The following is a 51,497-nucleotide window of genomic DNA, read 5'->3' on the forward strand; positions in this document are numbered from 1 at the left end:
GATTACAGCGACAACGATATCTACAACCTGTTTGGTCGCGCCAGCTGGGGCGTTTACACGTTCCTCGGCCTGGACAACTTCGCCAAGGGCAACTGGGCGAATTACCAGTACAACAAGGAGCGTACTCCGGGTTCGATCGCGGCCAGCTACAAGAACAGCAACCTCGGTCTGTTCGTGCAGGACACCTGGTACGTCAACAACAACCTGACCCTGACCCTGGGTCTGCGTGGTGATCGCCCGGAAGTCAGCCCGTCGCCGCAGTACAACGCACCGGCGGAGGCCTACTTTGGCTATAACAACAGCAAGGTGTTCGGTAGCGGCTTCCTGATCCAGCCGCGCGCTGGCTTCAACTACACCTTCGATTCGGATCGTCCGACCCAGCTGCGTGGTGGTGTTGGCCTGTTCCAGGGTGATGCGCCGCAGGTGTGGATCAGCAACAGCTTCTCCAACACCGGCTACAACTACGATTCGTACAACATCAACAACAATAACCTTACTACGCCGCCGTTCAACTTCAGCCCGGATGGCAGCAATCAGCCGATCCCGGGTGCGACTCCTGCGGCCCAGGGCGTGAGCTTCGTCGGCAAGGACTTCAAGTTGCCGTCGCTGTACAAGGCCAATCTGGCGTTCGACCACGAACTGCCGTGGTACGGCATCGTGGCTTCGGCCGAGGTGCTGGTCACCAAGACCAAGGATGGCCTGTACTACAAGTCCTTGAACATCGGCAAGGTGGTGGATGGCGAACTGGTGCCGTCCTTCATCGGTCCGGATGGCCGCGACATGTACTGGAACCCGGCCAAGAGCGTCAACGGCTCCTGGACCACGGACGACAACCGCGCTGGTCGTAATAAGGCGTACAACGACGTCTTCCTGATCGACAACACCGATAAGGGCCGCACCAGCCAGTTCACCGTCTCGCTGAGCAAGCCGTTCACCGAAGACAGCGATTGGTCCTGGAGCCTGGGTTACACCTACACCGACGCCACCGAAGTTGGTTCGCTGACCAGCTCCACCGCCAGCTCGGGTTGGGGCAATCAGTATTCCTTCAACGTCAACTCGAACACCGAGACCACCTCGCGTTACGAGATCAAGGACCGTGTCTCCGGTTCGCTGGACTGGAAGCACAAGTTCTTCGGTGACTACCAGACCCGCGTTGGTCTGGTGTATGAAGGTCGCAGTGGTCGTCCGTATAGCTACATCTTCAATGGCGATGCCAATGGTGATGGCCGTACCTCCAACGACCTGTTCTATGTGCCGAAGGGTCCGGGCGACGTGCTGTTCGGCGCCTTCGACACCAAGACCGGCGTGTTCAAGGCCGATCCGAAGCTGGAGCAGCAGTTCTTCGCCTGGTTGGCAGAGAACCCGCAGCTGGCCAAGTACGCTGGCGGCTACGCGCCGGCCAACGGTTTCCGTACCGGCTGGATCAATACCTTCGACATCCGCGTGTCGCAGGAACTGCCGGGCTTCATGAAGGGCCACAAGTCGGAAATCTGGCTTGACGTGCAGAACGTTGGCAACATGCTGAACAAGAAGTGGGGTCAGATCTACGACTACGGCTTCTATGCAAATGCCCGCGGTGCCAACCTGGCTGGCATGGTCGACGGCAAGTACGTGTACGACAAGCTGTACAACGACAAGCCGACTGCCGCCAACGCGGACGCCGATGGTTTCAACCAGGGTGTCTCGCAGTGGTCGCTGCAGCTGGGCTTCCGCTACCAGTTCTGATCGCCTGATTGATCGGATGTAAACCGAAAACGGCCGGGGCAACCCGGCCGTTTTCTTTTTAATGGGGGGAGCGCTAAAGTCGATCGCCAATGAGGAAGGAGCAGTTGTGGAAAAGACCAAAAGTGAGGGGCTAGCGAGGGCGCTGCCGGTGCAGGACGCACGTATTTATCCGCGTGGTGGGCTGGATGTGTTGTCGCGGGCAGAAGTGGCGCGGTTGCGCGACGCTTCCGGTGGCGGCATGCACGAGTTGCTGCGTCGCTGTGCGCTGGCGGTGCTGACCAGTGGCAGCGCTTCGGATGACCCGCGCGCTGCGCGCGATCTGTACCCTGATTTCGATGTTCAGGTGACCCAGCAGGACCGCGGCGTTCGCATCGACCTGAGCAATGCGCCTGCGGTGGCCTTTGTCGATGGTGAAATCATCCGCGGTATCGCCGAGCTGCTGTTCTCGGTGGTGCGCGACCTGGCCTATATGGCCATCGAGCTGGGGCCGGAATACGCCTCGGACCTGGAATCCTCGGACGGCATCACCAACGCGGTATTCGGCGTGCTGCGCAATGCGCGCATTCTGGCGCCCAGCGACCCGAATCTGGTGGTGTGCTGGGGCGGTCACTCGATCTCGCGTGACGAATACCTGTACACCAAGCAGGTCGGCTATGAGCTGGGCCTGCGCGGCCTGGATATCTGCACCGGCTGCGGCCCGGGTGCGATGAAGGGGCCGATGAAGGGCGCTACCATTGCCCATGCCAAGCAGCGCAAGACCAATACCCGTTACATCGGGATCACCGAGCCGGGCATCATCGCCGCCGAGTCGCCGAACCCGATCGTCAACCATCTGGTGATTATGCCGGACATCGAGAAGCGCCTGGAGGCGTTTGTCCGTCTCGGCCACGGCATCATCGTGTTCCCGGGCGGCGTCGGCACCGCCGAAGAGATCCTGTACCTGCTCGGTATCCTGCTGAGCGAGGAGAACAAGGACCTGCCGTTCCCGCTGATCCTCAGTGGCCCGGCTATTGCCGCGCCATACTTCCAGCAGATCGACCGCTTCATCCGCCTGACCCTGGGTGACAAGGCCGCCGAGCGCTACGAAATCATCGTCGGTGACCCGGTTGGCGTTGCCCGCAGGATGTCGCAGGGCATCAAGCGCGTGCGTGAGTTCCGTCTGGCGCAGCGCGATTCGTTCTTCTACAACTGGCAGGTGGAGATCCCGCTGGCCTACCAACAGCCGTTCGTGCCGACGCATGAGGCCATGGCCGGCCTGGACCTGCACAAGGGTCGTCCGGCGCCGGATCTGGCGGCCGACCTGCGTCGCGCGTTCTCCGGCATCGTCGCCGGCAACGTCAAGGAAGAGAGCATGGCCCGGATCGAGGAATTCGGTCCGTTCAAGATCCATGGCGATAGCGAAATGATGCAGGCGTTGGACGAATTGCTGCGGGCCTTCGTCGAGCAGCGCCGGATGAAGATTTCCGGTGAATACCGGCCTTGTTATCAGGTGGTTGCCTGATCAGTGGGATCAGGCGGGTAGGGTAATGGTGGTGATGTGGCGGCCGTCCTTGATTCGTGTCGTCACGTCACCTCGCCCGCCAGTAAGTGCGCGGATCCGGGCCTTGGAGGATTCCAGCCCAACTTTGTGACCAGTGTGCAGGTTGGGTGCGTGGGTAGGAGGGAGGTCGTTTTCTATCAGGATTTCCAGCCTGTCTGACAATCGCAGCAAACGAACAAGTATCTGCCCACCGTTGGGCGCAGGTTCGACGCCGTGGCGGATGGCGTTCTCGATCAGGGGCTGGATGGAAAGGGTTGGGACCTGCAGCGACGGGATTGGGGAAGGGATATCCCATTGAATCCGCATGCGCTCACCAAATCGCAGGCCTTCGATTTCGGCATAGCGGCGGGACAGCGCGAGTTCCTCGCTCAGGGGTATTTCGCGGGGGCCTGCAAGTGCAGCCCGGAATAGATCTGCGAGATCCAGCAGCAGTCGCTCCGCGTCCTGGGGGCGTAGATGCACCAAGGCTGCGCCGGTATTGAGGGTGTTGAACAGGAAGTGAGGGCGGATCCTCGCTTGCAACGCTTCCAGTTCTGCCTGCTTCGCCCTCACCGCCAACTGCCTGAGTCGCCAGTGGCTTTGGAAGGCAATCAATGCCAATAGGCCGACCAGCAGGGCCAGCGTGCTGATTTTCGCTGCAAACAGCAGCCAGCCCTCAGGCGGGGAAAGCCAGGTGTTGTGGAGTACCGCCCAGGCTAGAGCGGTTACCAGCCACGTGCTGCAGAGTAGGGCGATCAGTGCGACACCTGCGATCTGCGCTGGACTGGCGCGGCGCAGCCTGCGACGTGCCAGATAGAGCAGCGCAAGTGATGCAAGTGCCACCCATTGGATGGTGAAAGAGGCCAGCCCGAAGTAGGTGAGCAGGTCCACGCGCGCGCTTTGGGACAGCGTCAATAGTGCAGCCAGAGCTTCGCCGGTAAGCATGATGCGGATGATGGTCTGGGCCTGCGAGAGCGGGTCCAGTGGGTTGAGCTCTGCCTGCTGCGGTGAGGACATGTGGTCGATGGTCCTGGGGGGGGGGGGGGGCCTTAATTGCGCGGGATCGGGCCGTTCATCCCGCAACTGCTGGAGTGCCCCTGCGGTGCCAAATAGAGTAAGGCGTCCAAATGGGGAAAGGTATGCCCAGTAATCTTCCAGTCGTTCGTCGCGCAGGCTTGCGTCGACGCGACAAGGGATTCAGCCTGGTGGAACTGGTGGTGACGGTGGCCATCGCTGCGATCCTTGCCGCAATCGCAATCCCGTCGTTCCGGTCGATGATCAATTCCAGCCGTTTGAGCAGCCACGCCAACGAGTTGGTTGCGTCGCTGCAGTTGGCGCGTAGCGAGGCAATCAAGCGCAATGCCCGCGTGTCGGTTTGTGGCAGTGCCAATGGAGCGACCTGTGGCGGAGGCTGGGCAAAGAACTGGCTGACGGTCCTGGAGTCGGATGGCTCCGTGCTGCGGGCCAATGCTGTGAAGGAGCCGGTCGAGTTGAGCTCCGGTGTCGCCCGGATCACTTTCCGGGCCGATGGTCTGTCCAGCACTGCGGTCAACAGCAGTATTACCGTATGCCTCCCGACGACATCCCCGGCAGACAATCAACGCGTCATCACCCTTGCCTCGGCTGCGCGTATCAGCAGTAGTCGGGTCGATGGTGCTGGTGCATGTCCTTGATGCGGGGTGCATAGATGAAAAGTGAATTGGTTCGTTGCCGGAAGGCGCCCTCGCGAGGTTGCCAGAAGGGTGTCAGCCTGATTGAGGTAATGGTCTCGGTGCTGGTGCTGGGCATTGCTTTGCTGGGCATTGCCGCGATGCAGGCTACGGCGTTGAGAAATGGTCAAAGCTCATTGGAGCGCAGCCAGATTGTCGCCTACACCTATTCGGCTATTGACGCCATGCGCTCCAATCGCCAGGAAGCATTGGCAGGCGCCTACAACACCGATGGCATGGAATGCAGTGTGCCGGGCGGCGGCAGCCTGGCACAGGACGACGTGAGTCGATGGCTGACGTCGTTGAAGAATGGCATCACCAAAGATCCGGATGACGACAGCGTGTGTGGACAGATAGCCTGCGCAGCCGGGCTATGCACGGTAACTGTGCAATGGGATGACACCCGCGGAAAACAAAGTGATGCCGCTGCGGACAATGCCGACAATGTCGAAGGCGGTGTGCAGCGCCAGGTGCAAACGGTGGTGCGACTATGATTGGTGTACGTGCAACGACCTTGGGTTCGCGGGCCCGTATGGCCGGTATGACCCTGATCGAGCTGATGATCTCGCTGATTATCGGGTTGGTGGTGCTTGGCGCTGTGGCGATGATTTTCGTATCCAGCCAGCAGGCCTACCGGACCACGGATGGCCTGGGCAAGGTGCAGGAGAACATGCAGTTCGGCTTCGAGATGATGGCGCGCGATATCCGCGAGGCGGGCGGCAATCCTTGCGATATCGGACTGCCGGTGGCCAATGTGGCAGACCTAGGTGGGGCAAGTTGGTGGAGCACCTGGTCGCAGCCGGTACGTGGATATGACAATGGCGCACTGAGTGGCTCGGCTGCAGGCACTGATGCCCTGCAGTTGTTGCTGGTGGGGCAGGCGATTGCCAACGTCAGTGCGCATGCCGGCACGGTGCTTACTGTCGACAATGGCAGCAAATTCGCCACGAATGACGTGCTGATGGTGTGTGATACCAGACAGTTGGCGGTGTTCCGCGCAGGTGCGGTCAGTGCCACCAGCGTCAGTCACTCCAATAGCGGCAATTGCAGCAACAGTCTCAATGTCCTGCCGGCGCCCTGCAATGCGTCGGCGCCGGCGTACCTGTATCCGCGCAACTCGGTGGTCAGCAAGCTCAATGGTGTGCGCTGGTTTGTTGCCGACAATGGTCGTGGTGGGCGCTCCCTGTTCCGCGTGCTCAATGGCGCGGCGCGCGAGGAAATGGTCGAGGGCGTGAATGACATGCAGCTGTCCTATCTGCAGGACCCGGCCACCACCAAATATGCGGCTGCCGGTGCGGTCGCTGGCTGGCAGGACGTGTCAGCCATCCGCATCACATTTACGGTCAACAGCGACAGTGCGGTCGGTAGCGGCAACGTGCCCTTGAGTCGTGATCTGGAATATGTGGTGACCTTGAGGAGTCGCGCGCAATGAAAAACATCCATTTCAAGCCTGCGCAGGCGCTCTCGCAGCGAGGTGCCAGCCTGTTGGTTGTGCTGATCATCCTGGTGGTGATCACCTTGATCGGTCTGGCCAGCATCCGCGGCACGCTGCTGCGTGAACGGATGAGCGGCAACATGTATGACCGCAGCCTGGCGTTCCAGTCGGCTGAATCTGCATTGCGGGAGGCCGAGGTGGCAGTGCGTGCCGCCGTGGTATCAGGTAACTCAATAGGAGTGGACTGCAGTCTGGCTATTACGGCCTGCCCGATTCCGCCGGCGAGCACCTATACCGGCGGTGGCGCCGGTTGGGTCAATGGCACGGCCACGCAGACACTGGCTGCCGGTAGGCCTCAGTACTACGTCCAGTACCTGGGGCAGCGCGAAAGTACCGACGAGCTGCAGCAGAACCAGAGCGCCAATGCCAATCAGTACGGTGGTGGTGGCGGTATCACGTTGGAATCGTTCTACCGCATCATCGCCCGCAGCCACGATCCCGCAGCGGTGACTGACCGCGCTGTGGTGGTGCTGCAATCCAATATCACGGTCAAGTAAGTACCGTCGCCTTGGGGCTCCGAAAGATCATGAACAAAAATAACCTTCAAACCAGTGGTAGGTCGGCGCCGATAAGTCGGCGTCTCGGTGCTTTTTCGATTGGCCTGTTTGCCGCCATCTGCTCGATGCAGGTGCCCGCCGTCGAGATCGCGCAGTCGCCCATGTATGTCGGCAGTGATGTGCCGGGCAATCTGGTGCTGGTTCCGTCGGTGGAATATCCGACCATTCATAGCCAGGCCAATATCGGTGATTATTCCGATGCCCGGCGCTACTCAGGCTATTTCGACCCAACCAAGTGCTATCTGTATAGCTATAGTGACAATGAGCCTGACCGGTATTTCTACCCTATAGGGCTGGCGACGGACTTCAAATGTACTGCTGCCAAGCAGTGGAGCGGAAATTTCATGAACTGGGCAGCTACCCAGACGATTGATCCGTTCCGCTCGGGTTTGACCGGTGGCTACCGGGTCAAGGATACGGCGACCGAGACATGGCTGGAGAAAGCGCGGCACGCACCGGGTTATGGCGGCTATGCCAATCGTCGTCTTCCGGCGTCAGGTAATAATGCCACTCTGGTTGCCAGTGCCACGGGATCTACCTGGTCGAATTTCACCCTCAAAATCGAGGGGCTGGGTAACCAGATGCAGTTCACTTCCACTGGTACTTCCGATTTTGGAGATTCCAAGAAGGTGCTGTCCTACGACCCCTCGAAGCATACCTTGACGACTGGGAGCAAGGGCGACGAAGGCAAGGTGTATCAAGTCAGTGTGCGGGTCAAGGTCTGCGATACCTCTGTCAAGCCGCTGGAAAGCAATTGCGTGAAATATTCGGGGTCTTACAAGCCCGAGGGGTTGATTCAGGAGTATTCAAAGCGCATCCGCTATAGCATCTTTGGTTTCCTCAACCAGTCTGGCAATGGCCGGAACGGTGGCGTGATGCGTGCGCGACAGAAGTTTGTCGGCCCGAACAGCTATTATCCCGAGAATGGTATTGCAACGAATGTCAATGCCGAATGGGACGCAGCAACAGGCGTGCAGGTTCGCAATCCTGATAGCAGGGACGCGACGGCTACGGGTTACGGTGTGGCAGACAGTGGTGTAATCAACTACCTGAACAAATTCGGGCAGATGACGTCAGCCAGCCCAAAAAGCAATGACCCGGTTAGCGAGCTGTACTACGCTGCGCTGCGCTATTTTCGAAATCAGGGGAATATTGCTGAATACAGTAATATCAGTACCAACAGCACTGCTACCAGCTACAGTTACGCGGATGGTTTTCCTGTAATCACCGATTGGGATGATCCAATTCGCTATTCATGCCAGGTGAACGCCGCCCTGGGTATTGGTGACGTGAATACCCATGAAGACAGGGATATCCCGAATGCGCCAGACAAGGACTATGATCTTGCGGTGAAATACACGCAGAAGATCTTTGATCTGGAGGGGATAGCCAAGAAGGCCAATGCGGGCTCTTTCAGTGGGCGTGGAAATTCGGCGTTCATTGCGGGCTTGGCGTATTACGCCAACACCAACGACATCCGCGCGGATAAAGCTGGCGCTTTGAACACCATTGGTACGCAGAGCCTGTCTACCTATTGGGTAGATGTTCGTGAAAACCAGGTTCTGGAGCCCAAGGAAAACAATCAGTATTGGTTGGCGGCCAAGTACGGCGGTTTTGATGTGCCGCTTGGTTTTGACCCGCTGACGACTACCGCGTTGCAGGAGTCCTGGTGGCATAAAAATCTGGATTACCTGACCAGCGGTACGGGCGGTGGTGTCACCAGCACCAAAAACAACTATCCGCGCCCGGACAATTTCTATGTCGCCAGCGAAGCCGACAAGATGGTCGCCAGTCTGCGGCAGGCGTTCGAAGCCATCGCCAAGAAGGCGGAGGGTTCTGCCAGCTCATTTGCTGCGAACACCACCAAGCTCGAGGCCGGTGCCCGTACTTTTCAGGCGCAGTTCGTCACGGGCCAGAAGCGCGAATGGGCAGGTCGTCTCTATGCCTATGATGTCGATACGGATACCCGTGCCCTGACCCAGGCCTGGTCGGCGGCCGATCAGTTCCCGGTCTGGGGGCCGACCAATGCCACCACCAATGCCCGAAAGATTTTCTACAATAGTGGCGGCACGCTGACTGCGTTCCAGGGCGCGGTTGGTGGTCTTTCCGCGGCGGTGGTCAATTACCTGCGCGGTGATCGTTCTGGTGAGCAAAGCAATGGCGGTACGTACCGTAATCGGGTGAGTCTGCTGGGCGACATCGTCAACTCGCAACCAGTATATGTGGGTAAGCCCAATAGCCGTCTGTACATCAACAGTGCGTTCGCAGGTGCCAGTACTTACGCCGCGTTTGCATCCGCGCAGGCTACCCGCACCCCGGTCGTATATGTGGGGGCCAATGACGGCATGTTGCACGGGTTCAACGCCGATACCGGCAGGGAGTTGTTTGCCTTCGTGCCTACCGAGGCGATGGCTCAGCTGTCTGGTACCCAGAAGTTCACCGATCCGAACTACGAACATACCTATACCGTTGACGGTGCAATGACCGCGGCAGACTGGTACGACGGTTCGCGCTGGCGTACTGCTGTGGTCGGTACCATGGGGCGTGGCGGCAAGACCATCTTCGCCTTGGACGTCACCAATCCGGCCTCCCCCACATTGATGTGGGAGATCAGCAATGCAGCGCTAGGTAACAACCTCGGCCAGCCCATTGTCTCCCAGGTTGCCAGTGGCGACTGGCGCGTTGTGTTGGGCAATGGCCCCAACAGCGCGGACGGTATTGCCAAGCTGGTTACGATCAACCTTACCAATGGCAATGTCTCGACCATATCCACCGCGGTTGGCGGCGACAACGGATTGTCTGGCATAAATGCCTGGTCCGCCGCCGGCAATGGTCTGGTGGATACGGTGTATGCGGGCGACCTCAAGGGCAATGTATGGCGCTTCAAGCTTGCTGCCGGAACCGCCAGCCTGTTGTTTGCTGCTGGGGCAAGCAAGCCGATCACCGCTGCACCGTTGGTAGCAGTGAATCCCAAGACCCTGCAGACCTGGGTTTTCTTGGGAACTGGTCGTTACCTGAATTCGGCTGACCGTGCCAACAAGGATGTGCAGACGTGGTATGGCCTGATCGACAAGGGCTCGACTATTTCGGGCACCACCGGCATGAAGCAGGTGGGCGTCATCGCCGAGGGTAAGTCGGACGATGGCTATGATCTGCGTGCGCTGGAGCGCGTGTCGGCACCGGGCGCGGACGGTTGGTATATGAACCTTCTGCCGTCCACGGGTGTCGCTGCTGGTGAGCGCATGGTTGTTCCGAACTTCTTCCAGGGTCTGACCCTGGTGGGCACGACACGTATTCCTGATTCGGATGATGTTTGCAGCCCGACCGGCAAGGGTTACACGATGGCGATCGATCCATTTACCGGTGGCCGGCTTTCCGGTGGCTTCTTCGATGTGAATGGCGATGGCGTGGTCGACGGCAAAGATTCATTGGATGGCGTGCCAGTATCGGGTATCGGCTACGGAAGCAGCCCCAACAACCCTATCTTCATCGGCGACACCATGTATACGAGCTTGGACGACGGTTCTTACAAGAAGATCAAGACCAATAACAATAATGGCAACATCAAGCGCGTTTCGTGGCGCGAGTTGGTCGGGGAGTAACGGGGATGAACAGCATGGTTCGTGTGCAGTGTAGGCATGGTGCAACCTCTCGTGAGGCGGGCTTCACCCTGGTGGAGTTGATGATTGTTGTTGCGATCATTGCGATCCTTTCAGCCATCGTCTATCCCAATTATCGGGAATATGTGGTCAAGGCGCGGCGTACTGCGGTTGCAGGTTGCCTGCAGCAGCATGCGCAAACCATGGAAAGGTTCCACACCACCAACCTGACTTATGTGGGGGCGCCTGCACCGGTTTGTGAGGCCGATTTGAACAGTTTCTACGTTGTTGGCTTCCAGGGTGGGGATCCAACCGCACGTGCCTACATTCTGCAGGCGGTACCAACATCCAGTCAGAAGGATCCGAAGTGCGGGACGCTGAGCCTCAATGCGCAAGGTGTACGTACCAAGAGTGGTACGGCAGCGCTTGCCCAGTGTTGGTAACGTCACAGTCATGAGGAAAAGCCCGCCAGCAATGGCGGGTTTTTTTTGGGGGTTGACTGGTGTTGGGGCCTTGGCGAGGTGCTGTTGTACACAGAAAACACAAAGCCCACCTTTCGGTGGGCTTTGTGTTTTTTTATCTGGCGCCCGAAGTTGGACTCGAACCAACGACCCCCTGATTAACAGTCAAGTGCTCTAACCGGCTGAGCTATTCGGGCGGGGAGGCGAATTCTACTCAGCGAAACGGCGGAGTGCAAGACCTGTGTTTCATCGTGGGCAGTTTCGCGTGCCGTCGGCTCGCGTGTTGCGCACGCGGCCGCTGTTGTTGATGATCACGCTGGCATGCAGGGTGCCCTGGTGGTCGCACAGGACGATGGTCTGATTTGAGCCCGCGCTGCGTCCATCGGCGAGGTAGCGCAGGTGGGGGCGTCCAGATGAGCCGAGTACCCTTAGGTGCTCCTGTCTGGTGTCCATGGTGACGCGGATGATGTCGATTTGGGTGTCGGGCATTCCATCGCCGTCCGGGTCCAGAAAAATCAGCCAGGACGTCCCCCAGTCACTGTCTTGGGAGCAATGGCGGCCATTGGTCGTTGGGCAGATCTGCGTGGTCTGGCGGCGCCACAGGGCGGTCGCGCGCGCCAGATGCAGGTGGGCCACCAGCGAGTTCTGGACGTTGATTGCACGCTGTCTGCGTAGCGAGAGCTGCAGTTCCGGCAGGGCAATGGCGGCAAGTATCGCCACTGCCGCAACCCAGGCGATGAGTTCGATCAGTGTGAAGCCGCGTCTGGGCCCGCGCTGGCAAGGGGAGGAGGGCTGGACTGGCATTGGATTCTAGGCGGCGCGGAAGTACAGCGTTGCCGAAGATGGCTGTTGTTGCGCTAGCCGGGATCTGCGTCTGAACCTGGGTTTAGCGCCTGCCGCGGCGTGGGCGTCCGGCTCGCTATACTGAAATGTCCCTAAAGCAGCGTTGACCTCATGTCCGACAGCTTTCAGCTCGTATCGCCGTATTCGCCTTCCGGTGACCAGCCGGCTGCCATCGAAAAGCTGGTGGCCAACTTCGAGGCGGGCATCGCCAAGCAGACGCTGCTGGGTGTGACTGGCTCGGGCAAGACCTACACCATTGCCAATGTGGTGCAGCAGGTGCAGCGCCCGACGCTGGTGATGGCGCCGAACAAGACCCTGGCGGCACAGTTGTACGGTGAGTTCAAGGCGTTCTTCCCGAACAATGCGGTGGAGTACTTCGTCAGTTACTACGATTACTACCAGCCCGAGGCCTATGTGCCGTCGTCGGATACCTTCATCGAGAAGGACAGTTCGATCAACGAGCACATCGAGCAGATGCGCCTGGCGGCGACCAAGACCTTGCTGTCGCGGCCGGATGCGATCGTGGTGGCGACGGTGTCGGCCATCTATGGCCTGGGCGCGCCGGAGGACTATCTGTCGCTGCGCCTGATCCTGTCCAAGGGTGAGCGCATCGATCAGCGTGACCTGATCAAGCATCTCACCCAGTTGCAGTACACCCGCAACGAGTACGAATTGCAGCGCGGCACCTTCCGCGTGCGCGGCGAGGTGATCGATGTGTTTCCGGCTGAGTTGGATAGCGAGGCGCTGCGCATCGAGTTGTTCGATGGTGACATCGAGCAGCTGAGCATGTTCGATCCGCTTACCGGCGAGAGCCTGCGCAAGATGCAGCGCTACACCATCTATCCAAAGACCCATTACGCCACCACGCGCGAGCGCGTGCTGGCGGCGGTGGAGACCATCAAGGCCGAGCTGAAGGAGCGATTGGAGCAGTTGTACGCGCAGAACAAACTGGTCGAAGCGCAGCGCCTGGCGCAGCGTACCCAGTACGATCTGGAAATGATGGCTGAGGTTGGCTATTGCAACGGCATCGAGAACTACTCGCGGCACCTCACCGGCAAGGCAGCTGGCGATCCGCCGCCGACCCTGTTCGACTACCTGCCGCCGGATGCGTTGCTGGTCATCGACGAGTCGCACGTGACCATTCCGCAGATTGGCGCCATGTACAAGGGCGACCGTTCGCGCAAGGAGACCCTGGTCGAATTCGGTTTCCGCCTGCCTTCGGCGCTGGACAACCGTCCGCTGCGCTTCGAGGAGTGGGAGGCGCGTTCGCCGCGTGCCATCTATGTGTCGGCGACGCCGGGTCCGTACGAGCTTCGCGAGTCGGGCGATGACATCACCGAGCTGGTGGTGCGCCCGACCGGTCTGATCGATCCGCAGGTGGAGATCCGCCCGGTTGGCACCCAGGTCGATGATCTGATGTCGCAGGCGACTGAGCGCATCAAGATGGGTGACCGCGTGCTGGTCACAACCCTGACCAAGCGCATGGCCGAGAACCTCACCGAGTACTTGAGCGAGCACGGCATCCGCGTGCGCTACCTGCACTCGGACGTGGATACGGTCGAACGCGTGGAAATCATCCGTGATCTACGCCTGGGCAAGTTCGATGTGCTGGTTGGCATCAACCTGCTGCGCGAAGGCTTGGACATGCCCGAGGTGTCGCTGGTCGCTATCCTCGATGCCGACAAGGAAGGCTTCCTGCGCTCAACCGGCTCGCTGATCCAGACCATCGGTCGTGCGGCGCGCAATGTGCGCGGCAAGGCCATCCTGTATGCCGACAAGATGACCCGTTCGATGCAGGCGGCGATCGACGAGACCGACCGTCGTCGGCAGAAGCAGGTGGAATACAACGAAGCGCATGGCATCGTGCCGCAGTCGGTGGTGCGGCCTATTGTCGATATCCTTGAGGGCGCGCATGAGGAAAGCTCGCCGAAGTCCGGTGCGAAGGGCAAGGGGCGTCGCGTCGCTGAGCCGGAGGCGGATTACCTGCCACTGGAGCCGGCCAAGCTGGCTGCACGCCTCAAGGAACTGGAGCAGACGATGTACCAGCACGCCCGCGATCTGGAGTTCGAGGATGCTGCGCGCATACGCGACCAGATCCATCGCCTGAAGGAAGCCAATCTGGGCTGAAGCGGCCCGGTGTGAAATATTTCGAGAAAACGGTTGTTCTTCGTGAAGAGCAGGGTTAAGATACGCGCCCTCGCAGCGAAGAAATTGTTGCTGAGACGGGCGGTTAGCTCAGCGGTAGAGCACTACCTTGACATGGTAGGGGTCACAGGTTCGAACCCTGTACCGCCCACCACTTCCTCGGGAAGTGGCCACGAAAGCCCGGCGCCGGCCGGGTTTTTTGTTTCCAGGTGATGTTATGCGTTGCGGTATGGCTGATTCGGCCCTTGTGACGTAGAAAGGCTTCAAACGGGCGGTTAGCTCAGCGGTAGAGCACTACCTTGACATGGTAGGGGTCACAGGTTCGAACCCTGTACCGCCCACCACTTGAAACCAGGCGGCAGCGACGGTTTCGGTGGATTCACGTGACGGACGAATCAGGCCTTCTGGCCTCGCACTTGCGCTCCGTCTGCCCCGGCAACCCGGGTCTCTCCTGTTTGTTCAGCGGAATCTTCTGCGGCCATTTTGCGTGCGCGGTTTGCAGTGCGCTATTTCGCGTCGGGCCGTTCCGTCTGTGGGCTTGCCGCTCCGTCTGTCGCGACAGCGCCTTCATCCGCTGCGCGGGAGTATTGGCTTGCCTGGCGCTGTGAGGTCCTCCGATGTTAGAGGTGGCTGGATGCTGCGTGCGCTGCTATCCGTTGGCCTGGTTCCATGGGCTGGTCGGTTGCCCTGTTGAATATTCGTTGAGGTGGTGTGATGTCCAGCCGTAGGCAGTTTCTTGCCCAGCTTTCTGTTGGTGTTGGTGTGGCGGCATCCGTGAAGGTCGGGTTGTCCGCGCCGCTGGTGGCGATGGCCGAGCCACAATGGCGCGTGCCTGCTGAGGAGGCGCCGCAGGAGCGTGTATTTCTCGCCTACGCCGCATCCAAGGCGGTCTGGCGCGACTGGGCCGGCGCGGTGAACAGGACGGTTGCGCTGCTCGCCAGGACGATTTCCCGCTATCAGTCGGTCACCGTTCTGTGCCGCCAGGCGCAGGAGGCTGAGGCCAGGCGCGCCTGCGGCACAGTCAATATCCACTACATGCCCATGCCGCTCGATGACATCTGGGTACGCGACTACGGTGGCTGCTTCGTGCTCGGGCGCGAGGCGCAGCTTGGATTGGTTGATTTCAACTTCAATGGCTGGGGGCGCAAGCAGGCCTTCGCGGGCGATACCGCCGTGGCGAAAACCTTGAGCACGGATCTGCACGCACGCTATATACGCAGTCGCCTCACCGGCGAAGGCGGTGGCATCGAAGTGGACGGTGATGGCACGGCGATCATCACCGAGAGTTGCTGGGTCAACGACAACCGCAACCCGGGCATGAGCAGGGCGCAGATCGAGGCAGAATTGAAGTCGTTGCTCGGCCTGCGCAAGATCATCTGGTTGCCGGGGATCAAGGGGCAGGACATCACCGATGCCCATGTTGATTTCTATGCGCGCTTCGCTGCGCCGGGTGTGGTCATCGCCAATCTCGACAACGACCCCGAGTCCTATGATTTCGCGGTTACCCGCCGTCATCTGGAAATTCTCAATGCGGCTACCGATGCGTCCGGGCGGCGGCTGCAGGTGCATACGCTGTCACCGCCGCAGGAGCCCCGCGACAACATGTATACGCGCGAAGCCGACTATGCGGCTGGTTACATCAATTTCCTGCCGATCAACGGTGCGGTCATCGCTCCCGAGTTCGGTGATGCCGAGGCGGATGCGCGCTGCAGGGATCTGCTGAAGTCGCTCTATCCGGGGCGTGAGATCGTCCAGCTCAATATCGACCCGATCGCGGCCGGTGGCGGTGGCATTCACTGTGTGAGCAAGAATCTTCCGGTTTTTGGTGGGGCACGGCGCCAGTTGGACGTGGCGGGGCCTTGATGATCCGCGGATGTCCGGTCGCTTCGGTGGGGCTGGATGGCTGGACCGTTGGTTGCTGATGATGGCTGTCGAGGCCTTCCCTTAGTTGCCGGTTTCGCCGGTTTCGCCGGTTTTGCCGGGGCTTCGGGGCGATGCGAGGTTGCTTGGTTGGCGTGGCTGGGGCGCCTCGATTCTGCTGAAGCCCGGCCGCGGAGGCCGGGGCTCAGGCTTCTGGCGCTGAGGGCAGGGTGCGGCGCGGACAGTCCCAGAGCAGGTTTGCCCTGATTGGTTTAATATCTCCCTAACAACCCCTTCGGCAATCGAGGTGGCCCGCGCAAAGCGCCGGCCGAGCGTGTGACATGAGCACTACCATCGCCCACTGCTGATCTCCGCCACCGCCCTGTTGCAGGCGCCGTCGTGGCGCTTTTTTATTGCCCGAAACTCCATGAAACTCCCTTGAGACAGCGCCTGTCAGCGCTGTTTCCAGCCCGCCCGGCGGGTCGTGACCTTTGGTGAACCCCATGATCAACATCACTCTCCCAGACGGCAGCGTCCGTCAGTTCGAAAACCCGGTCAGCGTCATGGACGTTGCCCAGTCCATTGGTGCAGGTCTGGCCAAGGCCACCATTGCCGGCGCCGTGGATGGCGTGCAGGTCGATGCCAGCGACGTGATCGATCACGATGCTTCGCTGCGCATCATCACCGCCAAGGACGAGGAGGGTGTGGAGATCATCCGCCACTCCTGCGCCCACCTGGTTGGCCACGCGGTGAAGCAGCTGTACCCGGAAGCCAAGATGGTGATCGGCCCGGTCATTGCTGAAGGCTTCTACTACGACATCTACAACGAGCGCCCGTTCACGCCGGAAGACATGGCGGCGATCGAGAAGCGCATGGGCGAGCTGATTGCCCAGGATTACGACGTGATCAAGAAGGTCACGCCGCGCGCGGAAGTGATCGACATCTTCAAGGCGCGTGGCGAGGACTACAAGCTGCGCCTGATCGAAGACATGTCCGACGACGTCACCGCGATGGGCATGTACTACCACCAGGAATACGTGGACATGTGCCGCGGCCCGCACGTGCCGAACACGCGCTTCCTGAAGTCCTTCAAGCTGATGCGCATCTCCGGCGCGTACTGGCGCGGCGATGCCAAGAACGAGCAGTTGCAGCGTATCTATGGCACCGCCTGGGCCGACAAGAAGCAGCTCGAGGCCTATATCAAGCGCATCGAAGAAGCTGAAATGCGCGACCACCGCCGCATCGGCAAGCAGCAGGACCTGTTCCACCTGCAGGAAGAGGCGCCGGGCCTGGTGTTCTGGCACCCGAAGGGCTGGTCGATCTGGCAGGTCGTCGAGCAGTACATGCGCAATGTCTATCGCCAGAGTGGTTACGGCGAAGTGCGTTGCCCGCAGATCCTCGACGTGAGCTTGTGGAAGAAGTCCGGCCACTGGGACAACTACCAGGACAACATGTTCTTCACCGAGTCGGAGAAGCGCACCTATGCGCTGAAGCCGATGAACTGCCCGGGCCACGTGCAGCTGTTCAACCAGGGTCTGCATAGCTACCGCGACCTGCCGATCCGTTACGGCGAGTTCGGTGCCTGCCATCGCAACGAGCCGTCCGGCGCGCTGCACGGCATTCTGCGCGTGCGTGGTTTCACCCAGGACGATGGCCACATCTTCTGCACCGAGAGCCAGGTCGAAGCAGAAGTGACGGCCTTCCACCAGCAGGCGCTGGCGGTGTACAAGGCGTTCGGTTTCGAGGAAATCCAGATCAAGATCGCGCTGCGTCCGGAGTCGCGTCTGGGTGACGACGAGACCTGGGACAAGGCCGAGGGTGCGCTGCGCACCGCGCTGTCCAGCTGCGGTGTCGAATGGCAGGAGCTGCCGGGCGAGGGTGCGTTCTACGGCCCGAAGATCGAGTACCACCTGAAGGATGCCATCGGCCGTACCTGGCAGTTGGGCACCATGCAGGTCGATTTCATGATGCCGGGCCGTCTTGGTGCCGAATACGTGGACGAGAGCAGCCAGAAACGCCATCCGGTGATGCTGCACCGGGCCATTGTTGGCTCGATGGAGCGTTTCCTGGGCATTCTGATCGAGCAGCACGCCGGTTCATTCCCGACCTGGCTGGCGCCGGTGCAGGTGATGGTGGCCAATATCACCGACGCCCAGGCCGATTACGTCGAGGAAGTTCGCAAAAGCCTTGCAAATCAAGGCTTCCGGGTTGACGCCGATTTGCGCAACGAGAAGATCGGCTATAAGATTCGCGAGCATACGCTGCAGCGCGTACCGTACCTGCTGGTCATTGGTGACCGCGAGAAGGAAAACGGGGCCGTGGCGGTACGCACGCGGTCCGGTGAAGACCTTGGTTCGATGTCGGTTCAGGCCTTCGTCGAACGGCTGCAGGCAGAATTGAAGCATTGAAGTAAGTAGGGCCCCGGCCCCGGCGGACACTCCGCAGGGCCGGTACTAATCCACTTGGAGATTGCAATATCAGTATCCCTGACAACAAACAGAACCGCCGTAATCAGGAAATCCGGGTGCCGCGCGTACGCGTGATCGGCAGTGACGGTGAAATGATTGGCGTGTTGTCGCGCGACGAAGCGCTGTCCATGGCCGAAGACGAAGGCCTGGACCTGGTTGAAATCCAGCCGCAGGCCGATCCGCCGGTCTGCAAGATCATGGATTTCGGCAAGTTCAAGTTCGAAGCGCAGAAGAAGGCCAACGAGGCCAAGAAGAAGACCAAGCAGGTCGAGATCAAGGAAGTGAAGTTCCGTCCGGTCACGGACGAGGGCGACTACCAGATCAAGCTGCGCAAGATGCGCGGTTTCCTCGAAGAGGGCGACAAGATCAAGGTCAACATCCGCTTCCGTGGCCGCGAAATGAGCCATCAGGAACTGGGTCGCGAAATGGCCAACCGGATCGAGGCTGATCTGGGTGAGGACATCGTGATCGAGTCCCGTCCGCGCCTGGAAGGCCGGCAGATGGTCATGATGATCGCGCCGAAGAAGAAGTAAGCCGTCGGCCCTTGGGCCTGCTGCTTTGCTGAACAGGGAGGGGCTTCGGCTACCTCCCTGTTTGTATGCCTGTTCAGCAATTTTGAGTGCCAACCCGCTTGCAGTTTGCAAGTGGCTGGTGCGCAAGGCATAATGGGCGGCCCGGTTCGCCGGGTTTGTTGTTTGCTTCACCCAGGACCTGCCTGCCTCCAGTGGGAGCGTGGGCTTTAAACAGACAAGGGCAGGGACGGAAAGTGTGGGTAAAACCACCGCCCAGTCAGTGAAAAGAGACCATCAAGGACATAGCAATGCCCAAGATCAAGACCAACCGGGCGGCGGCCAAGCGTTTCCGCAAGACCGCCTCCGGCAAGTACAAGTGCGGTCACGCCAACCGTAGCCACATCCTCACGAAGAAAGCGACCAAGCGGAAGCGTAACCTGCGTCAGACGAATCACGTCCGCGCAGAAGACGCAGGCCGTCTGGACCGTATGCTTCCCTACCTCTGAGGACTGAACCATGGCACGAGTAAAGCGTGGTGTGCAGGCGCGCCGCCGCCACAAGAAAGTATTGGATCTCGCCAAGGGCTATTACAACGCCCGTCGCAAGGTCTTCCGCGTTGCCAAGCAGGCAGTCATCAAGGCACAGCAGTACGCCTACATTGGCCGTAAGCAGAAGAAGCGCAATTTCCGTTCGCTGTGGATCACCCGCATCAATGCGGCTGCCCGCATCAACGGCCTGAGCTACAGCCGTTTCATGAACGGCCTGCTGAAGGCCGGTATCACCTTGGATCGTAAGGTTCTGGCTGATATCGCCGTGCACGACGCAGCCGGTTTTGCCGCTCTGGCAGAAAAGGCCAAGGGCGCACTGGCGGCATAAGTTCTTCCTGCAGCAGTTGTAGCGTTCACGCGCAGCGGCTGTGGTGAGACAATGCATGGGGAAGGGCGCAAGTCCTTCCCCATTCTTTTTTGTGCTGGTTGCCGCTGCCGATGGTTGCGCGGCGGTCATCCACTGGTGGCGACGGGGGTCGGCCCGGCGCGTACCGCGTAGGCAAGCCGGCCAGAGGTTTCGTCGATCCCATGAGTGACATCCAATCCTTGACCGCGCAGGCGCTGGCCGATGTGGCCGCGGCGCAGAGCCCGGAAACGCTGGAAAACCTGCGTGTTTCGCTGTTGGGCAAGAGCGGCAGCATCACTGCCCAGCTCAAGCAGCTTGGCGCATTGCCGGCCGACGAGCGCAAGGCAGCGGGCGAGGCGATCAATATCGCGCGCGATGCAGTGTCCTCCGCGTTGGGTGAGCGCAAGACGCTGCTGGAAAACGCCGCGCTGGACGCACGCTTGGCTTCTGAAAGCATCGATGTCACCTTGCCGGGCCGCCATGGCGAGCGCGGCGGCCTGCATCCGGTAACGCGCACCCTGGAGCGCATCACCGAAATCTTCGCCCGCCTCGGTTACGAACTGTCCGAAGGCCCGGAAATCGAAGACGACTGGCACAACTTCGAGGCACTGAACTTCCCGCCGCACCACCCGGCGCGCGCCATGCACGACACCTTCTACTTCGGCGACGGCCGCCTGCTGCGCACGCATACCTCGGGTGTGCAGGTGCGCTACATGGGCGACCACAAGCCGCCGCTGCGCATGATCGCGGCCGGCAAGGTGTACCGCAGCGACAGCGACCAGACCCATTCGCCGATGTTCCATCAGGTCGAAGGTCTGCTGGTGGACGAGCACTCCAACTTCGCCGACCTCAAGGGCACCTTGTCCGAGTTCGTGCGAGCGTTCTTCGAGCGCGATTTCGAGATGCGTTTCCGCCCGAGCTACTTCCCGTTCGTGGAGCCGGGTGCGGAAGTGGATATCGCCTGGCAGCAGCCCGATGGCAGCACCCGCTGGCTGGAAGTGCTGGGCTGCGGCATGGTCCACCCGAACGTGTTGAAGTCGGTAGGCATCGATCCGGAGCGCTACACCGGCTTCGCCTTCGGCCTGGGCGTGGAGCGTTTCGCGATGCTGCGTTACGGCGTCAACGATCTGCGCGCCTTCTTCGAGAACGACGTCCGTTTCCTCAAGCAGTTCGCCTGAAACGAACTGTGTAGTGCCGAGCCATGCTCGGCAGTTTTTAAACGTTGACCAACCCCAGGCGCAAAGCGCCGGGTATCAACAAAAAAACCGCAACGGGAGGCGCGCCTCCCATCAAGGTAAATACATGAAATTCTCTGAAAGCTGGCTGCGCAGCCACGTACCGACCACCGCATCGCGCGACGAACTCAGCGCCGTGCTGACTGCCATCGGTCTGGAAGTCGAAGAAGTCACCGCGCTGGGCGCAGGCTTGGACAACGTGGTGGTAGCGCGCATTGTCGAAGCCACCCGTCATCCGGAAGCTGACCGTCTGCAGATCTGCAAGGTCGATGCAGGCCAGGCCGAACTGCTGCAGATCGTCTGCGGCGCGCCGAATGCGCGTCCGGGTCTGGTCGCGCCGCTGGCAATGGTTGGCGCGCAGATCGGCGAGCTGAAGATCAAGCCGGCCAAGCTGCGTGGCGTGGAATCCAACGGCATGCTGTGCTCGGCCAAGGAGCTGGGCCTGGACAACGACGCTTCCGGCCTGCTGGAACTGCCGGACGACGCACCGGTTGGCACCGCGCTGGTCGAGTATCTCGGCCTGCCGGACGCCAGCATCGAGATCAAGCTGACCCCGAATCGCGCTGACTGCTTCAGCGTGCGCGGCATAGCCTTCGATGTGGCTGCGGCTACCCGTAGCGAAGTGAAGCCGTTCGCCGCCGATGCCGTACCGGCACAGGGTGCACGTGAACTGAGTATCCAGCTCGACGCCGGTGCTGAAGCGCCGCGTTACCTGGGGCGCGTGATCGAAGGCGTCAATGCCGCCGCGACCACGCCGCTGTGGATGGCCGAGCGCCTGCGTCGTAGTGGCGTGCGTCCGGTGTCGCTGCTGGTCGATATCACCCAGTACGTGATGCTGGAACTCGGTCAGCCGATGCATGCCTACGACCTCGATACGCTGAAGGGGCCGATTGCCGTGCGCCGCTCGCGTGCCGGTGAAAGCCTCAAGCTGCTCGATGGCCGCGACGCGGCGCTGGATGACAGCTTCCTGGTGGTCACCGATGCCGACCGTCCGGTCGGCCTGGCTGGCCTGATGGGTGGCTTCGATACCCGCGTCACCGATGCGACCAGCAAGGTGTTTCTGGAAGCGGCGCACTTCGCCCCGGCGGCGATCATGGGCCGTGGCCGCAAGCTCGGCCTGCACACCGATGCCGGTCATCGCTTCGAGCGTGGTGTCGATCCGCAGCTGCCGCGTACCGCCATCGAATACGCCACCAAGCTGGTGCTCGACCTAGCTGGCGGTACGCCGGCTCCGGTCACCGAAGCCGTGCGCGAAGCTGATCTGCCGGTCGCCGCCAGGATACTGCTGCGTCGCGCCCGCATCGTGCGCGTGCTCGGCATCCAGATTGAAGACGCTGAAGTCGAGCGCATCCTGCGCGCGCTTGGCATGCAGGTCGAGGCTGTTGCCGATGGTTGGAACGTTACCGGCCCAAGCCGTCGTTTCGATATCGCCATCGAAGAAGACCTGATCGAAGAACTGGCCCGTATCCACGGCTACGAATCCATCCCGACCACCTTGCCGGGCGGCGCTGCACGCATCGCCATGCCGAGCGAAACCCGTCTGGATGACCTCAGCGTGCGTCGCCAGCTGGTGGCCCGCGAAATGCTGGAGACCATCAACTTCGCCTTCGTCGATGCCGAGCTGCTGAAGCAGTGGCAGCAGCACGAAGGCCTGGTTGCGCTGGCCAACCCGCTGTCGGCCGAGCTGGCGGTGATGCGTCCGTTGCTGTTGCCGGGTCTGGTGGCAACGCTGGGTCGCAACGTAGCCCGCCAGGCCGGCCGCGTGCGCCTGTTCGAAATCGGCCGCGTGTTCACCGCGCAGGCCGGCGAGGGCAAGCCTGCGCCGAAGGAAACCGTTCGCATTGCAGCTGCCGTGTGCGGCGATGCTGCCACCCTGCAGTGGGGCGAGAAGGCGCGCAAGGTCGATTTCCACGACCTCAAGGGTGATCTGGAATCGCTGGCTGCCGCTTCCGGCGCAGTCCTGGAGTTCCGTGCCTCGCAGCGCCCGTATGCACACCCGGCCCGCTCGGCGGACATCTGGCGTGATGGCGAGTGCATCGGCTGGATCGGCCAGCTGCACCCGCGCCTGACCAAGGCCATGGACGTGGATGCCGATGTCTACGCTTTCGAGCTGGACCTGGCGCCGCTGGCTGCGCGTTCGCTGCCGCGTTCGAGCGAGTTGTCGCGCTTCCCGGCGGTCCGCCGGGATCTGGCCGTGGTCGTAGCTGAATCGGTCAGCTGGACTGAGCTGTCGTCAACCATCCGGGCTGCCGCCGGCGAACTGCTGCGTGAAGTCGCGCTGTTCGACCGTTATGTCGGTCAGGGCGTCGAGCCGGGTTTCAAGAGTTTGGCTATGGGCTTGATTTTGCAGGACAAGTCGCGCACATTGACGGACCGTGACGTGGAAGCCGTAGTCACCGACGTGGTGACGGCGATTGATCATGGGCACGGCGCAAAGATCCGTGGCTGAGGCGGGATACAGGGAGCAGGCATGGCATTGACCAAGGCGGAGATGGCGGATCGGTTGTTCGACGAAGTTGGTCTGAACAAGCGTGAGGCCAAGGAGTTTGTCGACGCGTTCTTCGATGTGTTGCGCGATGCATTGGAACAGGGACGTCAAGTGAAGCTGTCGGGCTTCGGCAATTTCGATCTGCGGCGCAAGAACCAGCGCCCGGGTCGCAACCCAAAGACCGGCGAGGAAATTCCGATTTCCGCCCGTACGGTAGTCACCTTCCGTCCGGGCCAGAAGCTCAAGGAGCGGGTGGAGGCATATGCTGGATCCGGGCAGTAACCGCGAACTTCCGCCGATTCCGGCCAAGCGTTACTTCACCATTGGTGAAGTGAGCGAGCTATGCGACGTCAAGCCGCACGTGCTGCGCTACTGGGAAACCGAGTTTCCCAGCCTTGAGCCAGGCAAGCGCCGTGGCAACCGCCGCTACTATCAGCGCCACGACGTGCTGATGGTCCGGCAGATCCGCGGCCTGCTGTACGAACAGGGTTACACCATCGGTGGCGCCCGTCTGCGACTGGAAGGCGAGGGCGCCCGCGAAGAATCGGCACTGAGCAACCAGATCATCAAGCAGGTGCGCATGGAGCTGGAAGAAGTACTGCAACTGCTCCGCCGCTGAACTTTTTTGTGTGAAAACCGGTATAATCACCGGCTCGCCGCAAGGCGAAAGCAGTAACGATCGGGGCGTAGCGCAGCCTGGTAGCGCATCTGCCTGGGGGGCAGAGGGTCGTCGGTTCAAATCCGGCCGTCCCGACCAATTACTGATTTAAGAACAAGGGCTTACGGCATTCGTCGTGAGCCCTTTTTCGTTGTGGTCACTAAGTGTCCACTAATCGTCCACTATCGCGGCAACGAAATGCCGGTGCTGACGGCCTGCCATGGCGCTTCATGACCGCCCAGATAGTGTTCGGTCATCGCCACATTGCTGTGGCCCATCAGCGCCTGAATCTGCTCGTTCGTCCAGCCGGCTTCCTTCAGCAGGGCGCCGCCCAAGCTGCGGATTTCGTGGAACGTGGGCGGGTTGTCCATGTCGACGCCCGCTGCATCGCGTGCCGTGGCGAAGGCGCGCGACAGTTGCTCCGGCAGCACCTGGGTGTGATGGTCTCGGTCCTTGGCTCGCATGTTGCTGGGCCGCGCCTTCTCGGGCAGCCGGTGGATCAGGTAGGGCGACACCACGGCATCGCGACAGCGGACCAGCAGGTCGCCCAGCGGGCCGGTCGCAGCGATCTGCAGGCGGACGTTCGTGGAACCCTCGGTTTTCGATGGCACCACCCAAAGCGCGCCATCGCGTAGGTCGGCGAATCTGGCTGAAACCACGTCCTCGCGGCGCAACAGGGTCAGCAGTGACAGGTCCATAGCGTTGCGCACCCACTGTGGTGCGGCATCCCAGATTGCGCGGTAGACCTCGATGGACAGGCGCTCGCGCTTGCGGCTGTGGGAAAACTTGCGGGTGGCCAGAGCTGGGTTGGTGTCTATCCAGCCTTCCTCCACCGCACAGGCCAGAATCCAGCCGAGCACCAGCCGGAACTGCTGGCGTGCGCGCTCCGACTCGGTCACTTCCCGAATGAAGGTGGCGCAGGCCTTTACGGTCACGTCGGCAACCGGCGTTGAGCCCAGGCCAGCCTGGATTCGACGGATAACGCTTTCGTAAACCTCGGCGGTTTTGGGTGCCCACTTCCTGCCAGGAATGTCATCGGTCCGGAACACCTTGATGGCGTCGGCCACGGTCTCGCCCGGCGTCAGTACGGCAGCCACCAAATCGTTCCCCGGCATTAGCAGTGCATTGAGCTTCTTGGCCGCGGCGAAGGCCTTGGCCTTGTCCTTGCCCATGGAGTGCTCTTTCCGGGTTATCGGATGACGGTATTTGAACCCGTCACGGTGAGCGTAGAGGTTGGCCGGCCAGTCGCGGCGGCTTGGTTTGCGTGCACGTCCCATCATGGCAAGTTACGCCGCTGCCAAGACGCTGGCGACCAGATCGTCGCCGCCAGCCAGCCAGGCATGCTCATCGACGTACCACTGGCCGACGACCTTGGTTGCAGGGATCTTCCCGTTGCGGCACCACCGGCCGAGCAACTGGGCATCTGGCCGACTGTCCTCGTCGAAGTACTTTTCTGCCCACTTGTGGGCCAGCATCAACTTCATGCCGTCTCTCCCTCCAGCGCCGCGCGGGCGCTTTTGATTCGGTCTTCGTTGGCCAGCTCCACAGCGCGGAGCCGGATGATCTCGTTTGCGGCCGCGGCAAGCTGCTCGCGCAGGAAGTCCTTGGGCGGCTGCTTCATGCGCTTGGCCGGCTTGGGGAATAGCTGCGGGGCGGTCATCGGCGCTTCCTCGCGAACGGCGCCATGATCTTGGTGGCCTCGTCCAGATCGCCGCGGGCCAGGGCGATCACAGCCAGGCCGCGCGCCTCCCACATGCGGCGGGTCTTCGGCCGGGCCTTGTCGAGGTTCACGCCGGTCTTGCGCGCGAGGTCGTGGCCGACAGCGATGTGGTCGATTGCTTCCGTGGTGCTCATACGGCATACCTCGGCTGCGGCCGCACAGGCCCGAACCACAGGGAAGCCGGCTTGGCTGCTCGGGCAGCGACTGACGTGTTTTGGCGGGCCTTTCCGGCAGCCAGTGCCACTTCGACTGGGTGGCGCTTCAGTCTGCGATGCAATCCAGCCGGGCTGATCTGGAGCTCGCGCGCCCACTGTGAAAGGGTTTGCGTTCTTCCCTGGAACGTCAGGTGGACATTGTCACGCCTGTTGCTTGACTGCTGCTCAATCGTGGCCCAACGGCAATTGGATGGCTCGTAGTCGCCGTTGTTGTTAATCCGATCAATCGACAGGCCTGCTGACGGTCGTGGCCCCATATCAGCCAGGAAGTTCTCGAACGATGACCAGCGCTCGCAGACACGAATGCCGCGCCCGCCGTATCGATCCCATCCCCTCGCGGAAGGATCATTGCATCTGGCGAGCATTCCGACCCATGCCTGGTACTCGGCCGAATGGCTGCGCCCATGGATTGTGTGCGTGTCGTCCCACAAGCATCCACAGGACTGGGTATGTCCGGTTCGAGCATGAGACGCGAGAGTGGTAGTTTCTCCACCGCACACGCACGCGAAAAGCCATAGCGCGCCACCAGACTTGTAGGTGCCGACCCTGCGCACAGCGGTAAGTCGTCCGAAAATTTGACCAGTGATGTCGGATCGCTTCATCAAAGCCTCCAGGATGGATTGGGGCGCACAAACCCGAACCAGAGGTTTGTGAGGTTGTTCCAGTTAATCTCGTCGGGGTCGCGCGAGATCGGTGGCAGCGGAGCACGAAGCCTGCGCATGTCGTTGGTGCACGGCACGCACACGCCGGACCGGCCTTGCTTCCCCGCGCGGTTGAACTGCTGCAGCGGCAGGGAGCGGACGCATTTGGTGCAGGTCTTACGCATCCGACACCCCCTGCGGTCGGGCGGCGATGCAGTCGGCCCAAGCCCCGTGCCTGTCGAACGAATCGTCGATGCGTTCATTGCGAGGGTATGCCGCAGATAGCATTTCTTCCGTAGCGATCTCCGGCACCAGCACGAACCCTTCCAGCGCGGCGCGCAGGGCGGCGGTGATGGCCCACAGTTCGACTCTGTAGGTTTCCAGGTCAATTCCATTCCTGACGTTCAAGGCTTCGGTTGGGTGTCCGTGTTCGTCAAGTGCGAGTGCAAGCAACTCCCTGGCGCGCTGCTGGTCATCCATGGCGCACCTCCTTGCAACCGCAAGCGATCACATCGCAGCTCCAGCTACCAGTGAAGCGCGGCTCCAGCGTCAGGCCTTCAGCGATCCAGCGGCCCATGATCTGCCCGGCGTCCTTTCGGTCGCTGCGTTCCAGATCGATGGCGCCAACGATCTCGCCGCACTGGCAGCGCGCCACGTAGCCGGTTGGCTTCTTGCGCTCAGCCATTGGACACCTCCGCGCCGTGGCTGGTGGGCTGCTCGTCGTCGTCGGCCTCTTCCTGCCAGTTGTCAGGCTCCGACCATCCGCACATGTCGCAGTGATCGCTTCCGAGCGAGCCAAGGTATACGCCGCACTCGGGCCGACCGCAGTAGAGGCGGCTCACGCCCCCACCTCGGCGCTGGTGGTCTGCAATAGCGCTGCGGCTTCTTGGGGTTCGATCCATACCGGCTCACCCTCGGACTTCTTTGACAGCTTTGTCAGTTCGCGTGTCAGCCCTTTGAACTGCGCGATGCTGCCGCCCTTGGGGCTGGCGTCGATCAGGTCCGCTAGACTTTCAGCAGCAATGCGATATTTGCTACCCGGACCCCAGGTCATGCCGAGCTGCATCAGGGGGCGCAACTGTTCAAGGTCGATCCCCGGCGCTGCGGGGGCGAGGTATAGGGGCACGGTGAAGAACTGGCGCTGTGCATCGAGCCGCCCAGCGCGCATTGCGACCACGCCGTCAGCGCCGCCGTTATCCAGCTCCCACTTATTCACGTAGAGCGCCGGCGCTGCGGGGGTGCTGGCTACCTTCCGCAGTTCCATCGACTCGATGGCAGTCTCCAGCGATTGCATTTTCATCACGTCTAGATCGTAGTCTTGCGACAGTTCCAGCAAGCGACGTAGGTCAGCGATGCAGTTATCCAGCGCACGCAAGCCATGTGCGTCTAGATCACCCGGCGCTGCGGCGACGGGGGCGGCGTAGAGCGGGATGGCAATAGAGCCTGACGGTCCCCACTGCTGAATCCCTTCGATTGCCAGCGACTCCGAAGTGTAAAAATCGTCACCAACTTGCCACGCCACCGCCTCCTGCGCTGCGGCGGGCTGTGCAGTCTCGAATGCCTTCACCGCATCCGCGTACCCAGCCTGATAGCCGTCGCGATGCCCGCTTGCCGCTGCGGTGGTCATGTCTGCTGCGGTGTAGTTGCTCATGCTGCTTCCTCCAATGCGGCCAGGTCGATTTCGTCCACGCGGTCGCGCAGCTGGCGCTTTGACAGGAGAAGCGCGTGGGCGATGTACCTGGGATCGGTTTCCACAACGGTCCTGTGCTCAACGAAGTGCAGACGGCCAGTGTGATCGCGCCTGAAAATGCGGTAGATGACTTCCAAGCCATTCGCGTCCATAAACCGGCCCCAGCTCTGGCCCTCGTTGCGCTTCGGTGCGCGGCGGGTGAATCGGTTGCGGCTCATCAGCGGTTACCCCAGCGAATGAAAGGGATGTCGTCGTCTGCGAAGTCATCCATCGGCGTGCTGCGTTGTAGATCGCCCAGGCGCTGGTCGCGTACTTCCTCGTAGTTCTGCTGCCTTGGGCGACGCTGCTCCTGACCACCGCGCCGACCACCGTGGCCACCGCCTCGCTGGCTATCCGGCTTCCAGTCGTCCACCTGCGCATAGAACTTGCCGCCCTGTGAAATCTTCACGTCGGCGTTGATCCACTCGCCGTTCTGCTGCTGCAGCCACGCGATCAGCTCCTCGCGCTTGATCGACAGCTTGCAGACCAGGTATTCCGGCGCACCGTCGCGCGGTGCTTTGACGATCAGGCCGTCGATGAACTTCTTCTCGCTCATGCGGCCTCCGGTAGCGGCTTCTTCAGCCGCTCCTGGAACTCATTGACCAACTCGGCAAAGTCGAGCAGATCCCGCGCCATGGATTCGATGTACGCCTCGTCTCGCTTGACCACGCGTAGGAACAGGTGCTTCTCAATGCCTGCCAAGGCGGGGCTGTACATGACGAAGTGCCAATCACTGCGGCCGGTGATCCACATGCCGCCTTGCACCTGATCCATGAAGTCGGACAGGTCGTCCGCGAACCACAGCTTGCGGATGCCCTTGGCGGAGACGAGGCACTTAATCTCAAGGCCGGTGGTGTCGCCAATGAAGCCGTCTGCCGAAGCGCCGAAGACACTATCGTCCGTGGTCACAAAGCCGACCTGCTCAACCACGCAGCCCGTCTCAATTTCGTGGGCCGCCCGTGCTTGCGGTTCCAACTCATGGCCGCGATCCATCTGCCACGTCGTAAAGCCCTCGTCCATCAGCTGGCCGCTGATGCGCTCGAACGCCAGGCGGAAGGCGTAATCCTTCGCGGCTTCCGTGAAGTCGCCTTTGTTCGGCCCGGACTTCAGGCGCTCGCGCGCGACCTTGAACATGCTGGCGGTGATGACGCCACAACGGCTCTGCAGCCATTCGGGACTGCCTTGGGGGTGGTTGTAGGTGATCACAGCGGCACCTCTTCGGCTGCGACGGAGATATCAGCGACATCCTCGGCGCCGGCGTTCAGCGCGATGGCCTTCAGAGACTCATGGCCGCTGGTTCCGATCATGGCGCGCTGCTCCTTGGACAGCCGACCCCACGCGCCCTGGTACTCGTCCAGACCAGCCTCGGCAAATGCCTGCAGGCTGGCGTACAGCTTGCGGCGCTCCTCGGTGTCTTCCGGCTCAGATGGCAGCTGACGGGTCGCAGCAGCCGGCTTGCGCTCAGCCCGGACGACCTCACCCTCGATGATCCGCTCTGCCTCGTCCTGCTCGTAGATACCGACAAAGCCAAATGCGAGTCGCGCGCACTGGATCATGGCCTTGTGCCGCAGCATGCGGCGCGGGTGGGACTGCCATGGGCCCACATTCGGGCGGCGGCACTCAGCCATGTACTCGGTCACGCGCACCGGACGGCTGCGGTCCTTGCGATAGATCGAGCAGGTACAGCTGTCGTCATCCTGCTCGAAGTCCATGCCGTCGAACTGCTGATGCGAGTTGATGATTCGCGACCAGCCGTCGACGCCAACCACCGGCACGATGCCATTGTTCTTGTCCGGGAAGGCGTAGATTTCCTTGGTCCACGGGTTCAGACCGTACTGGTTGGCTACCACCAGCAGCGCGGTCATTTGGGCATCGGACACCTGGCCCTTGAACGCCGTGGCCTTCAGTACCGTCACCAGCTCCTGTGCGTCGGTAGCGGCCATGTTCAGCGACGAGGCGAGGTTCTTGGTTTGCGAGAGAACGAGACTGCTCATGGTGTGCCTCAGTAGCGGATGGCGACGGCCGGGACTTTGCCCTGCACGATGGCGGTGATGGCGGTAGCAGCAGCTTCATCGGAGAGGCCTGCAGCGACGAGGGCCGCAACAGCAGTGCGGTTGATGGTCCGGCGGTGCTCCACATCAGCGGCGCGGGCTTCGTCAGCCTTGCGCTGCGCATCGGCAGCAGCCTGGCGCTCGCGCTCGATGCGGTCGGCTTCTTCCTGGGCGCGACGTTCTGCTGCTGCAACGGCTTCGGCCTTCTCGCGTTCTGCGCGCTCAGCCGCGTCCTTCGCACGCTGATCGGCCTCGGCAGCCTCACGGGTTGCGCGCTCCTTCGCTTCGCGGGCCTCGCGTTCGGCGCGCTCAACAGCCTCGGCCGCTTCGCGCTTTGCCTTCTCTGCGGCTTCGGCCTGCAGGCGAGTTTCGCGCTCGACGCGCTCACGCTCGGCCTGTTCTGCGGCGACACGCTGGCGCTCAGCTTCTTCTGCGGCGCGCACAGCTTCCTCGCGGGCGCGGATCTCTTCTTCCTTGCGGGCGATCTCGGCGAGGCGCGCAGCTTCGGCTTCGGCCTTGGCGCGCTCTTCGGCGTCCTTGCGTTCCTGTTCCTTGCGCTCCTGCTCAGCCTCCCAATCGGTCAGCGGCTTGCGAACCTCGTCGCGCAGGGCGTCCAAAGTGTCGCGGGCCTTCTTGCGGGCCGCGTCGATGTCTCCGGTCTGTTTCTTCAGGTCAGCCACCAGCGCCTTGCCGGCGTCATCGATGGCGGTCTTCGAGCGCGCGACCTTGTACGCAACGGACGCGATTTCCTTGCGGCTGGCGACGGTGCTGAGATCGGGAACCAGCGTCACGGCCTCGGCGCGGATGCGCGCCAGAAGGTCGTCCAGCTTGCCGCCGGTGAAGACCTCGACGGCGTTGACGGATTCCAGGGGAATAAGGGATTCGGACATGGCAGTTCCTTCGCGGGTGGACAGCGGCGTTATGGGAATAGGTGCCCGTCTTTCCGGGCTGTCAGCGGCGCGTGGAGGGGAGGCCAGTTGCCGCGGTATCGCCCGAGGGGATGGGCGGGCGGATTCTGGGATCAGGCCGCGTCGGCCAGGTCCTTCTGCTGGGCCGCAGCCTTCGGCGGCGTCAGGGTCAGCAGGACGTCTTCGCGGATCAGTGCTTCGGAGAGCTCGGCCAGTTCGTCGGGCGTGACGTTGGCGGAGGCGGTGAACGACAGGCCGACGCTGCCGCCTTCCTTGGGCTCGATCACGAACTTCTTGAGCTTCACGTCGACCAGGACAATCGGCTCAACGCCTTCCAGCAGGCCATCGATCTGCAGCTCGTAGCCGAGGAATTCGTGGGCCAGCTTCAGCGGCTCCAGGCTCGGGAACTTTACCGCAGACAGCGGCGTGTCGCCGATGGGCAGATCCTGCTGCTCGCCCTTGCCGGGCTTGCGGAACAGGGCTTCCTTCAGGCCTTTCTCGATGCTGTCCAGCAGCACGTTGCCGGCGCTGGTGGTGAACTTGACGTCGGCTGCCAGCTCGCGTTCTTCGCCATGGCGCTGGTTGACGTTGGCGATGGCCGAGTCGTGCTTTTCCAGTTGGAACATGGTGATGCCTCGGTAAGGCCGGCCGGGCCGGCGGGGAATTACTCTTGGGCTGCAGCAGCTTCTGTTTCAGCAAGACGACGCATGTCTTCCAGCGCCTCGCTGTTTCCGCAGTAGAAGTCCGGGATGCGCTCCAGCTTCGGATCGCTGGCCATGTAGATCAGGGCTGCGGCAGCGGAGGTGCCGAATGCGTATTCCAGGGCGCGTCCGCCAGCGCCAGCCAGATGCGTGACCCAGCCGGCGCGGCAATGCGTGGTGTCGCAGCTGTGCCAGCTACCCATATCGAGCGCCATCGGCTCGGACACGGCTGCGTAGACGGCCTGGTGAATGTTCGGGATGACAACGGGGCATGCAGTGCCGTCGGCATCGCTCAGGACGGCATCGCTCAGGACGGCACCGCTCAGGACGGCATCGCTCAGGACGGCACCGCGCAGGACGGCACCGCGCAGGTCGGCATCGCTCAGGACGGCACCGCGCAGGTCGGCATCGCTCAGGACGGCACCGCGCAGGTCGGCATCGCTCAGGACGGCACCGCGCAGGACGGCATCGCTCAGGACGGCACCGCTCAGGACGGCATCGCGCAGGACGGCATCGCTCAGGACGGCATCGCTCAGGACGGCACCGCTCAGGACGGCACCGCTCAGGACGGCACCGCCGGCTACCGCTGACTTCACGGCAAACCCAAGCTGCAGGCCATAAGACTTGCCAGCGACTTCGGCCGACAGTTCGCAGCTGTACTGGACGTTGCCCGTCCAGCGATTCTTGATTTCGAACTTCATGGTTCTTCCTTGTTGGCGGGTACTGCAGGGAATCAGCGGATGTCGCGCTTGCTCTGCGGCGGGAAGCCACCGCGCGGGCGGATGAAGGAGGTCTGGTGCGGACGAATACGGCGCCACTGCTTGAAGGCGTGCTTGACCACCAGCACCAGGAACACCAGCACCACCACAGCGATGGGCAGCAGCAGCGAGTCGGCGCGAACGCTCCAAGCCTTGCGGAGCATGTCGGCGAAGAAGAACAGCGCCGTCGTGTAGACGAACAGGCGGATCATTCGTCACCGTCCTGCGCGCAGATGCCGTGCTCAGCTTCGAGACGGGCTTCGCAGTCGGGGCAGGGATAGCCACCCTCATCGGGCTGGTAGAAGCTCGGGCCGCCGATCCAGCCAGAGCCGCCGCAGCAATCACATGCCAGCGGGTCAGGCGTCTTGATGGGAGGGAACACGACAGCTGCTATCTCGCTGGCAGAGGGGATGCGTGGAATCACGACAGGCCCTCCGCGATCACCAGAAGACGCAGCGGAACGAACAGCACTGCAGCTGCAGCGACGATCAGCCAGCCCATGTAGAGCAGGGCGTCGTACTGACGCGACTTGGCGAAGCAGTGCAGCCAGGCATTGAAGCGGCGCATGCTCATGCAGCACCTCGCACGCGGGAGAGGGCGGCGCGCGCAGCGATGAGTCGCTTGCGATCTTCCATGCGCTCAGCCCTATCCAGCGGGGAGCCTGCGCGGCAATAGGCCTGTTCAAGACCTTCCAGCGCATTAATAAGCTCGGCGACGCCTGCGCGTGACACAAAGCAGGTTGCGCATGGCGTGATGAAAACGCGGCGGTCCTTGCGCTCGTATGGGTTGTCATGGTCGAGCGCGCCTTGCGACGCGCGGCTCTCGGTGAGGTAGGCGTTCGATGGGAGCGCTTCGCCGCAGCACGGACACAGCGCCGTAATCGAAACCTTGATCTCGTAGCCGCTCATGCCGCACCCCCTGTTGCCTTTTCTATTGCGGCGATCTGATCGCCCCACTCGGATACGAAGTCTCGGCAGTCGCTGCTCTCCAGCCATTGGCGCTGGACCTGTTCGTGGTCGCCGCTGGGGCTGTTGGATTCCAGCCAGCCCTCGAAGACTCGCTGTTCTGCGTCTTTGACCTTGGCGCTCAGCGCCTCCAGCAGCTCCGGCGCGGCGGCGATCAGGCGGGCGTTAGCTGCAGTCTGGCCAGTGGCACTGAAGTAGCCCGTAGTTGAAGCGACCGGATACTGCGAGCCTTTCGGGTAGATCAGGCCCTGCATGCCGAACTCGTTCCTGAGCTCCCACGGCCCCGACGTGTGCTTGTTGGCGGTCATGCTTGTGCCCCCGTCTTGCTGCGGACGAGCTCGCGCTCATCGAAGGTCAGAAGGTGTGGTGCGGCAGCCGCCAAACGCCTTGCCTGCTCCGCTTGATCCGGGTGGTAGCTATTCCGTGCAAGCTCGGTCAGGTCTCCGCCGTAGGCCGAAACGGCAGCCTCGATGACGCTGGTGACGGATCGGAACTGCTGACGCGCAACTAGATCCAGTGCCCAGCGCAGCTCCGGGGTGATGCGCACCGACAGGACGCTGCCTTTGGCGCTCATGCGGCCACCGCCTGCAGACCTTCCGGGTCGTGGTCGTCGTGCTCAGGGAAGCGCTTGTAGCCCTCTTCCGTCGCGTCAGATTCGGCATCGCGCTTGATGCGTGCTTGGGCCACCGACGTGATCTCACGGAACAGGGACAGGCCCGCTTCGGCCATGCCGCAATCGGTCTGTGCGAGGTCGAACGCAGCGCGGAAGCGGGCCATCGACTTCAGCAGGGCTTCGCCGTCGTCCTCGTAGCCGATGAACTCACTGATGGCGTCGGCCACCTGATCCTCATCGGCCAGGCGCTGCTCGGTCAGTTCTGCGGTGCGCTCGGCGACGAACTCAGCCCGGGCTCGCTCACGGGCGCTGATCCGGTCGTCGGTGGTCTTCCAGTGATCGTAGGCCGTAGCCATGTCTCTTGCCCCGTATGGCCCGGGTGGGCCGACGGGATTTAAGGTAGCAATGCTATTCGTCATTCGCAATAGCAATGCTACTTTTCTGGGCAAAAAAATACTGAACGGATTCTGGTGCGTTCAGGTTTTAGTGGGTCGGGCTGAAAGCCCCATGACCCTGAGGCGTTGCGATTAAGTGAAGTGGAGAACCAGTGCGATGGTGGTAACGCCGACCCACGCAGCATGGACGATGCCGGGAATGCGAATCGACTGGACGGTCCAGTGCGGCGCAGGGACCGTGCTTACGAATTTCCAAAAATCGTCTTGGGTGTCGTCCGCATAGAAGCGGCGCTCATCGGCACCGGATGACAGAAGGACCGCCTGACCGGACGAATAGACATACGCACACCAGTACTTAAAGCGGCGCCCCGGGAAGTGCAGAACGACGGCGTCCTCAGCTCTCCCCACCGGCTGAATCTCGTAGCCAGCGGCCATCAGCGCCGTTAGGCGTTCAATCGCATAGTTTGCGTGTTCCATCACCCTTCCTAGCTGTACCTGGATCGCAGCAATCCCGCATCCTCGAAGCTCACGCCATCGCGCATGCACTCTTGAGCTCGCTCAAGATCCTTATGGAGCTGGACAAGCGAGTCGTCATCCAATTGCTCGATACCAGCTAGCCCAAAGGCTGCCTGATCGATGATGTGCTGCATCGAGCTTCCCCACCGCCTCCGAAGGTGCCGGATCATCTTTCGGTGGGATTCGCGCTCTATCTCGCACATGCCCTGGCTGAGCGGAGTAGGCAGAACGACCGTCAATCGCGGTTTAGCCCTTGGCTTTAGACCGCCCTCGATGACCGACACCAGCCTTTTCATCAGTTCCTTGTCCACCATTTCCAACTCCCTCCCTGCGTTTGCGCAATAGGTCGGCAACTCGTGCGCCGAAATCGATCACATCAGCCGTGGTGGGGGTTGTGGGCAGGGCGCAAGCTAACTCGTAGGCCGCCACCGTCTCGCTCGGGTGGGTCTCCGGGTCGTACTCCAGTCCGTTCCTGCTGGCCACTTGCCGCAGCGCTGCAATCGATGTGGCCAGTTTCACCGCATCCAATCCCATGGGCTGAGACGGTGAATTTCGAAGGTAAGGAGCCACTGCGAATGCCCATTCCATTGAGATCGCAGCCGGATCAACGGCCAAGAGCTGCGCAGCATGAGCGACACGCCTAAGAGGAATGGCAATTTCCCCTCTGCGCCAATGCCCTACGGCCGCCGGTGTAATTCCCAGCGCAACAGACAGGGATTCCGGAGAATGAGGTGATGCCATCAAGGCAGAGTCAAAGCGAGCTGCAGCAGCTTGCTCATCGGGTGTCAGTTTGCGTCGTTCAGCCATATAGCAACGCTACCAATAGGTTGCAGGTTTCGGTGCTAGCAATGCTATTGCACGAGGCAAGTAGCAATGCTACTTTCCCAGCATGGACGCGACCCCTATCCAGAAAGCTATTGATCTCGCTGGCACGCAAGCCGCCCTTGCACGGGCGATTGGCGCTGCTCCCGCCTTCGTAAATCAGTGGGCTACTGGCCGTCGGCCCGTTGCTCCTAAGTACGCAAGGGCTATTGAGGAGACCTTCGGCGTCTCCCGCCACGAACTGCGCCCCGACGTATTCGGCCCAGCCCCCGAAGGGGAGGCGGCCTAAGTGCGCGCTCGAATCTTCCACGTCAAATACGCAGCATTGAGTGCCGCAAACAGGGCGGCGAAGTACATCACCGCCAGTCGCAGCGCCTCCGGATTGCGCTGGTGCGCTCGGGCGATCAAGAAGCAGTCCATCGTTAGCACGGCTAGCCATATGGCCAGTTTGATTCTGTATTTCGCCTCGATCTTGGTTGCCATCTTCGGTCTGCCTTGGTGGGTCTATGCGGCCAACCTCGCAGCCTTGATTGCAGCGGTGATCTGGCTCGTCCGTAGCTGGCGCAAGGATGCCCAGCGCCGCAAGCGTGGCACGGAAGCCGCCTGACATGCCCACCTCAGCGCCCCGGGAACGGCACAACAACGCCGGGCAGGGTGGGGCGCTCCCGTTTGCGCTGCTCGACCACGCGCACTTACCCGATTACCGACGCGGCTGATCACGTAGACCCGGCCGCACATCCGCTGAAGCGTTACGACGTTCGGCGCGTTCGTTCTTCCTGAATCCACTGGCTCGGTCCTTCGGGGCTGAGCCTTTATTTCGCCCTCCGGGCGTTGATCAAAGCGAATCAATCATGACAACCCAGCTTGATCTACCCATGCGTGGACACCCGACCAGCGTTGACCTGGCCGACGTGGCGCGCCAGCAGAACTGGGGCGCGGTGCTGACGTACTGCGCCAGCAAGAGCGGCCTGCAGGACAAGGCCATCGCGGCCGAGATCGGCATGCAGGACGCCGTGTGGTCCCGCTGCAAGACCGGCACCAACTCGCCCAGCGGCGAGCAGCTGGTGCGCCTGATGCTTCGTTGCGGCAATTCTGCGCCGCTGTCCTGGCTCCTGATCCAGATGGGCCTGGACCCGGCCAGCGTTCGCCCGCTGGAGTCGGAGACCGAGCGCAAGGTGCGGGAGCTGACCGAGCAGCTCGAGGCTGAGCGCACCCGCAGCAAGATCCTGTCCGAAGCACTGACGGGGAGGGCTGCGGCATGAGCAACCGTAGCGATGAATTGCGTGAAGAGCGGATAGCGGTGCTGGCGCAGCTTGTACGAGAGGCGCAGGCCGCTGGCGATAAGGCGGAAACACGCCGGTTGTATGACGAATACAAGGCAGCCGCACTGGCCAGGTCGCCCGAGCAGGTCGCGCTCTTGGAGGCTGAACTTCACCAGCGAATTTTTGGGGGTGACCGATGAGCACGATGGTCATGTCCCTCTGCTGGCCGCTGCAGATGCCTCCAACGCCCAAGGCAGTACTGGTATCGCTGGCCGACAACGCCAACGATCAGGGCGTGGCCTGGCCGTCGCTGACGAAAATCTGTGAGCGCACCTGTTTTGGCAGGACGGCAGTGATCGCCGCCATCCGCTGGCTGGAGGGTGAGGGCCTGGTTGTTGCGGACCGGAGCAATGGTCGGCACACGTCCTACACGGTCGATCTGAATGCGGTAAACCAGTTCGCCTCCCGAACCAGTCCACCTGCCGAACCAGTCCGCCTCCCGGACTCAAACCAGTCCGCCTCGCGAACCAACCAGTCCGCCTCGCGAACCATACCAGTCCGCCAGGCGGACACTAACCGTCATAAACCATCAAGAACCGTCAGAAGCAACCGTCATAGCGCGGCAGTGGAGGAGGCCATCAAATTGCTTCCGGGTCTGCCTGCTGACCTGGTTTCCGACTTCGTGGCAGTCCGGAAGGAAAAGAAACTCCCGCTGACGGGAACAGCGGTTGCAGGCCTGGAACGCGAGGCGGGCAAAGCTGGGTTGTCGCTGGAATCCGCGATCCGCCTGTGCTGCGAACGTGGCTGGGCAGCGATTCGCGCTGACTGGCTTGCACGCGAGGGCGGGCAGCGTAGCTCCCAGCAGTCGCTGTCCGACTCGGCTCACGATGGCCGGGAGATGCTCTGATGGCCGTGCCACGCGAACATTTCCAGCGCGACCGCTCCCTGCCGACAGCCATCGAGTCTGAGCAGTACGTGCTCGGCGGCTGCATGAACTACCCCGAGGCCATTGGACGCGCAAACCTGGAGCCGGGCGACTTTTTCCGCCGCGACCATGCGGTGCTGTGGGGCGAGATGCTGAAGCTCGAAGCCAGCGGCAAGCCGTGCGATTCCATTTACCTCGGCGAGTGGTTGGTGGCGCAAGGGCTTGGCAACCGCATGGACGGCGCTTACCTGATCGAGCTGCAGTCCAACGGCTACACCGTTGCCAGCGTTTCCGAGCACGCCGCGCTGATCCGCGAACGAGCGGCCATGCGGCGCGCAATCGATATCAGCGACACCCTTATCGGCAAGTGCATGAATCCGGAAGGCGAGGAATCCGTGACGATTCTGGACGACGCCATCCGCGAGCTGATGCAGCTGACCAAAACCCGCATGGGCTACGAGCACACGCTGGAGCAGGCGCTTGGCGAGGCTTGGCGCGACGCCGAGGATGCCTATGCGCACAAGGGGGAGGTGCGTGGTGTGCCATATGGCTTCACCCGGCTGGACAAGCGGCTGGGCGGCTCCCATGGGGGTGATCTGATCTTCGTTGGCGCTCGCCCATCAATGGGCAAGACGGCGCTACTGGTGAACTGCGCGTTTCACCAAGGCGGACTCGGAATCCCGGTTGGCATCATTTCCGGCGAGCAGTCGGCAAGGCAGTTGGCGTCGCGCGGTATCTCGGGCGAGTCGGGCGTGGCAGCCGAGAAGCTGCGCAGTGGCGACTTCACTGCGGAGGAATGGCCGCAGCTCAGCGCCGGCATGCGCAAGCTCATCGGCCGCAGCATTTTCATCTACGACCGAAGTGCACCGACGCTGGATGAGGTTGTCCGCACTATCCGCCGCTGGAAACAGGAGCACGGCATCCGCATTGCGTGGGTGGACTACCTGCAGCGCATCCGCGTGCCGCGCTCGAACAGTCGAGCTGAAGAAGTTGGCGAGGTGGCGCGCACCCTGAAGACGCTGGCGCGGGATCTGGATATTCCTGTCGTGGTACTGGCGCAGGTCAAGGCTGACGTGGACACCCGCAACGGCAGTAAGCGGCCGAACTTGGGCGACATCGCAAACAGTGACGAGGCCACGCGAGAGGCGGACATCATCGCGTTCCTGTACCGCCATTGCGTCTACGACCGCGAAAACGGCGATCCAACCAAGGCGGAGCTCAACGTCGAGAAGAACAGGCATGGGCCATGCGGAGGCTTCAGCCTCGGTTTCGACGGCAAGACCATGCGCTTCCTCGATCCGGAGCTGCAGCCCGACTACCTGGACCAGCCGCCGGCGCCGCGCCGCGCGCGCAGTGTTCCCGTCCACACGACCGCAGCAGCGGCAAGGGCAGGTGACCAATGACCCTCACCCCAGCAGCAAAGAAGATTCGCGCCAAGCGCGCCCGCCGGCCGGTGTACCTGATGGTCCGCAAGTTGCGCGACCCAGATACCGGTGAGCTGATCGGGTGCCTGGTACCGGCCCATGAGGTCGACGCTCGTCTGCTGCGCGAACGCAAGTTCCACACCGGCCGCGAGGTGCGCGCCGAGCTGAAGCAGCCGCGCGAGGAATGGCAGCACCGCCTGATCCACAAGATCGGGCAGTTGATGGTCGACAACGTAGAAGGCTGGGAACAGCTCGGCAGTCACGACGCGGTCAAGCGCCTGCAGCGCGAGTCGGCAACCTGCTGCGAGGAGATGGAGATGGATATTCCCGGGCTGGGCCGCTTGATGGTCATGCAGGCAGAGAGCCTGTCATTCGACGAGATGGAACAGGACCGTTTTCAGGTCCTGTTCGATGGCATCACCGAGCACATCGGAAAGCGCTACAGCCACGTGATGCTCGACGCGGTGCGCGCCGAGTTTTGGGAGATGGCTGGGACGAATCGGAGGGCTGCAGCGTGATGGACTCTCCTGATGACATGCAGAAGCGCCTGCAGGGCTACGACCCGAGTACGCCTCGCTGCGCCACGTGTCTGTACTTCCGCCGTGAGCCGCACACCCTGTACCGCTTGGTGGAGAAGCGCACCCGCAGCGGAAAGATCCGCATCCGCAAGGAACCAGTGCGAAAGCACCCGGTGCATAACCCGGTGGTAGACCGCTGCTCCTTCGGTAACTTCATCACCCGCCCGCAGGCCGCCTGCGACGAATGGCGGAACAGCGAAGGCGAGTGCATCGCCAAGGTGGGCGAATGAACGGCGTAGTGCACCTCATGCCGAACAATGCACTGTGCGTCGACCAGGAGACGCTGGCTGCACGCATCCGAGAAATTGCAGATCGGATCGAATCCGGCGAGTTCGGCGAAGTGGACAGGGTCTGCATCGTCATCGACACGCCTGGGGCGTTGGAGTACCGGGTCTATGGGCGCCCCACCGACAACGGCGCACTGATTGGCCTGCTGGAGTGGGTAAAGGCCAAGGTCATGGGGGTGATCTCTTGAGGACCAAGAATGCCAAGGCCATTACGCAGGCCGAGCACGACCACATGGAGGCCGTGAAGTGGCTTCCCTGCAGTATCTGCGACGCAGCTGGTCCCGGCGACGCCCACCACATCAAGCAGGGCCAGCACTTCACCACCGTGGCGCTGTGCAAGGACTGCCACCAGGGCAGCTTCAACGGCTGGCACGGCCAGAAGCGCATGTGGACGGTCATGAAGATGGATGAATTGAAGGCTCTGAACGTGACGTTGGAGCGGCTCAACAAGAGGAAAGCAGCATGATCACCCTGATTCTTCCGTACCCGATCAGCGCCAAGTTCGGACGACTGACGGTTTTGGAGCGAAGCCAGAACGATCGGTTCGGCCGTACGCAGTGGCTCTGCCTGTGTGAGTGCGGGAAAAAGCACGTCGCCGCGCTGTTCCGTCTCACAAGTGGACACACAACCTCATGTGGCTGCGCACGTGGAAAGCGACCGACCCACGGCATGCGCAGAACTAAGACCCACAACAGCTGGTGCGCGATGAAGGCGCGTTGCTCAAACCCGAAGGCTGATGAGTACGCGCGCTATGGCGGCAAGGGCGTGAGGGTGTGTGAACGCTGGGCAGCATTCGAGAATTTTCTAGAAGACATGGGCGTGCGTCCTGAGGGGATGACGTTGGATCGGATCGATGGCAATGGAAATTACGAGCCGTCCAATTGCCGTTGGGCAACACATCGGGAGCAGCGAATGAACCAGGAGCGTATGAAATGATCATGCTTGTGCTGCCTTACCCGATTTCAAGTAATCGCTATTGGGCCACGCGAGTGATCCCCAAGAAGCCGAGGCCGCTGGCCATGACCTATGTGACCGATGAGGCCAAGCAGTACAAGGCCGCCGTGGCAGCCATCGCTCGCGCCGCCGGCATCCGTCAGCCGCACGCCGGGCGGGTACACCTGACCATCCGCCTGTATCCGCACCGGCCGCAGGATTGGGCGAAGCGGGCGCGCAAGGACCCGTACACCTGGGACGACACCGTCCAGTGCATCGATCTGGGCAACTGCGAGAAGGTCCTGTCCGATGCCCTGAACGGCGTGGCCTGGGTGGACGACAAGAAGCACCGCCGCATCCTGCAGGAGCGGATGGAGCCGGACGAGAAGGGCGCGCGGGTTGAGGTCGAGATCGAGTTCCTTGCCGCCGCACCGTCGTTGCTGGATGGGGTTGCTGCTTGAGCACTGACCGCATGTGGAAGCGCTACAAGGCCCGGATGCGCCGCCTGGGCCGTTGCTCGGTGTGCCAGTTCCGGGAGCTGACGGACGGGACGTTCCACTGCAAGAAGCAGCCGGACCGGCAGGGCGCCTGCGCGATCGACAAGAAGCTGCCGGCGTTCCGGCTGGATGATGAAGTGTTCGAGGAGCTGCGCGATGCAGGCTGACCTGATGAGCGAGTACGTTCGCCGCCGGCTGGATCATTGGGGCGATGAATTCGCACTGCACAAGGATTGCGAATACCTTGGCCATGCCTCCAAAAACCTGATTGCGGTGCTAATGGAGCACCATGAAATGCCTGGCAGGGTTACCGGGTACAAGCCGCTGGAGGTGAACGCAGAGGCGCAGCAAGTCGAGGATGCAGTTGCGGAAATCAGCCGGCATGCCCCGGCCATCGGATGGGTGCTGCGCGCGTATTACTGCGGCATGGGTAGGCGCAAGGTCGAGCGCTGGGAGACGGCCAACATGCTGCTGACGGCGGCGGGTTTTGAGATGGTGAGCCAGGCCAGCTATGTGGACATGGCAAGGCGCGGCACGGAGCGTGTGCACGGCATGCTGCTGGCGGTTTCCGTCGCCGCTTGACAGGTTAATCCTGAAGACGTAAAAAGCGGGCAAGCTGACATAGCTGACCAAATTCCACGGCTCGCCCTCACAGGCGGGCCGTTTCCGTTTCTGCGGGCGTAGGCCAGAGGTCCAGGCTGCCGGGCTCATAACCCGGAGATCCGCCGGTTCGAATCCGGCCCCCGCAACCATCCATGCCCGTCAACCCTTACCGAACCAATCATCGAGCCTGTCGGGCTGCGGTGACGGGCGCCTATTCGACACCACCGGGAGAGCGCTATGACGCACCGGAGCATTCAGGGGATTCACATGCGCGACGAGATCATCGGCAGCGTGGGCAGTGCTGTGGCAAAGGCAGCACCACCAGTAGCTGTCGCTGGGTCCGTCGTTGCCGGCGCCAGTCTGGACCGGATCGTGCTGGTGCTGACGGCCATCTACCTGGTGGGACAGATCAGCTATCTGGCTTGGAAGTGGGTCAGGGAGTGGCGCCAGACCCGCCGCAGTGAGGCTGCCGAATGAAGGCCAAGATCATCGGCGGTTCAATCGCTGGCGTCGTGCTGGCTGCGGTCGCATTGGTGAAGCCATGGGAGGGCTACGAGGCCCAGCCGTACCGCGACATCGTCGGCGTCCTGACCGTCTGCTACGGCAGCACGACCAACATCGAGCGCCGGACCTACACGGAGAAGGAGTGCAGCGACCGCCTCAATAGCGAGCTGGGCAGCTACTTCACCGGTATCAGCCAATGCATCAAGCAGCCCCTGCGTGAGCGCGAGTGGGCCGCGGTGCTGAGCTGGACCTACAACGTCGGTGTCGGCGCAGCCTGCCGCTCGACGCTGGTGCGCAAGATCAACGCCGGCCAGCCTGCATCGGTCTGGTGCCCCGAGTTGGACAAGTGGGTCTATGCAGGCGGTAAGCGCGTGCAAGGCCTGATCAACCGCCGCGCCGCTGAGCGCGCCATCTGCGAGGGAAGGGCATGACCCAGCATTACATTGGAACCAAGATCATCGAGGCATGGCCGGCGCAGAAGGATGGCGTCGACGGCTATTCCGTGAAGTACGCCGACGGTTACACCAGCTGGTCGCCGAAGGACGTGTTCGAAGCGGCGTATCTCCCGCTGGGCCACATCAGCCACCTCCCGCCGCATGTGCAGCGCATGGCTGGCGAGCTGGCAGAGCTGGATGATCGCCACGGCAAGCTGGCCGGATTCCTGAAGACCCCGGCCTTCCTCGGCCTGAGTGAAGACGACCGTAATGACCTGTCTGCGCAGTTCCTGCATATGGCTGATTACGGGAACGTTCTCCGGAAGCGTGTTGATCGCGCCACCGAAGCTGCCAAGGCCTGACCGTGAATCGCACCCTCGTCGCGCTCGCCGCCTTCGTCCTGTGGTCCGCAGCCATGTTCGGTACCGGCTGGGCGTGGCGTGGTGATCGAGCCGAGGGTGGCGAGGCTCGGCAGGAGATCAAGGCGCTGACCGCTCAGGTCGAGGCAGTGCAGGCCGCGCGCACCATCGAGCAGTCACAAAGCCAGGCACTGGCCACTATCGGAGCCAAACATGAAGAAGACCGCACTGCGGCCGAGGCCATCCCTGCTGCTGTTGCTGCTGATCTGCGCAATGGCAATGACCAATGGCTACGAGTGGCTGACCGACGACTACGAGTGGCCCACCAAGCACATTCCGATCATCCCGGTCTGGGGTCATATCCGCTGCATCGACGGCGAGGACAAGTGGAAGGGCATGGTGCGGTCCAACAAGGACCAGCAGCGCCTGCATAACGTCCATCGGACCGCTGCCATTGAGGCGGTGGCGAAGGCTCCGAAGGCCCCGTTCTTGGTCAAGCTGTCGTGGATCAAGGGTCTGGAATCGTTCTGGAAGAAGGCAAACAGCGAGGACTACCCGTATTTGCCAGTCAACGACGATGCGCAGCAAATGCCGCAGCGCGCCGGCCAGGCTGAAATCCCGGCTGCGTTGATTCAGCTGGCTTCGCTCGATAACGAGGACATCAAGGCCAGCACCGGCCAGTTCAACGCCAGCCTTGGCGCTACGTCGAATGAGACGAGCGGCCGGGCAATCAACGCCCGCAAGCAGCAGGGCGCCACGGCGACGTTCAATTACACCGACAATCTGGCCTACTCGATCCGTCGTACCTACGTGATCCTGTGCGACATGATTCCTCGGGTCTACGACACCAAACGGGTCGTTCGCGTACTGGGCGAGGATGGCGGCGAGAAGTGGAAGACGCTGTATGAGGAAGTGGCTGGTCCGAACGGACAGCCGGTTGTGCTGAACGACATTTCCAAGGGTAAGTACGACATTGCAGTCACTGTCGGCCCCAGCTATGCAACGCAACGGATGGAAACGGCGGACATGATGTCGCAGCTGCTGGCGCAGATCGGCCCGGCATTCCCGCCGATTGCCCCGATCCTCGCGGGCTACATCGTCAAGTCGATGGATGGGCCCGGCGCTGAAGAGTTGGGCGAGCAGGTCCGCAAGCTGATGGTTGCTCAAGGTCTGATGGAGCCGGAGGAGGGCGACCAGCCGCCACCGCCGCCGCAGCCGAACCCGAAGGATGTGGCGTCGGCCAAAAAAGATGAGGCGACCGTCGGCAAGCTGCAGGCCGAAACCGAGTCCATCCAGATCGACAACGCCGGCAAGGTGACGATGCTGCAAGGCTCGCCACTACCAGCTCCAATGATGATTCCCGAACAGCCGCCGCAAGGCGGCTTCTCTTTGGGCGGTGATCCGCTCCCCATGGGCTTGCCCCAACCGTAACGGCCCGGCTGGCCGATCCACGAGGTTGTGATGACTGATGAAACGAACACCCTGGAACAGGGTGGCGGCGAAGCTTTGCCGCAGCAGAACCCGAAGCCCGCCTACGTCGATGACGTGACGGCTGTGCAGCCTGCCGAGCCCGCAGCCCCCGCAGCGCCGGCTGGTGACGACGGGAAGAAGCGCAACCGGACGCGCGACTACATCCAGGGCCTGCAGAAGCGGGCCGGCGAGGTTGATACCTTGCGCGCGGAGTTGGAGCAGCTGAAAAGCCGCTTCAAGGAGCCTGAGAAGAAGGAGCCCAAGCCCGAAGACTTCGACTACGACCCGCATGCCTATGCCCGGGCGGTGTCCAAGTGGGACCGCGACCAGGAACGGGCCACCGAGCAGGAAACCGAATCAAAGAGGGCTGAAGCCCAGAAGCAGCATGAGGCTGTCGCGGCGTACCAACAGCGCGCCGCTGAATTTGCGAACGACCACGAGGACTTCTTCGAGGTTGTGAGCGCTATCCCCGCCGAATTGCTGCCGCAGGAGCTTCAGGCCGCGATCATGCAGCACCCCAAGGGTGCAGAGATCGCCTATCAGCTTGCCTCCAACGAGGACGAGCTGTTCAACCTCGCGGCCATGCGCCCCGAGTTGATGGCACGCGCAGTTGAACGCTATGCGTCGCGCATGAGTGAAGCGCCAGAGGGTGCGCCGGCCACGCCGGAAGCGCCTGCACTCGCACAAGCACCCATCAAACCCATCACCCAAGCCCCTGCGCCTGCTCCTCGCGTCGGCGGTCGAGCTGTGGCGGAAACCCCGCCCGACAAGCAGACCGATGACGAGTGGTATCGCAGCCAGCGCGCCAAGGGCTGATCAATTCGAGGTAATACCCAATGCCAAACGTAATTTTGACCCACAAGATGATCGCCCGCGAGGCGGCGAAGATGCTGGAAGAGGAAGCCCCCTTCCTCGCAAACGTCAACAAGGGCCGGCAGGAAGAGTTCGGCGAGGCCGTCAACGGCTACAAGAAGGGCGATTCCGTCGATATCGAGGTGCCGCGTGCTGGCGTCGTGTTCGACGGCCCCGTGTTCGCTGGTGGTGGTGCTGCCACCGATGTGATCCGGGACAAGGTGCCGATCAAGCTCGACACCCAGAAGCACATCGGCATCAAGTTCACCTCCAAGGAACAGAAGCTCGACCTGACCGACTTCAAGGAGCGAATCCTGCGCCCGCAGATCCGCACCCTGTCCTCGGTGGTGGAAGCCGACCTGATCCGGCGTGCAGTGATCGCCACGCCCAACCTGGTCGGCACCCCGGGCACCGCGCCCAGCAACATGAAGACCTTCGCCGAAGCCCGCGCCGTCCTGCAGCGTTTCCTTGCCCCGGCCGGTGACCGCAACCAGCTGATCAGCTCGGAAATCAACGTCAACCTGACCGATGAAGCCCGCAAGCTGTTCAATCCGCAGGCCGCCAACAGCAAGGCTTTCATTGAAGGCTCGCTGGGCCGCGCCATGGGTGCAGACTTCTACGAGCACCAGAGCATCCCGGTGATCACCAATGGCCTGGCCGCAACCGTGACTGTTGCTGGCGCAGGCCAGGCCGGAAGCGCGCTGACCATCGCCGCTACCACCGCCGGTTTCAAGGCGGGCCAGGTGTTCACCATCGCAGGCGTGTTCGCCGTGCACCCGCTGACTGGCGAGAACAGCGGCAAGCTGCAGCAGTTCACCGTGCTGGCTGATGCTGCCAGCACCACGCTGACGATCTACCCGGCAATCATCCCGACCGGCCCGGGCAAGAACGTCACCGCCTCGCCGGCCAACAGTGCAGCCCTGACGTTGGCTGGCGCGGCTAGTACCGGCTACCGCCAGTCCCTGATGTTCCACAAGGACGCGTTCACAGTGGCGGCGGCACCGCTGGGCGTCATCGCCGGCTGCGAGGGCTACACCGCCCGCCTGCCGAACGGTCTGAGCGTGCGCGTGATGACCGGCGGCGACTTCGTCAACGACCTGGAAAACACCCGCATCGACGTGCTGTACGGCTTCGCTGCCGTGCGTGGCCTGCACGCGGTCCGTATCACCGAGTAACCAACCGAGGGGCTGGGTTCGCTCAGCCCCTCTGCCCGAAGGAGGGCTCATGGAATTCCCGAAGATGATTTACCTCGGCGGCGAGCATGGCGCCGAGCACCGCATCGTGGCCGATCAGGCTGAGCAGGACGCAGCCAAGGAGAAAGGCTTCCTGCCGGTAGGCACCGCCCTGGAAGGCAAGCCGTCTGGCGACGAGAAAACCGAGCTGTTCGCCCAGCTGGACGCGGCCGGCATCGAGTACAAGAAGAACTGGGGCATCGACCGTCTGCGCACCGCCCTGGAAGGCAAGCCGGAATGACCGCTGCCGCCGCCATCATCCGCAGCGCGCTCGGCCTGTTGCGCGTCGTGGACGCCAATGAGGCCCCGGAGGCCGAGGACTTCGCCGACGGCGTGCGCGCGCTCAACGCGATGATGGCGGCTTGGGCAATAGACGGCTGGGACCTTGATTGGGTTGCCGTTTCCGGACCTGACGACGTGCTGACTTCGCCGGTATGGGCAGATGAGGCGCTGATCTACAACCTGGCCGTCCGGCTGCGCCCGCACTATGGAGCAACGCTGGACCCTGATGTTGTGGCCATGGCCCGCACCGGCATGGCCACCATCTCGGCTTATATCGCCCGCAAGGTCGAGGAAGAAAAACATCCGCGCGTCAGCTACTGCGACCTTCCGGTCGGTACTGGCCAGCGGTCGTGCGGCCCCTGCTTCAAGTGCGGCGGAGACTGCCAATGCGCTCATCTCCCGTAAGCCTACTGGGCGGCTTCAACCGCGACGACTCTCCGGCGTGGTCGGTGCAAGACGTGTGCAACTTCCTGCCGGTGGTAGCGGACCAGCCTGGCACGACGACGCAGTTCAAGCTGCGCACGCCGCCGGGGCTGAAGCCGTATCAGCGGATTGGCAAAGGACCTATTCGCGGCGCGCACAACGCCGAGGGTCGCCTGTTCGTCGTCTCTGCGCAGACCCTGTACGAGGTGAGCTCGAAGGGCGTCGGCATCCCGCGCGGCACCGTTCCTGGCGTTGGCCGTGTTCGCATGGCCCACAACCAGATCAAGAGCGGCAACCAGATCGCCATCGCGAATGGCCAGTCGGGTTACATCTACAACACCGTGACGCAAGTGTTCACCCGCATCACGGATGAGGGCTTCCCGGGCGCGATCGATGTCGTCTTCATCAACGGCTACCTGTTCTGGATCGAGCCGTTCGGTCGGTATTGGTTCCATTCGGGCCTTGCCGATGGCCTGAGCTACAACACGCTGGACCGTGGCGAGGCAGAGAGCCAGCCTGATCGGATTGTTGGCGTTGCCGTCAGCCAGGGCGATGTCCTTCTGTTCGGCGAGCGCACGACCGAGTTTTACCGGAACACCGGGCAGGCTACAGGGACGTTCCAGTCCACCGGGGCGACCATCGATGTTGGCTGCGCCTCGCTGCAGACCATTCAGAACCTCGACAACTCGGTCATGTGGCTGGGCAATGACGGGGTTATCTATCGACTGGACGGCTTGCGCGCCCTGCCGATCAGCACCCGCGCCATCGAAAAGGCCATCGCCAAATACGACTGGGCGAATGCATTTGCATTCACCTGGGAGGATGAGGGGCACAAGGTCTACTACATCACCTTCCCTGATGGCGAGACGTTCGGCTATGACGTGGTGGCTGGCCCGTGGCACCGTCGCCAGTCCTTCGGATTCAAGCGTTGGCGGTTGAACACAGTCACGTCGTGGGGCCGGAAGTGGATCGGTGGTGACTTTCAAGACGGCCGGCTCTGGCTGCTGGATTGGGACTATGTTCTGGAGGGCGACGACGAGCTTATTGCCACCTACACCTCCGCCGAGGTCAGCGACAGCGGCAACCGCATCGGCATACCTGAGATGGAACTGCTGTTCGATGTTGGCCGAGAGCCAACAGAGCCTATCGCCTTTCCGGCGCAGCCAACCGGACCTTCAATATCAGGATCTGCCCCGGATGGAGTGACGGGATTCTCCTATTCTTTTGGGTACGCAGTAACCGCTGGCGATGCGCCAATATCCAGAGCAGTGATAGGGGATGGGGGGCTTCCGGACGGACTGGTGCTTTCTAGCCCAGCTGCAGCCATAAGCGGAACTCCCGTTTCTGCTGGAGATTTCCCATTGACGGTGCGGGTCACGGACACCAATGGCCTCTACGCATCAGTTTCGGATTCCATGGCAATCGCGGACAGCAATATCCTGCCGCCAGAGATCTCATGGAAGTACCTGGTCATTTCCAAGTCAGATAGCACTGATTATTCCGCCCCGGGCTTTGATGATTCGTCCTGGGCTGAAGGGGCTGGTCCATTTGGTGACATATCGTACCGCCCGGTGGTCGGCGTCAATGCGCATGCCTACGACAGTCGATTCTCTGAACAGATTGCAACCACAGTCGCTCAGAACAGCAGGCTCTGGCTGCGCTGCAATATCCATTCGGCTCAGGCCATGGTGGTTAATGCGAACTTGGTCATTTGGATCGATGGTGGTTACGCGGTCTATTTGAATGGAGAGGTAATCCATGCAGATGAAACACCGGCCGCAGTTGGTGCTGGCGCGACCTTCCCACTTACTGGATTGGAGTTGGCCGCAGGGGCAAACAGCATCGCCATCCGTATGGACGACTTCTACACCGGTATTCCTGCCAACAATGCGTTTTATGTAGCAGCAGTTATTGACGTGACGGGGGTGGATTAATGCCTGACCACCATGTCCTGGTTCGCTACAGCAAGGACGGCGGGCGCAACTGGTCGAACTGGAAGAAGCGCTCCCTGGGCGCAATCGGCGAATACCAGCAGCGCGTGCGCTTCACCCGACTGGGTGAGGGCTACCGCTTCGTCTTCCAGATTCAAATCTCCAGCCCGGTGAAGCGGGATCTGCTGGGCGCAAGCCTGCGCATAGAGCCGAGGGGCTGACGATGCTGATCATTGATGATTTCCTGTCCGACGCTGAGTCGGTACGGGCGGCAGGACTGTGCGCGAACTACGTCGATTGGCATGGGCCAGACGGCGAAATCTACAAGCGCATTGCCATCGCTGACGTGCCCGGGCTTCGTGAGGGCATCGAGCGCGCCATGGGGCCGGTTGAGATGCTGGGCATGGGCTATCGGCTGAACTTCAATGGCGAGCTGCCGAATGCCGCCATTCACTCCGATATGGGCTGGGGCACGCACGCCGCGGTGCTGTATCTGAGCGAAGGAGAGGGCGGAACGGCCTTCTGGCGACACAAACAGACCGGTGCGGCGCGTATTGATCAGGGTGATATGGCCTTGTTCGAAGCGGTCCGCCACGACTGGGACGACGCCAGCAAGTGGGACCAGATCGGCCTGGCTGAAATGAAGCTTGGTCGCTGCGTCATCTACGAATCGGCGCTGTTCCATAGCCGGTGGCCGTTTGCGGCATTCGGTACCCGTCACGACACCGGGCGACTTATCGCTGTCGCATTTTTCAGCCCGAGGGCCTGATGACCATTATCCGCAAAGCAACACTGGCCGACGTGCCGGTGATCGTCAGCATGTCCGCTCGTTTCTACCCGACGACGCATTACGCCGATTGGTGCGAGATGGACGAGGCGAGCGTCGCCGGCCTGGCCGCCGGCCTGATCGAGAACGATGTGTTCTTCGTTGCCGAGCGCGATGGCGAGCTGGTCGGAATGATCGGCCTGATGATCGCGCCGTTCCTGTTCAACCAGAACCGCAAGTTCGCTGTGGAAATCGTCTGGTGGGTTGCACCGGACGCACGCGGTTCACGCATCGCCAGCCAGCTGCTGGCCGTAGTCGAGCAACCCTGCCGCGACGCAGGCGCTGACCGCATCCAGATGGTGCACATGCCAAACAGCCCGCCGCAGGCCGCAGCGTTGTACCGCCACGCCGGCTATGCCGAATCCGAAATCAGCTTCACAAAGGACCTCTGATATGGCCGCAGTAACCGCAGCAGTCGTCGTCGGTGCAGGCATGGCGTATTCCGCCAATCGCCAAGGCGCCGCCGCAAAGAA

The 51,497-nt window shown here is 61.9% G+C and carries 70 protein-coding genes and 5 tRNA genes (2 of these 75 only partly in view); 49 read left to right on the plus strand and 26 right to left on the minus strand.

The window, feature by feature from the left end:
• Positions 1–1,725: the 3' portion of a TonB-dependent receptor gene (locus ACVOLL_RS08395; RefSeq protein ID WP_481512563.1), read on the plus strand. Its footprint begins 1,506 nt before the window's first position; the window shows 1,725 of its 3,231 coding nt (coding positions 1,507–3,231); the start codon falls outside the window, past its left edge; the stop codon is at positions 1,723–1,725.
• Between the two features lie 106 nt (positions 1,726–1,831).
• Positions 1,832–3,226, plus strand: coding sequence for a nucleotide 5'-monophosphate nucleosidase PpnN (gene ppnN, locus ACVOLL_RS08400; RefSeq protein ID WP_481512481.1), 1,395 nt, complete (start codon positions 1,832–1,834; stop codon positions 3,224–3,226).
• A 9-nt stretch (positions 3,227–3,235) separates the two neighbouring features.
• On the opposite strand, the gene ACVOLL_RS08405 is transcribed toward ppnN, so the two are convergent.
• On the minus strand, positions 3,236–4,261 hold the full coding sequence (locus ACVOLL_RS08405) for a sensor histidine kinase (protein WP_481512482.1): 1,026 nt from the start codon (positions 4,259–4,261) through the stop codon (positions 3,236–3,238).
• 122 nt (positions 4,262–4,383) lie between these two features.
• Between ACVOLL_RS08405 and ACVOLL_RS08410 the strand changes: the two genes are divergently transcribed.
• Genes ACVOLL_RS08410 through ACVOLL_RS08435 form a run of 6 tightly spaced genes read left to right on the plus strand, consistent with a single transcriptional unit; the run spans position 4,384 to position 11,047 of the window.
• Positions 4,384–4,917, plus strand: a complete 534-nt coding sequence (locus ACVOLL_RS08410) for a GspH/FimT family pseudopilin (RefSeq protein ID WP_481512483.1) — start codon at positions 4,384–4,386, stop codon at positions 4,915–4,917.
• Between the two features lie 14 nt (positions 4,918–4,931).
• Entirely contained in the window at positions 4,932–5,447 is a 516-nt protein-coding gene (pilV, locus tag ACVOLL_RS08415) for a type IV pilus modification protein PilV (protein WP_481512484.1), read from the plus strand.
• A complete protein-coding gene (locus ACVOLL_RS08420; protein WP_481512485.1) occupies positions 5,444–6,385 on the plus strand; it encodes a prepilin-type N-terminal cleavage/methylation domain-containing protein in 942 nt (313 codons plus the stop codon). Before pilV ends, ACVOLL_RS08420 begins: the two co-directional genes overlap by 4 nt.
• Positions 6,382–6,945 (plus strand): pilus assembly PilX family protein, encoded by a 564-nt coding sequence (locus ACVOLL_RS08425; protein ID WP_481512486.1) that lies wholly within the window; start codon positions 6,382–6,384, stop codon positions 6,943–6,945. Before ACVOLL_RS08420 ends, ACVOLL_RS08425 begins: the two co-directional genes overlap by 4 nt.
• 29 nt (positions 6,946–6,974) lie before the next feature.
• Positions 6,975–10,607, plus strand: a complete 3,633-nt coding sequence (locus ACVOLL_RS08430; RefSeq protein WP_481512487.1) for a pilus assembly protein — start codon at positions 6,975–6,977, stop codon at positions 10,605–10,607.
• A gap of 5 nt (positions 10,608–10,612) precedes the next feature.
• Entirely contained in the window at positions 10,613–11,047 is a 435-nt protein-coding gene (locus ACVOLL_RS08435) for a type IV pilin protein (RefSeq protein ID WP_481512488.1), read from the plus strand.
• A gap of 138 nt (positions 11,048–11,185) precedes the next feature.
• Here ACVOLL_RS08435 and ACVOLL_RS08440 read toward each other — a convergent pair.
• A tRNA-Asn gene (locus ACVOLL_RS08440) sits at positions 11,186–11,262 on the minus strand.
• A 49-nt stretch (positions 11,263–11,311) separates the two neighbouring features.
• A complete protein-coding gene (locus tag ACVOLL_RS08445; RefSeq protein ID WP_481512489.1) occupies positions 11,312–11,869 on the minus strand; it encodes a GspH/FimT family pseudopilin in 558 nt (185 codons plus the stop codon).
• 150 nt (positions 11,870–12,019) lie between these two features.
• On the opposite strand from ACVOLL_RS08445, the gene uvrB reads away from it, so the two are divergent.
• The 13 genes from uvrB to ACVOLL_RS08510 all read left to right on the plus strand — a co-directional run bounded on the left by uvrB (position 12,020) and on the right by ACVOLL_RS08510 (position 24,267).
• Complete coding sequence (gene uvrB / locus ACVOLL_RS08450) at positions 12,020–14,035, plus strand: excinuclease ABC subunit UvrB (RefSeq protein WP_481512490.1); 2,016 nt, start codon at positions 12,020–12,022, stop codon at positions 14,033–14,035.
• A 97-nt stretch (positions 14,036–14,132) separates the two neighbouring features.
• A tRNA-Val gene (locus tag ACVOLL_RS08455) sits at positions 14,133–14,207 on the plus strand.
• Positions 14,208–14,322: 115 nt separating this feature from the next.
• Positions 14,323–14,397, plus strand: a tRNA-Val gene (locus ACVOLL_RS08460).
• A 370-nt stretch (positions 14,398–14,767) separates the two neighbouring features.
• Positions 14,768–15,916 carry an agmatine deiminase family protein gene (locus ACVOLL_RS08465; RefSeq protein ID WP_481512491.1) on the plus strand — a complete coding sequence of 383 codons (1,149 nt, stop codon included), beginning with the start codon at positions 14,768–14,770 and terminating at the stop codon, positions 15,914–15,916.
• A gap of 500 nt (positions 15,917–16,416) precedes the next feature.
• Positions 16,417–18,321, plus strand: a complete 1,905-nt coding sequence (gene thrS / locus ACVOLL_RS08470; RefSeq protein ID WP_481512492.1) for a threonine--tRNA ligase — start codon at positions 16,417–16,419, stop codon at positions 18,319–18,321.
• A gap of 68 nt (positions 18,322–18,389) precedes the next feature.
• Positions 18,390–18,914, plus strand: a complete 525-nt coding sequence (infC, locus tag ACVOLL_RS08475) for a translation initiation factor IF-3 (protein WP_313319538.1) — start codon at positions 18,390–18,392, stop codon at positions 18,912–18,914.
• A gap of 287 nt (positions 18,915–19,201) precedes the next feature.
• Positions 19,202–19,399, plus strand: a complete 198-nt coding sequence (rpmI, locus tag ACVOLL_RS08480; RefSeq protein WP_002811096.1) for a 50S ribosomal protein L35 — start codon at positions 19,202–19,204, stop codon at positions 19,397–19,399.
• A gap of 10 nt (positions 19,400–19,409) precedes the next feature.
• Positions 19,410–19,769: a 50S ribosomal protein L20 gene (gene rplT / locus ACVOLL_RS08485; RefSeq protein WP_054657697.1), complete on the plus strand. Its 360-nt coding sequence runs from the start codon at positions 19,410–19,412 to the stop codon at positions 19,767–19,769.
• 200 nt (positions 19,770–19,969) lie between these two features.
• Entirely contained in the window at positions 19,970–20,965 is a 996-nt protein-coding gene (pheS, locus tag ACVOLL_RS08490) for a phenylalanine--tRNA ligase subunit alpha (RefSeq protein ID WP_296253773.1), read from the plus strand.
• A 124-nt stretch (positions 20,966–21,089) separates the two neighbouring features.
• Positions 21,090–23,471 (plus strand): phenylalanine--tRNA ligase subunit beta, encoded by a 2,382-nt coding sequence (pheT, locus tag ACVOLL_RS08495; protein WP_481512493.1) that lies wholly within the window; start codon positions 21,090–21,092, stop codon positions 23,469–23,471.
• Between the two features lie 21 nt (positions 23,472–23,492).
• Positions 23,493–23,792 (plus strand): integration host factor subunit alpha, encoded by a 300-nt coding sequence (locus tag ACVOLL_RS08500; protein WP_054657702.1) that lies wholly within the window; start codon positions 23,493–23,495, stop codon positions 23,790–23,792.
• Positions 23,773–24,129 carry a MerR family transcriptional regulator gene (locus ACVOLL_RS08505; RefSeq protein ID WP_303746832.1) on the plus strand — a complete coding sequence of 119 codons (357 nt, stop codon included), beginning with the start codon at positions 23,773–23,775 and terminating at the stop codon, positions 24,127–24,129. Before ACVOLL_RS08500 ends, ACVOLL_RS08505 begins: the two co-directional genes overlap by 20 nt.
• A 61-nt stretch (positions 24,130–24,190) precedes the next feature.
• Positions 24,191–24,267, plus strand: a tRNA-Pro gene (locus ACVOLL_RS08510).
• A gap of 83 nt (positions 24,268–24,350) precedes the next feature.
• Here ACVOLL_RS08510 and ACVOLL_RS08515 read toward each other — a convergent pair.
• From ACVOLL_RS08515 to ACVOLL_RS08625, 23 genes are all read right to left on the minus strand, one after another.
• Positions 24,351–25,448 (minus strand): tyrosine-type recombinase/integrase, encoded by a 1,098-nt coding sequence (locus ACVOLL_RS08515; protein ID WP_481512494.1) that lies wholly within the window; start codon positions 25,446–25,448, stop codon positions 24,351–24,353.
• 6 nt (positions 25,449–25,454) lie between these two features.
• Positions 25,455–25,652 carry a hypothetical protein gene (locus tag ACVOLL_RS08520; RefSeq protein WP_312914446.1) on the minus strand — a complete coding sequence of 66 codons (198 nt, stop codon included), beginning with the start codon at positions 25,650–25,652 and terminating at the stop codon, positions 25,455–25,457.
• Complete coding sequence (locus tag ACVOLL_RS08525) at positions 25,649–25,828, minus strand: hypothetical protein (RefSeq protein WP_481512495.1); 180 nt, start codon at positions 25,826–25,828, stop codon at positions 25,649–25,651. The genes ACVOLL_RS08520 and ACVOLL_RS08525 overlap by 4 nt, the downstream gene beginning before the upstream one ends.
• Positions 25,825–26,022, minus strand: coding sequence for a hypothetical protein (locus ACVOLL_RS08530; RefSeq protein ID WP_481512496.1), 198 nt, complete (start codon positions 26,020–26,022; stop codon positions 25,825–25,827). The genes ACVOLL_RS08525 and ACVOLL_RS08530 overlap by 4 nt, the downstream gene beginning before the upstream one ends.
• Before the next feature lie 899 nt (positions 26,023–26,921).
• Positions 26,922–27,224, minus strand: a complete 303-nt coding sequence (locus ACVOLL_RS08535) for a hypothetical protein (protein ID WP_481512497.1) — start codon at positions 27,222–27,224, stop codon at positions 26,922–26,924.
• On the minus strand, positions 27,217–27,429 hold the full coding sequence (locus ACVOLL_RS08540) for a hypothetical protein (RefSeq protein WP_481512498.1): 213 nt from the start codon (positions 27,427–27,429) through the stop codon (positions 27,217–27,219). Before ACVOLL_RS08540 ends, ACVOLL_RS08535 begins: the two co-directional genes overlap by 8 nt.
• A 153-nt stretch (positions 27,430–27,582) precedes the next feature.
• Positions 27,583–28,395: a hypothetical protein gene (locus ACVOLL_RS08545; RefSeq protein WP_481512499.1), complete on the minus strand. Its 813-nt coding sequence runs from the start codon at positions 28,393–28,395 to the stop codon at positions 27,583–27,585.
• Complete coding sequence (locus ACVOLL_RS08550; protein WP_481512500.1) at positions 28,392–28,652, minus strand: hypothetical protein; 261 nt, start codon at positions 28,650–28,652, stop codon at positions 28,392–28,394. Before ACVOLL_RS08550 ends, ACVOLL_RS08545 begins: the two co-directional genes overlap by 4 nt.
• The gene (locus ACVOLL_RS08555; protein ID WP_481512501.1) at positions 28,652–29,029 is read right to left on the minus strand and encodes a hypothetical protein; all 378 of its coding nucleotides are present in this window, start codon (positions 29,027–29,029) and stop codon (positions 28,652–28,654) included. Before ACVOLL_RS08555 ends, ACVOLL_RS08550 begins: the two co-directional genes overlap by 1 nt.
• The gene (locus tag ACVOLL_RS08560) at positions 29,026–29,679 is read right to left on the minus strand and encodes a lambda exonuclease family protein (protein ID WP_481512502.1); all 654 of its coding nucleotides are present in this window, start codon (positions 29,677–29,679) and stop codon (positions 29,026–29,028) included. The genes ACVOLL_RS08555 and ACVOLL_RS08560 overlap by 4 nt, the downstream gene beginning before the upstream one ends.
• Complete coding sequence (gene bet / locus ACVOLL_RS08565) at positions 29,676–30,467, minus strand: phage recombination protein Bet (RefSeq protein ID WP_481512503.1); 792 nt, start codon at positions 30,465–30,467, stop codon at positions 29,676–29,678. The genes ACVOLL_RS08560 and bet overlap by 4 nt, the downstream gene beginning before the upstream one ends.
• A gap of 8 nt (positions 30,468–30,475) precedes the next feature.
• Positions 30,476–31,414: a hypothetical protein gene (locus ACVOLL_RS08570; RefSeq protein WP_481512504.1), complete on the minus strand. Its 939-nt coding sequence runs from the start codon at positions 31,412–31,414 to the stop codon at positions 30,476–30,478.
• Between the two features lie 131 nt (positions 31,415–31,545).
• Positions 31,546–32,058, minus strand: coding sequence for a hypothetical protein (locus ACVOLL_RS08575; protein ID WP_481512505.1), 513 nt, complete (start codon positions 32,056–32,058; stop codon positions 31,546–31,548).
• Positions 32,059–32,096: 38 nt separating this feature from the next.
• Positions 32,097–32,834 (minus strand): pentapeptide repeat-containing protein, encoded by a 738-nt coding sequence (locus ACVOLL_RS08580; RefSeq protein ID WP_481512506.1) that lies wholly within the window; start codon positions 32,832–32,834, stop codon positions 32,097–32,099.
• Positions 32,835–32,866: 32 nt separating this feature from the next.
• Complete coding sequence (locus ACVOLL_RS08585; protein WP_481512507.1) at positions 32,867–33,103, minus strand: hypothetical protein; 237 nt, start codon at positions 33,101–33,103, stop codon at positions 32,867–32,869.
• Entirely contained in the window at positions 33,100–33,273 is a 174-nt protein-coding gene (locus ACVOLL_RS08590; protein WP_481512508.1) for a hypothetical protein, read from the minus strand. The genes ACVOLL_RS08585 and ACVOLL_RS08590 overlap by 4 nt, the downstream gene beginning before the upstream one ends.
• Before the next feature lie 38 nt (positions 33,274–33,311).
• Positions 33,312–33,464, minus strand: a complete 153-nt coding sequence (locus ACVOLL_RS08595; RefSeq protein ID WP_481512509.1) for a hypothetical protein — start codon at positions 33,462–33,464, stop codon at positions 33,312–33,314.
• On the minus strand, positions 33,461–33,799 hold the full coding sequence (locus tag ACVOLL_RS08600) for a hypothetical protein (RefSeq protein ID WP_481512510.1): 339 nt from the start codon (positions 33,797–33,799) through the stop codon (positions 33,461–33,463). The genes ACVOLL_RS08595 and ACVOLL_RS08600 overlap by 4 nt, the downstream gene beginning before the upstream one ends.
• Positions 33,796–34,164 (minus strand): hypothetical protein, encoded by a 369-nt coding sequence (locus tag ACVOLL_RS08605; protein WP_481512511.1) that lies wholly within the window; start codon positions 34,162–34,164, stop codon positions 33,796–33,798. Before ACVOLL_RS08605 ends, ACVOLL_RS08600 begins: the two co-directional genes overlap by 4 nt.
• Positions 34,161–34,430, minus strand: a complete 270-nt coding sequence (locus tag ACVOLL_RS08610; protein ID WP_481512512.1) for a hypothetical protein — start codon at positions 34,428–34,430, stop codon at positions 34,161–34,163. Before ACVOLL_RS08610 ends, ACVOLL_RS08605 begins: the two co-directional genes overlap by 4 nt.
• Complete coding sequence (locus tag ACVOLL_RS08615; RefSeq protein ID WP_481512513.1) at positions 34,427–34,825, minus strand: hypothetical protein; 399 nt, start codon at positions 34,823–34,825, stop codon at positions 34,427–34,429. Before ACVOLL_RS08615 ends, ACVOLL_RS08610 begins: the two co-directional genes overlap by 4 nt.
• A 171-nt stretch (positions 34,826–34,996) precedes the next feature.
• Complete coding sequence (locus ACVOLL_RS08620) at positions 34,997–35,341, minus strand: hypothetical protein (protein ID WP_481512514.1); 345 nt, start codon at positions 35,339–35,341, stop codon at positions 34,997–34,999.
• Positions 35,342–35,349: 8 nt separating this feature from the next.
• Positions 35,350–35,694, minus strand: a complete 345-nt coding sequence (locus ACVOLL_RS08625; protein ID WP_481512515.1) for a hypothetical protein — start codon at positions 35,692–35,694, stop codon at positions 35,350–35,352.
• 575 nt (positions 35,695–36,269) lie between these two features.
• On the opposite strand from ACVOLL_RS08625, the gene ACVOLL_RS08630 reads away from it, so the two are divergent.
• From ACVOLL_RS08630 to ACVOLL_RS08765, 28 genes are all read left to right on the plus strand, one after another.
• The gene (locus ACVOLL_RS08630; protein ID WP_481512516.1) at positions 36,270–36,491 is read left to right on the plus strand and encodes a YdaS family helix-turn-helix protein; all 222 of its coding nucleotides are present in this window, start codon (positions 36,270–36,272) and stop codon (positions 36,489–36,491) included.
• Positions 36,492–36,809 carry a hypothetical protein gene (locus ACVOLL_RS08635; RefSeq protein ID WP_481512517.1) on the plus strand — a complete coding sequence of 106 codons (318 nt, stop codon included), beginning with the start codon at positions 36,492–36,494 and terminating at the stop codon, positions 36,807–36,809.
• 244 nt (positions 36,810–37,053) lie between these two features.
• Positions 37,054–37,464, plus strand: coding sequence for a phage regulatory CII family protein (locus ACVOLL_RS08640; protein WP_481512518.1), 411 nt, complete (start codon positions 37,054–37,056; stop codon positions 37,462–37,464).
• On the plus strand, positions 37,461–37,664 hold the full coding sequence (locus tag ACVOLL_RS08645) for a hypothetical protein (protein ID WP_481512519.1): 204 nt from the start codon (positions 37,461–37,463) through the stop codon (positions 37,662–37,664). The genes ACVOLL_RS08640 and ACVOLL_RS08645 overlap by 4 nt, the downstream gene beginning before the upstream one ends.
• A complete protein-coding gene (locus ACVOLL_RS08650; protein WP_481512520.1) occupies positions 37,661–38,371 on the plus strand; it encodes a helix-turn-helix domain-containing protein in 711 nt (236 codons plus the stop codon). The genes ACVOLL_RS08645 and ACVOLL_RS08650 overlap by 4 nt, the downstream gene beginning before the upstream one ends.
• A complete protein-coding gene (locus ACVOLL_RS08655) occupies positions 38,371–39,792 on the plus strand; it encodes a replicative DNA helicase (protein WP_481512521.1) in 1,422 nt (473 codons plus the stop codon). Before ACVOLL_RS08650 ends, ACVOLL_RS08655 begins: the two co-directional genes overlap by 1 nt.
• Positions 39,793–39,851: 59 nt before the next feature.
• Positions 39,852–40,331, plus strand: coding sequence for a hypothetical protein (locus ACVOLL_RS08660; protein WP_481512522.1), 480 nt, complete (start codon positions 39,852–39,854; stop codon positions 40,329–40,331).
• A complete protein-coding gene (locus ACVOLL_RS08665; protein ID WP_481512523.1) occupies positions 40,328–40,621 on the plus strand; it encodes a hypothetical protein in 294 nt (97 codons plus the stop codon). The genes ACVOLL_RS08660 and ACVOLL_RS08665 overlap by 4 nt, the downstream gene beginning before the upstream one ends.
• Positions 40,618–40,866, plus strand: a complete 249-nt coding sequence (locus ACVOLL_RS08670) for a hypothetical protein (RefSeq protein ID WP_481512524.1) — start codon at positions 40,618–40,620, stop codon at positions 40,864–40,866. Before ACVOLL_RS08665 ends, ACVOLL_RS08670 begins: the two co-directional genes overlap by 4 nt.
• Complete coding sequence (locus tag ACVOLL_RS08675; RefSeq protein WP_481512525.1) at positions 40,863–41,144, plus strand: hypothetical protein; 282 nt, start codon at positions 40,863–40,865, stop codon at positions 41,142–41,144. The genes ACVOLL_RS08670 and ACVOLL_RS08675 overlap by 4 nt, the downstream gene beginning before the upstream one ends.
• On the plus strand, positions 41,141–41,614 hold the full coding sequence (locus ACVOLL_RS08680) for a hypothetical protein (protein WP_481512526.1): 474 nt from the start codon (positions 41,141–41,143) through the stop codon (positions 41,612–41,614). Before ACVOLL_RS08675 ends, ACVOLL_RS08680 begins: the two co-directional genes overlap by 4 nt.
• Positions 41,611–42,072 (plus strand): RusA family crossover junction endodeoxyribonuclease, encoded by a 462-nt coding sequence (locus ACVOLL_RS08685; RefSeq protein ID WP_481512527.1) that lies wholly within the window; start codon positions 41,611–41,613, stop codon positions 42,070–42,072. The genes ACVOLL_RS08680 and ACVOLL_RS08685 overlap by 4 nt, the downstream gene beginning before the upstream one ends.
• Positions 42,069–42,275, plus strand: coding sequence for a hypothetical protein (locus ACVOLL_RS08690; protein WP_481512528.1), 207 nt, complete (start codon positions 42,069–42,071; stop codon positions 42,273–42,275). The genes ACVOLL_RS08685 and ACVOLL_RS08690 overlap by 4 nt, the downstream gene beginning before the upstream one ends.
• Positions 42,265–42,690 (plus strand): hypothetical protein, encoded by a 426-nt coding sequence (locus ACVOLL_RS08695; RefSeq protein WP_481512529.1) that lies wholly within the window; start codon positions 42,265–42,267, stop codon positions 42,688–42,690. Before ACVOLL_RS08690 ends, ACVOLL_RS08695 begins: the two co-directional genes overlap by 11 nt.
• A gap of 91 nt (positions 42,691–42,781) precedes the next feature.
• Positions 42,782–42,860, plus strand: a tRNA-Met gene (locus ACVOLL_RS08700).
• A 118-nt stretch (positions 42,861–42,978) separates the two neighbouring features.
• Positions 42,979–43,188 carry a hypothetical protein gene (locus ACVOLL_RS08705; RefSeq protein ID WP_481512530.1) on the plus strand — a complete coding sequence of 70 codons (210 nt, stop codon included), beginning with the start codon at positions 42,979–42,981 and terminating at the stop codon, positions 43,186–43,188.
• A complete protein-coding gene (locus ACVOLL_RS08710; RefSeq protein WP_481512531.1) occupies positions 43,185–43,646 on the plus strand; it encodes a lysozyme in 462 nt (153 codons plus the stop codon). The genes ACVOLL_RS08705 and ACVOLL_RS08710 overlap by 4 nt, the downstream gene beginning before the upstream one ends.
• Positions 43,643–44,011: a crAss001_48 related protein gene (locus tag ACVOLL_RS08715; protein ID WP_481512532.1), complete on the plus strand. Its 369-nt coding sequence runs from the start codon at positions 43,643–43,645 to the stop codon at positions 44,009–44,011. Before ACVOLL_RS08710 ends, ACVOLL_RS08715 begins: the two co-directional genes overlap by 4 nt.
• A gap of 210 nt (positions 44,012–44,221) precedes the next feature.
• Positions 44,222–45,439 carry a portal protein gene (locus ACVOLL_RS08720; protein ID WP_481512533.1) on the plus strand — a complete coding sequence of 406 codons (1,218 nt, stop codon included), beginning with the start codon at positions 44,222–44,224 and terminating at the stop codon, positions 45,437–45,439.
• A gap of 27 nt (positions 45,440–45,466) precedes the next feature.
• Complete coding sequence (locus ACVOLL_RS08725) at positions 45,467–46,294, plus strand: hypothetical protein (RefSeq protein ID WP_481512534.1); 828 nt, start codon at positions 45,467–45,469, stop codon at positions 46,292–46,294.
• 20 nt (positions 46,295–46,314) lie between these two features.
• Positions 46,315–47,505 (plus strand): P22 phage major capsid protein family protein, encoded by a 1,191-nt coding sequence (locus tag ACVOLL_RS08730; RefSeq protein ID WP_481512535.1) that lies wholly within the window; start codon positions 46,315–46,317, stop codon positions 47,503–47,505.
• Between the two features lie 49 nt (positions 47,506–47,554).
• Positions 47,555–47,803 carry a hypothetical protein gene (locus tag ACVOLL_RS08735; RefSeq protein ID WP_481512536.1) on the plus strand — a complete coding sequence of 83 codons (249 nt, stop codon included), beginning with the start codon at positions 47,555–47,557 and terminating at the stop codon, positions 47,801–47,803.
• Positions 47,800–48,249, plus strand: coding sequence for a packaged DNA stabilization gp4 family protein (locus tag ACVOLL_RS08740; protein WP_481512537.1), 450 nt, complete (start codon positions 47,800–47,802; stop codon positions 48,247–48,249). The genes ACVOLL_RS08735 and ACVOLL_RS08740 overlap by 4 nt, the downstream gene beginning before the upstream one ends.
• A complete protein-coding gene (locus tag ACVOLL_RS08745) occupies positions 48,231–50,201 on the plus strand; it encodes a packaged DNA stabilization protein (RefSeq protein ID WP_481512538.1) in 1,971 nt (656 codons plus the stop codon). The genes ACVOLL_RS08740 and ACVOLL_RS08745 overlap by 19 nt, the downstream gene beginning before the upstream one ends.
• The gene (locus ACVOLL_RS08750) at positions 50,201–50,419 is read left to right on the plus strand and encodes a hypothetical protein (protein WP_481512539.1); all 219 of its coding nucleotides are present in this window, start codon (positions 50,201–50,203) and stop codon (positions 50,417–50,419) included. The genes ACVOLL_RS08745 and ACVOLL_RS08750 overlap by 1 nt, the downstream gene beginning before the upstream one ends.
• 2 nt (positions 50,420–50,421) lie before the next feature.
• A complete protein-coding gene (locus ACVOLL_RS08755; protein WP_481512540.1) occupies positions 50,422–50,967 on the plus strand; it encodes a DUF6445 family protein in 546 nt (181 codons plus the stop codon).
• Positions 50,967–51,416 (plus strand): N-acetyltransferase family protein, encoded by a 450-nt coding sequence (locus ACVOLL_RS08760; RefSeq protein WP_481512541.1) that lies wholly within the window; start codon positions 50,967–50,969, stop codon positions 51,414–51,416. The genes ACVOLL_RS08755 and ACVOLL_RS08760 overlap by 1 nt, the downstream gene beginning before the upstream one ends.
• A 1-nt stretch (position 51,417) precedes the next feature.
• Positions 51,418–51,497, plus strand: partial view of a hypothetical protein gene (locus tag ACVOLL_RS08765; RefSeq protein ID WP_481512542.1) — the 5' end (the start) only. It continues 691 nt past the right edge of the window; only the first 80 of its 771 coding nucleotides appear in the window; it begins with the start codon at positions 51,418–51,420; its stop codon lies off the right edge, out of view.

This window comes from Stenotrophomonas sp. STEN035, assembly GCF_056759935.1.

Excerpts from the sequence above, each read along its gene's own strand:
- ACVOLL_RS08525 (WP_481512495.1), bottom strand. The coding sequence starts at position 25,828 with ATGACCGCCCCGCAGCTATTCCCCAAGCCGGCCAAGCGCATGAAGCAG.
- ACVOLL_RS08670 (WP_481512524.1), top strand. The coding sequence starts at position 40,618 with ATGAACGGCGTAGTGCACCTCATGCCGAACAATGCACTGTGCGTCGAC.
- uvrB (WP_481512490.1), top strand. The coding sequence starts at position 12,020 with ATGTCCGACAGCTTTCAGCTCGTATCGCCGTATTCGCCTTCCGGTGAC.
- ACVOLL_RS08760 (WP_481512541.1), top strand. The coding sequence starts at position 50,967 with ATGACCATTATCCGCAAAGCAACACTGGCCGACGTGCCGGTGATCGTC.
- ACVOLL_RS08750 (WP_481512539.1), top strand. The coding sequence starts at position 50,201 with ATGCCTGACCACCATGTCCTGGTTCGCTACAGCAAGGACGGCGGGCGC.
- ACVOLL_RS08405 (WP_481512482.1), bottom strand. The coding sequence starts at position 4,261 with ATGTCCTCACCGCAGCAGGCAGAGCTCAACCCACTGGACCCGCTCTCG.
- ACVOLL_RS08735 (WP_481512536.1), top strand. The coding sequence starts at position 47,555 with ATGGAATTCCCGAAGATGATTTACCTCGGCGGCGAGCATGGCGCCGAG.
- ACVOLL_RS08505 (WP_303746832.1), top strand. The coding sequence starts at position 23,773 with ATGCTGGATCCGGGCAGTAACCGCGAACTTCCGCCGATTCCGGCCAAG.
- ACVOLL_RS08605 (WP_481512511.1), bottom strand. The coding sequence starts at position 34,164 with ATGACCGCCAACAAGCACACGTCGGGGCCGTGGGAGCTCAGGAACGAG.
- pheT (WP_481512493.1), top strand. The coding sequence starts at position 21,090 with ATGAAATTCTCTGAAAGCTGGCTGCGCAGCCACGTACCGACCACCGCA.
- ACVOLL_RS08600 (WP_481512510.1), bottom strand. The coding sequence starts at position 33,799 with ATGAGCGGCTACGAGATCAAGGTTTCGATTACGGCGCTGTGTCCGTGC.
- ACVOLL_RS08520 (WP_312914446.1), bottom strand. The coding sequence starts at position 25,652 with ATGAAGTTGATGCTGGCCCACAAGTGGGCAGAAAAGTACTTCGACGAG.
- ACVOLL_RS08715 (WP_481512532.1), top strand. The coding sequence starts at position 43,643 with ATGACCCAGCATTACATTGGAACCAAGATCATCGAGGCATGGCCGGCG.
- ACVOLL_RS08445 (WP_481512489.1), bottom strand. The coding sequence starts at position 11,869 with ATGCCAGTCCAGCCCTCCTCCCCTTGCCAGCGCGGGCCCAGACGCGGC.
- ACVOLL_RS08615 (WP_481512513.1), bottom strand. The coding sequence starts at position 34,825 with ATGGCTACGGCCTACGATCACTGGAAGACCACCGACGACCGGATCAGC.
- ACVOLL_RS08540 (WP_481512498.1), bottom strand. The coding sequence starts at position 27,429 with ATGGCTGAGCGCAAGAAGCCAACCGGCTACGTGGCGCGCTGCCAGTGC.
- ACVOLL_RS08645 (WP_481512519.1), top strand. The coding sequence starts at position 37,461 with ATGAGCAACCGTAGCGATGAATTGCGTGAAGAGCGGATAGCGGTGCTG.
- ACVOLL_RS08710 (WP_481512531.1), top strand. The coding sequence starts at position 43,185 with ATGAAGGCCAAGATCATCGGCGGTTCAATCGCTGGCGTCGTGCTGGCT.
- ACVOLL_RS08425 (WP_481512486.1), top strand. The coding sequence starts at position 6,382 with ATGAAAAACATCCATTTCAAGCCTGCGCAGGCGCTCTCGCAGCGAGGT.
- ACVOLL_RS08745 (WP_481512538.1), top strand. The coding sequence starts at position 48,231 with ATGCGCTCATCTCCCGTAAGCCTACTGGGCGGCTTCAACCGCGACGAC.
- ACVOLL_RS08575 (WP_481512505.1), bottom strand. The coding sequence starts at position 32,058 with ATGTTCCAACTGGAAAAGCACGACTCGGCCATCGCCAACGTCAACCAG.
- ACVOLL_RS08660 (WP_481512522.1), top strand. The coding sequence starts at position 39,852 with ATGGTCCGCAAGTTGCGCGACCCAGATACCGGTGAGCTGATCGGGTGC.
- rplT (WP_054657697.1), top strand. The coding sequence starts at position 19,410 with ATGGCACGAGTAAAGCGTGGTGTGCAGGCGCGCCGCCGCCACAAGAAA.
- ACVOLL_RS08695 (WP_481512529.1), top strand. The coding sequence starts at position 42,265 with ATGCAGGCTGACCTGATGAGCGAGTACGTTCGCCGCCGGCTGGATCAT.
- ACVOLL_RS08630 (WP_481512516.1), top strand. The coding sequence starts at position 36,270 with ATGGACGCGACCCCTATCCAGAAAGCTATTGATCTCGCTGGCACGCAA.
- ACVOLL_RS08655 (WP_481512521.1), top strand. The coding sequence starts at position 38,371 with ATGGCCGTGCCACGCGAACATTTCCAGCGCGACCGCTCCCTGCCGACA.
- pheS (WP_296253773.1), top strand. The coding sequence starts at position 19,970 with ATGAGTGACATCCAATCCTTGACCGCGCAGGCGCTGGCCGATGTGGCC.
- ACVOLL_RS08430 (WP_481512487.1), top strand. The coding sequence starts at position 6,975 with ATGAACAAAAATAACCTTCAAACCAGTGGTAGGTCGGCGCCGATAAGT.
- thrS (WP_481512492.1), top strand. The coding sequence starts at position 16,417 with ATGATCAACATCACTCTCCCAGACGGCAGCGTCCGTCAGTTCGAAAAC.
- ACVOLL_RS08705 (WP_481512530.1), top strand. The coding sequence starts at position 42,979 with ATGCGCGACGAGATCATCGGCAGCGTGGGCAGTGCTGTGGCAAAGGCA.
- ACVOLL_RS08545 (WP_481512499.1), bottom strand. The coding sequence starts at position 28,395 with ATGAGCAACTACACCGCAGCAGACATGACCACCGCAGCGGCAAGCGGG.
- ACVOLL_RS08685 (WP_481512527.1), top strand. The coding sequence starts at position 41,611 with ATGATCATGCTTGTGCTGCCTTACCCGATTTCAAGTAATCGCTATTGG.
- ACVOLL_RS08515 (WP_481512494.1), bottom strand. The coding sequence starts at position 25,448 with ATGATGGGACGTGCACGCAAACCAAGCCGCCGCGACTGGCCGGCCAAC.
- ACVOLL_RS08580 (WP_481512506.1), bottom strand. The coding sequence starts at position 32,834 with ATGAAGTTCGAAATCAAGAATCGCTGGACGGGCAACGTCCAGTACAGC.
- rpmI (WP_002811096.1), top strand. The coding sequence starts at position 19,202 with ATGCCCAAGATCAAGACCAACCGGGCGGCGGCCAAGCGTTTCCGCAAG.
- ACVOLL_RS08680 (WP_481512526.1), top strand. The coding sequence starts at position 41,141 with ATGATCACCCTGATTCTTCCGTACCCGATCAGCGCCAAGTTCGGACGA.
- ACVOLL_RS08500 (WP_054657702.1), top strand. The coding sequence starts at position 23,493 with ATGGCATTGACCAAGGCGGAGATGGCGGATCGGTTGTTCGACGAAGTT.
- bet (WP_481512503.1), bottom strand. The coding sequence starts at position 30,467 with ATGAGCAGTCTCGTTCTCTCGCAAACCAAGAACCTCGCCTCGTCGCTG.
- ACVOLL_RS08640 (WP_481512518.1), top strand. The coding sequence starts at position 37,054 with ATGACAACCCAGCTTGATCTACCCATGCGTGGACACCCGACCAGCGTT.
- ACVOLL_RS08650 (WP_481512520.1), top strand. The coding sequence starts at position 37,661 with ATGAGCACGATGGTCATGTCCCTCTGCTGGCCGCTGCAGATGCCTCCA.
- ACVOLL_RS08625 (WP_481512515.1), bottom strand. The coding sequence starts at position 35,694 with ATGGTGGACAAGGAACTGATGAAAAGGCTGGTGTCGGTCATCGAGGGC.
- ACVOLL_RS08535 (WP_481512497.1), bottom strand. The coding sequence starts at position 27,224 with ATGGATGACCAGCAGCGCGCCAGGGAGTTGCTTGCACTCGCACTTGAC.
- ACVOLL_RS08420 (WP_481512485.1), top strand. The coding sequence starts at position 5,444 with ATGATTGGTGTACGTGCAACGACCTTGGGTTCGCGGGCCCGTATGGCC.
- ACVOLL_RS08720 (WP_481512533.1), top strand. The coding sequence starts at position 44,222 with ATGAAGAAGACCGCACTGCGGCCGAGGCCATCCCTGCTGCTGTTGCTG.
- ACVOLL_RS08620 (WP_481512514.1), bottom strand. The coding sequence starts at position 35,341 with ATGGAACACGCAAACTATGCGATTGAACGCCTAACGGCGCTGATGGCC.
- ACVOLL_RS08410 (WP_481512483.1), top strand. The coding sequence starts at position 4,384 with ATGCCCAGTAATCTTCCAGTCGTTCGTCGCGCAGGCTTGCGTCGACGC.
- pilV (WP_481512484.1), top strand. The coding sequence starts at position 4,932 with ATGAAAAGTGAATTGGTTCGTTGCCGGAAGGCGCCCTCGCGAGGTTGC.
- ACVOLL_RS08530 (WP_481512496.1), bottom strand. The coding sequence starts at position 26,022 with ATGAGCACCACGGAAGCAATCGACCACATCGCTGTCGGCCACGACCTC.
- ACVOLL_RS08570 (WP_481512504.1), bottom strand. The coding sequence starts at position 31,414 with ATGTCCGAATCCCTTATTCCCCTGGAATCCGTCAACGCCGTCGAGGTC.
- ACVOLL_RS08465 (WP_481512491.1), top strand. The coding sequence starts at position 14,768 with ATGTCCAGCCGTAGGCAGTTTCTTGCCCAGCTTTCTGTTGGTGTTGGT.
- ACVOLL_RS08555 (WP_481512501.1), bottom strand. The coding sequence starts at position 29,029 with ATGAGCGAGAAGAAGTTCATCGACGGCCTGATCGTCAAAGCACCGCGC.
- ACVOLL_RS08595 (WP_481512509.1), bottom strand. The coding sequence starts at position 33,464 with ATGAGCATGCGCCGCTTCAATGCCTGGCTGCACTGCTTCGCCAAGTCG.
- ACVOLL_RS08550 (WP_481512500.1), bottom strand. The coding sequence starts at position 28,652 with ATGAGCCGCAACCGATTCACCCGCCGCGCACCGAAGCGCAACGAGGGC.
- ACVOLL_RS08435 (WP_481512488.1), top strand. The coding sequence starts at position 10,613 with ATGAACAGCATGGTTCGTGTGCAGTGTAGGCATGGTGCAACCTCTCGT.
- ACVOLL_RS08740 (WP_481512537.1), top strand. The coding sequence starts at position 47,800 with ATGACCGCTGCCGCCGCCATCATCCGCAGCGCGCTCGGCCTGTTGCGC.
- ACVOLL_RS08585 (WP_481512507.1), bottom strand. The coding sequence starts at position 33,103 with ATGATCCGCCTGTTCGTCTACACGACGGCGCTGTTCTTCTTCGCCGAC.
- ACVOLL_RS08755 (WP_481512540.1), top strand. The coding sequence starts at position 50,422 with ATGCTGATCATTGATGATTTCCTGTCCGACGCTGAGTCGGTACGGGCG.
- ACVOLL_RS08730 (WP_481512535.1), top strand. The coding sequence starts at position 46,315 with ATGCCAAACGTAATTTTGACCCACAAGATGATCGCCCGCGAGGCGGCG.
- ACVOLL_RS08610 (WP_481512512.1), bottom strand. The coding sequence starts at position 34,430 with ATGAGCGCCAAAGGCAGCGTCCTGTCGGTGCGCATCACCCCGGAGCTG.